This window comes from Roseburia sp. AM59-24XD (genome assembly GCF_003478445.1).
Taxonomy (GTDB): Bacteria; Bacillota; Clostridia; order Lachnospirales; family Lachnospiraceae; genus Jutongia.
Map to the genome: position 1 here is coordinate 1 of NZ_QUET01000001.1, position 57671 is coordinate 57671.

53 protein-coding genes, 1 tRNA gene and 2 pseudogenes (1 of these 56 running past the window's edge) are annotated in these 57671 nt (G+C 46.7%); 49 read left to right on the forward strand and 7 right to left on the reverse strand.

Features of this window, described 5'->3' with window-relative positions; all coding sequences use genetic code 11:
• Positions 1-408: 408 nt before the first annotated feature.
• Together DXA20_RS00005 and DXA20_RS00010 are read right to left on the reverse strand one after the other, a co-directional pair.
• Positions 409-1380 (reverse strand): YihY/virulence factor BrkB family protein, encoded by a 972-nt coding sequence (locus DXA20_RS00005; RefSeq protein ID WP_118558862.1) that lies wholly within the window; start codon positions 1378-1380, stop codon positions 409-411.
• A 42-nt stretch (positions 1381-1422) separates the two neighbouring features.
• A complete protein-coding gene (locus tag DXA20_RS00010) occupies positions 1423-2085 on the reverse strand; it encodes a PHP domain-containing protein (protein WP_118558863.1) in 663 nt (220 codons plus the stop codon).
• Positions 2086-2246: 161 nt separating this feature from the next.
• On the opposite strand from DXA20_RS00010, the gene DXA20_RS00015 reads away from it, so the two are divergent.
• The 4 genes from DXA20_RS00015 to DXA20_RS00030 all read left to right on the forward strand — a co-directional run bounded on the left by DXA20_RS00015 (position 2247) and on the right by DXA20_RS00030 (position 5684).
• Positions 2247-2753 (forward strand): flavin reductase family protein, encoded by a 507-nt coding sequence (locus tag DXA20_RS00015; protein ID WP_022305019.1) that lies wholly within the window; start codon positions 2247-2249, stop codon positions 2751-2753.
• Positions 2754-2992: 239 nt separating this feature from the next.
• A complete protein-coding gene (locus tag DXA20_RS00020) occupies positions 2993-3592 on the forward strand; it encodes a hypothetical protein (protein WP_118558864.1) in 600 nt (199 codons plus the stop codon).
• Positions 3593-3769: 177 nt separating this feature from the next.
• Positions 3770-4267 (forward strand): RNA polymerase sigma factor, encoded by a 498-nt coding sequence (locus DXA20_RS00025; RefSeq protein ID WP_118558865.1) that lies wholly within the window; start codon positions 3770-3772, stop codon positions 4265-4267.
• Positions 4254-5684: a hypothetical protein gene (locus DXA20_RS00030; RefSeq protein ID WP_118558866.1), complete on the forward strand. Its 1431-nt coding sequence runs from the start codon at positions 4254-4256 to the stop codon at positions 5682-5684. The genes DXA20_RS00025 and DXA20_RS00030 overlap by 14 nt, the downstream gene beginning before the upstream one ends.
• A gap of 604 nt (positions 5685-6288) precedes the next feature.
• Here DXA20_RS00030 and DXA20_RS00035 read toward each other — a convergent pair.
• Positions 6289-6522, reverse strand: a complete 234-nt coding sequence (locus DXA20_RS00035; RefSeq protein ID WP_118558867.1) for a hypothetical protein — start codon at positions 6520-6522, stop codon at positions 6289-6291.
• Positions 6523-6675: 153 nt separating this feature from the next.
• On the opposite strand from DXA20_RS00035, the gene DXA20_RS17015 reads away from it, so the two are divergent.
• From DXA20_RS17015 to DXA20_RS00115, 18 genes and pseudogenes are all read left to right on the forward strand, one after another.
• Positions 6676-6804: a hypothetical protein gene (locus tag DXA20_RS17015; protein ID WP_279222336.1), complete on the forward strand. Its 129-nt coding sequence runs from the start codon at positions 6676-6678 to the stop codon at positions 6802-6804.
• Between the two features lie 126 nt (positions 6805-6930).
• Positions 6931-8109 (forward strand): iron-containing alcohol dehydrogenase, encoded by a 1179-nt coding sequence (locus DXA20_RS00040; RefSeq protein WP_118558954.1) that lies wholly within the window; start codon positions 6931-6933, stop codon positions 8107-8109.
• A 28-nt stretch (positions 8110-8137) separates the two neighbouring features.
• Positions 8138-9124 (forward strand): guanosine polyphosphate pyrophosphohydrolase, encoded by a 987-nt coding sequence (locus tag DXA20_RS00045; protein WP_118558868.1) that lies wholly within the window; start codon positions 8138-8140, stop codon positions 9122-9124.
• Between the two features lie 47 nt (positions 9125-9171).
• Entirely contained in the window at positions 9172-10365 is a 1194-nt protein-coding gene (locus tag DXA20_RS00050; protein ID WP_118558869.1) for a BMP family ABC transporter substrate-binding protein, read from the forward strand.
• A 61-nt stretch (positions 10366-10426) separates the two neighbouring features.
• Positions 10427-12082: a methyl-accepting chemotaxis protein gene (locus DXA20_RS00055; protein ID WP_243100473.1), complete on the forward strand. Its 1656-nt coding sequence runs from the start codon at positions 10427-10429 to the stop codon at positions 12080-12082.
• Positions 12083-12109: 27 nt separating this feature from the next.
• Complete coding sequence (locus tag DXA20_RS00060) at positions 12110-12586, forward strand: C-GCAxxG-C-C family protein (protein ID WP_118558870.1); 477 nt, start codon at positions 12110-12112, stop codon at positions 12584-12586.
• A gap of 27 nt (positions 12587-12613) precedes the next feature.
• Positions 12614-13135 (forward strand): response regulator transcription factor, encoded by a 522-nt coding sequence (locus tag DXA20_RS00065; RefSeq protein WP_330420506.1) that lies wholly within the window; start codon positions 12614-12616, stop codon positions 13133-13135.
• Positions 13117-13278, forward strand: coding sequence for a winged helix-turn-helix domain-containing protein (locus tag DXA20_RS17260; protein ID WP_330420508.1), 162 nt, complete (start codon positions 13117-13119; stop codon positions 13276-13278). Before DXA20_RS00065 ends, DXA20_RS17260 begins: the two co-directional genes overlap by 19 nt.
• Complete coding sequence (locus tag DXA20_RS00070; RefSeq protein WP_118558871.1) at positions 13275-14276, forward strand: sensor histidine kinase; 1002 nt, start codon at positions 13275-13277, stop codon at positions 14274-14276. Before DXA20_RS17260 ends, DXA20_RS00070 begins: the two co-directional genes overlap by 4 nt.
• Before the next feature lie 81 nt (positions 14277-14357).
• Positions 14358-15125 (forward strand): ABC transporter ATP-binding protein, encoded by a 768-nt coding sequence (locus tag DXA20_RS00075; RefSeq protein ID WP_118558872.1) that lies wholly within the window; start codon positions 14358-14360, stop codon positions 15123-15125.
• Positions 15115-17157, forward strand: coding sequence for an FtsX-like permease family protein (locus DXA20_RS00080; RefSeq protein WP_118558873.1), 2043 nt, complete (start codon positions 15115-15117; stop codon positions 17155-17157). Before DXA20_RS00075 ends, DXA20_RS00080 begins: the two co-directional genes overlap by 11 nt.
• A 51-nt stretch (positions 17158-17208) precedes the next feature.
• Positions 17209-18729, forward strand: a complete 1521-nt coding sequence (locus tag DXA20_RS00085; protein WP_118558874.1) for a Y-family DNA polymerase — start codon at positions 17209-17211, stop codon at positions 18727-18729.
• Entirely contained in the window at positions 18726-19148 is a 423-nt protein-coding gene (locus tag DXA20_RS00090; RefSeq protein WP_118558875.1) for a hypothetical protein, read from the forward strand. Before DXA20_RS00085 ends, DXA20_RS00090 begins: the two co-directional genes overlap by 4 nt.
• Positions 19149-19199: 51 nt before the next feature.
• On the forward strand, positions 19200-19805 hold the full coding sequence (locus DXA20_RS00095) for a cytidylate kinase-like family protein (RefSeq protein ID WP_022305827.1): 606 nt from the start codon (positions 19200-19202) through the stop codon (positions 19803-19805).
• 85 nt (positions 19806-19890) lie between these two features.
• A pseudogene (locus DXA20_RS18230) lies at positions 19891-20524 on the forward strand (endonuclease III domain-containing protein).
• 218 nt (positions 20525-20742) lie between these two features.
• Positions 20743-21351, forward strand: a complete 609-nt coding sequence (locus DXA20_RS00105; RefSeq protein ID WP_022305825.1) for a DUF3793 family protein — start codon at positions 20743-20745, stop codon at positions 21349-21351.
• A gap of 186 nt (positions 21352-21537) precedes the next feature.
• A complete protein-coding gene (locus DXA20_RS00110) occupies positions 21538-22191 on the forward strand; it encodes an HAD family hydrolase (RefSeq protein ID WP_118558876.1) in 654 nt (217 codons plus the stop codon).
• Between the two features lie 191 nt (positions 22192-22382).
• Positions 22383-23867, forward strand: coding sequence for a L,D-transpeptidase family protein (locus DXA20_RS00115; protein ID WP_118558877.1), 1485 nt, complete (start codon positions 22383-22385; stop codon positions 23865-23867).
• Positions 23868-23987: 120 nt separating this feature from the next.
• On the opposite strand, the pseudogene DXA20_RS18235 reads toward DXA20_RS00115, so the two are convergent.
• Positions 23988-25324: pseudogene (locus DXA20_RS18235) on the reverse strand (SPFH domain-containing protein).
• Positions 25325-25621: 297 nt separating this feature from the next.
• On the opposite strand from DXA20_RS18235, the gene DXA20_RS00125 reads away from it, so the two are divergent.
• From DXA20_RS00125 to DXA20_RS00155, 7 genes are all read left to right on the forward strand, one after another.
• Positions 25622-26905 carry an O-acetylhomoserine aminocarboxypropyltransferase/cysteine synthase family protein gene (locus DXA20_RS00125; RefSeq protein WP_118558878.1) on the forward strand — a complete coding sequence of 428 codons (1284 nt, stop codon included), beginning with the start codon at positions 25622-25624 and terminating at the stop codon, positions 26903-26905.
• Positions 26906-26971: 66 nt separating this feature from the next.
• Complete coding sequence (locus tag DXA20_RS00130) at positions 26972-27997, forward strand: hypothetical protein (RefSeq protein WP_147403654.1); 1026 nt, start codon at positions 26972-26974, stop codon at positions 27995-27997.
• Positions 27998-28014: 17 nt separating this feature from the next.
• On the forward strand, positions 28015-29196 hold the full coding sequence (locus DXA20_RS00135; RefSeq protein ID WP_118558880.1) for a MalY/PatB family protein: 1182 nt from the start codon (positions 28015-28017) through the stop codon (positions 29194-29196).
• 5 nt (positions 29197-29201) lie between these two features.
• Positions 29202-30644, forward strand: a complete 1443-nt coding sequence (locus DXA20_RS00140; protein ID WP_118558881.1) for an MATE family efflux transporter — start codon at positions 29202-29204, stop codon at positions 30642-30644.
• Between the two features lie 117 nt (positions 30645-30761).
• A complete protein-coding gene (locus tag DXA20_RS00145) occupies positions 30762-31601 on the forward strand; it encodes a DUF3737 family protein (RefSeq protein ID WP_022305817.1) in 840 nt (279 codons plus the stop codon).
• Positions 31602-31644: 43 nt separating this feature from the next.
• Positions 31645-31887: a hypothetical protein gene (locus DXA20_RS00150; protein ID WP_118558882.1), complete on the forward strand. Its 243-nt coding sequence runs from the start codon at positions 31645-31647 to the stop codon at positions 31885-31887.
• A complete protein-coding gene (locus DXA20_RS00155) occupies positions 31851-34352 on the forward strand; it encodes an EAL domain-containing protein (RefSeq protein ID WP_147403655.1) in 2502 nt (833 codons plus the stop codon). Before DXA20_RS00150 ends, DXA20_RS00155 begins: the two co-directional genes overlap by 37 nt.
• Positions 34353-34600: 248 nt before the next feature.
• On the opposite strand, the gene hisS is transcribed toward DXA20_RS00155, so the two are convergent.
• Positions 34601-35842 carry a histidine--tRNA ligase gene (gene hisS / locus DXA20_RS00160; RefSeq protein WP_118558884.1) on the reverse strand — a complete coding sequence of 414 codons (1242 nt, stop codon included), beginning with the start codon at positions 35840-35842 and terminating at the stop codon, positions 34601-34603.
• A 196-nt stretch (positions 35843-36038) separates the two neighbouring features.
• On the opposite strand from hisS, the gene asd reads away from it, so the two are divergent.
• The 15 genes from asd (at position 36039) to DXA20_RS00230 (ending at position 50440) form a co-directional block, all read left to right on the forward strand.
• Positions 36039-37136, forward strand: a complete 1098-nt coding sequence (gene asd, locus DXA20_RS00165; RefSeq protein WP_022305814.1) for an aspartate-semialdehyde dehydrogenase — start codon at positions 36039-36041, stop codon at positions 37134-37136.
• A gap of 67 nt (positions 37137-37203) precedes the next feature.
• Complete coding sequence (locus DXA20_RS00170; protein ID WP_022305813.1) at positions 37204-37608, forward strand: NUDIX domain-containing protein; 405 nt, start codon at positions 37204-37206, stop codon at positions 37606-37608.
• Positions 37609-37679: 71 nt separating this feature from the next.
• Complete coding sequence (locus tag DXA20_RS00175) at positions 37680-38972, forward strand: dihydroorotase (RefSeq protein WP_118558885.1); 1293 nt, start codon at positions 37680-37682, stop codon at positions 38970-38972.
• Between the two features lie 25 nt (positions 38973-38997).
• On the forward strand, positions 38998-39918 hold the full coding sequence (pyrF, locus tag DXA20_RS00180; protein ID WP_118558955.1) for an orotidine-5'-phosphate decarboxylase: 921 nt from the start codon (positions 38998-39000) through the stop codon (positions 39916-39918).
• 64 nt (positions 39919-39982) lie between these two features.
• Complete coding sequence (locus tag DXA20_RS00185) at positions 39983-40771, forward strand: dihydroorotate dehydrogenase electron transfer subunit (protein ID WP_118558956.1); 789 nt, start codon at positions 39983-39985, stop codon at positions 40769-40771.
• A gap of 83 nt (positions 40772-40854) precedes the next feature.
• The gene (locus DXA20_RS00190) at positions 40855-41760 is read left to right on the forward strand and encodes a dihydroorotate dehydrogenase (RefSeq protein ID WP_022305809.1); all 906 of its coding nucleotides are present in this window, start codon (positions 40855-40857) and stop codon (positions 41758-41760) included.
• Positions 41761-41920: 160 nt separating this feature from the next.
• The gene (locus DXA20_RS00195) at positions 41921-42766 is read left to right on the forward strand and encodes a transporter substrate-binding domain-containing protein (protein ID WP_118558886.1); all 846 of its coding nucleotides are present in this window, start codon (positions 41921-41923) and stop codon (positions 42764-42766) included.
• 85 nt (positions 42767-42851) lie between these two features.
• The gene (locus DXA20_RS00200; protein ID WP_022305807.1) at positions 42852-43538 is read left to right on the forward strand and encodes an amino acid ABC transporter permease; all 687 of its coding nucleotides are present in this window, start codon (positions 42852-42854) and stop codon (positions 43536-43538) included.
• A 12-nt stretch (positions 43539-43550) separates the two neighbouring features.
• Positions 43551-44339: an amino acid ABC transporter ATP-binding protein gene (locus DXA20_RS00205; protein ID WP_118558887.1), complete on the forward strand. Its 789-nt coding sequence runs from the start codon at positions 43551-43553 to the stop codon at positions 44337-44339.
• A gap of 31 nt (positions 44340-44370) precedes the next feature.
• Positions 44371-45048, forward strand: a complete 678-nt coding sequence (gene pyrE, locus DXA20_RS00210; RefSeq protein ID WP_118558888.1) for an orotate phosphoribosyltransferase — start codon at positions 44371-44373, stop codon at positions 45046-45048.
• 64 nt (positions 45049-45112) lie between these two features.
• Positions 45113-45265, forward strand: a complete 153-nt coding sequence (locus DXA20_RS16310) for a hypothetical protein (RefSeq protein WP_022305804.1) — start codon at positions 45113-45115, stop codon at positions 45263-45265.
• Positions 45266-45269: 4 nt separating this feature from the next.
• Positions 45270-46319: a flagellin lysine-N-methylase gene (gene fliB, locus DXA20_RS00215; RefSeq protein WP_118558889.1), complete on the forward strand. Its 1050-nt coding sequence runs from the start codon at positions 45270-45272 to the stop codon at positions 46317-46319.
• A 160-nt stretch (positions 46320-46479) separates the two neighbouring features.
• On the forward strand, positions 46480-47373 hold the full coding sequence (locus DXA20_RS00220) for a hypothetical protein (protein ID WP_022305802.1): 894 nt from the start codon (positions 46480-46482) through the stop codon (positions 47371-47373).
• Positions 47330-48508, forward strand: coding sequence for a hypothetical protein (locus tag DXA20_RS00225; protein ID WP_118558890.1), 1179 nt, complete (start codon positions 47330-47332; stop codon positions 48506-48508). The genes DXA20_RS00220 and DXA20_RS00225 overlap by 44 nt, the downstream gene beginning before the upstream one ends.
• 96 nt (positions 48509-48604) lie before the next feature.
• On the forward strand, positions 48605-50440 hold the full coding sequence (locus DXA20_RS00230) for a right-handed parallel beta-helix repeat-containing protein (RefSeq protein WP_118558891.1): 1836 nt from the start codon (positions 48605-48607) through the stop codon (positions 50438-50440).
• Between the two features lie 206 nt (positions 50441-50646).
• Here the strand turns inward: DXA20_RS00230 and DXA20_RS00235 are convergent, their stop codons facing one another.
• Positions 50647-51984, reverse strand: coding sequence for a hemolysin family protein (locus DXA20_RS00235; protein WP_118558892.1), 1338 nt, complete (start codon positions 51982-51984; stop codon positions 50647-50649).
• Between the two features lie 853 nt (positions 51985-52837).
• Between DXA20_RS00235 and DXA20_RS00245 the strand changes: the two genes are divergently transcribed.
• The 5 genes from DXA20_RS00245 (at position 52838) to DXA20_RS00265 (ending at position 56871) form a co-directional block, all read left to right on the forward strand.
• Positions 52838-53422: a zinc dependent phospholipase C family protein gene (locus tag DXA20_RS00245; RefSeq protein WP_158577075.1), complete on the forward strand. Its 585-nt coding sequence runs from the start codon at positions 52838-52840 to the stop codon at positions 53420-53422.
• Between the two features lie 225 nt (positions 53423-53647).
• The gene (locus DXA20_RS00250; RefSeq protein WP_022305964.1) at positions 53648-54364 is read left to right on the forward strand and encodes a metal ABC transporter ATP-binding protein; all 717 of its coding nucleotides are present in this window, start codon (positions 53648-53650) and stop codon (positions 54362-54364) included.
• Between the two features lie 33 nt (positions 54365-54397).
• A complete protein-coding gene (locus DXA20_RS00255; RefSeq protein WP_022305965.1) occupies positions 54398-55225 on the forward strand; it encodes a metal ABC transporter permease in 828 nt (275 codons plus the stop codon).
• 132 nt (positions 55226-55357) lie between these two features.
• Positions 55358-55430 (forward strand) — tRNA-Gln (locus tag DXA20_RS00260).
• Positions 55431-55701: 271 nt separating this feature from the next.
• A complete protein-coding gene (locus DXA20_RS00265; RefSeq protein ID WP_022305966.1) occupies positions 55702-56871 on the forward strand; it encodes a hypothetical protein in 1170 nt (389 codons plus the stop codon).
• A 106-nt stretch (positions 56872-56977) separates the two neighbouring features.
• Here the strand turns inward: DXA20_RS00265 and asnS are convergent, their stop codons facing one another.
• Positions 56978-57671, reverse strand: partial view of an asparagine--tRNA ligase gene (gene asnS, locus DXA20_RS00270; RefSeq protein ID WP_118558896.1) — the 3' portion only. 698 nt of this gene lie beyond the right edge of the window; the window shows 694 of its 1392 coding nt (coding positions 699-1392); its start codon lies beyond the right edge, outside the window; it ends in the stop codon at positions 56978-56980.

The window sequence follows — 57671 nt, forward strand, 5'->3', positions numbered from 1 at the left end:
CAATGCTTTGATAAATACGCATCCGTACGACTGAGCTCCGTAGGTGAGCTCAGCTATTTCGGACGGCACGCTCCCGCTACCACTGCACCACGCAGCGGTACATAACGCCATATTGATTTTACAGTAAGATATGAATATTTTATTTAGTATGGGGCGTAAGTACCGGCGGGTGCAAGTGCCTTTCGAAACATCTGAATCCCACCTCGGAGCGAGTACGGCAGGATGCGTTTATCAAAAATCAAAGCAGCAAAGCAATTAGACTTTTTGAAATCCGTAAGTGACAAGACAATTTTAATACCACCAGCTCACGGTTTCGTCAGATATCCTGAGGCAAAAATCTATATTAATTTTCCTCGGACATAAGAAATAGTATGGGCGCAATCAACTAATCGGTGTGCGAAGTTTGAGTTATTTATTTAAGAAACGCTGAATCGTATAGTTTAACCATCCGCCAAAGAACAGAATATACATACAGGCGTAGAGCCATACCATCAGCAACGCGATCGTAGTCATGGTTCCGTAGATGGAAGAATAATTGCTGATATGATCTACATAGAAGGAATAGAGAAAGGAAAATCCCAACCATCCGATAGTTGCGGTGAGGGCACCCGGAAGCTGGCTGGCAAACGGCACGCGTCTTGGGCGGATCTGATTGCCGGTGATCTCTTCGGATGGAACAAATTCCGGCACATAACCATGCAGCCGGTGATTTGGGATCAGCACATACATGCCGGTGAAAAACAGCAGCATGACAAAGAATCCTGCGGTGGAACGGAAGCTGATGATCGGCAGCAGGATATGCGTCAAAAGCGGAAATATTTTCGTGATATGCAGATAAAGCTGGTTGCCGAAAACAAACAGGATCAGAGTCGCTACGATCAACAGGGCAAAAAGCAGGGTGTAGAACATAGCCCAGAGTCGCAGTGTGAAATAGCCACGTGTCTCCGGAATCTTGTATACGGAGTTTAATCCATAGATGATCGAAAGAAATGATTTCGAGCCGAGCCACAATGCGGCGATGACGGTCACGGGCAGGAGAGTCGCTGTCTGTGCAGTATAAATATTATTGATGATATCCGTCATGAATGTGCGGAAGGATTGCGGCACAAAATGCTCCAATGCCGTGATCAAAAGCTCCGGCGATAACGGGAGACGCTGCAGAAGAACAAGCATAAACATGACGAACGGAAAAAAGGACAGGATCATCATAAATGCAGCCTGTCCGGCATAGGCAGAAACAGCGGTATCAAGAAGATTAAAGCCAAGAAGTTTTCCCTTGCGGTAAATAACCTGTGGAACAGTTTTGGGCTCTTCGTTCCACTGCTGTTTCAGGCGATCAAATGCTTTTTGGAATTTGTTCAGATTCTCATTCTTTTTCATTGCTTTTCCTCACTTCATACTTCTTGGATACCGGCGTGTGGTTTACGGGGTTAAAAGCTGGTATTGTCCCGAAAGAAGGACATCCCTGAGCTGTCTGGTATCTAAGATCGTTTCATCGGTCTTAATGCCTCCCTTGGCAACATCCTCCAGCTCATGAAAATCGCTTCCGGAGGATTCGATCATATGAAATTCATCGGTCCATTCGCGCGCAAGCTCATTCCGGTTGTCGTGTCTCGGATTGCCGTTGTAGCTTTCGGCACCGTCCAGATACTGTGGATCGGCAGGATTGCAGTAGGTTCTGTATGGATGCGCCTGAAGCAGCAGAATGTCGTTGTCGTGGCACAAATTGTATAGCTCAGGCAGAGACATTTCATGAATATCCGGGTGTGTGAGGATAAATTCTTCGGTAATTCCATAAAGAAGATAGTCGTTCGAACTGCCCGGCAGATTTGCCTCCGCACCGAGAAGAACCGTAAAGCCGATCTGCCCGGCTGCCTTTCTGGCGGAGCGGTATCCATTTAAGAAATATTGCACATAATCGTCATTATCGGTAAGACCGCTGCGGTCCTGCGCCCATTTACAGTAATGATCGGTAATGACAATGGCATCATAACCTGCTTTCTGGTACAGAGCAGGAATTTTTGTGGCGGATACATTTGCACATGGACTCGCCTCGCTGGTGTGAGCATGCATTTCTATTTTCATCGGTGAGACCTCTTTTTATAATTCGTAAACGTAAGTTAATGTTGTGGGACAGCTGTTTGAAACCGCCACACTAGCGTTATCCTATCATTTTATGGAGTGCTTGTCAAAAATATGCGGAAATAATATAATGAAGAAAACGAGAACAGAATGGAGGAAGAAATATGCATAGTTTTCAGTCTTTTACAGCAGATATGCTGGAGTGCAGTCCGTTTGACAAAATTGGTAAGGAATGGATGTTAGTGACTGCCGGCAACGAGGAGAAGGTCAATACAATGACTGCTTCCTGGGGTGGCATGGGTGTAATGTGGGGCAAGAATGCGGCGTTTGTTGTGATCCGTCAGAGCCGTTACACAAAAGAGTTCATTGATCGTGAGGGAACATTTTCTCTGTCCTTCTTAGGAGAAAAGCACCGCAATATGCTCAAATATCTCGGAACTGTTTCCGGCAGAACCGAGGATAAGCTGAAGGAAGCCGGTGTGGAGATCGATTATCAGAACGGTGTTCCGTATGTGGATCAGGCGAATCTTGTGCTGATCTGCCGCGCGATGTCTGCGACAGAGATTAAACCGGAGGAGTTTCTGGATGGTGAGATTGATGAAAAATGGTATGCGGATAAGGATTATCATACCTTATATATTGCTGAGATCACGGATTTTCTGGCACGCTGATTGTGACTAAAATGTGATGAAAATATGTCAAAAGTACGGCAGAAAACAGTCATAAATGTGACAGCGTTTAAAATAGAAGAAATCTACAATGAATTGTAAAAACGAAACCCATGGAAAGCTAATGAATACCGTATTTTCCAGTGGTTTCCGCCTGTTTTTTGCCTTGTGACATTGACATAAAAATATGAGTGTGCTAATATGAGTTTGCAAATTTATATTCTTATTAAGGAGGCAATATTATGAGATTATCAAATGTAGCAAAAAGAGTATTTTCCGTTGCATTAGCAGCAACTGTTGCAGCATCTTCTATCGTTGCTGTACCACAGGTTTCCAAGAAGGCTGACGCTGCATCCAGCGCAACTGCATATCTTTGCTTCGCAAGTAAGGGCTATAATGGTGTTCTTTCAAACCATAATGTCTCAGACCGCAGCAAGGGTGTTATGAATGGAAACAAGAAGGCTTCTATTTCCGGAATCAAGCTTTCCAATGCAACCATCAAGAAGGGCAAGTTCACAGTTACTGTATCTGCTTCAGGTGCTAAGCTGAAATCCTTCGCAAAGGATAAGGGCTGGAACAGCATCTATGTTGATACAAGCCTTGCAGGTAAGGATAAGAAGAAACTCAAAGTTACTTCTGCAACCTTAAAGATCGATGGTAAGACTGTAAAGACAGTTAAGAAACCTACCCTCACTCCTGATCCGGGTGCAAAACAGGACTTTACTCAGGTAATGGTTGTTAATACCTGGAACAAGTATTCTCAGAAGAAGTACAAGGCAGCAAGCTGCAAGAAAATGCCTAAGAAGAGCATTTCTGTTACAATTTCCGGTACATTAAAATAATCTGACGTATTGTTGATTGTTTTACAGGATCGTGTAGATATTCTACATAACGAAAGGTGTATGGAAACGGATTGTTTCGTTTTCATGCACTTTTTTCTTTATTGTACTTTTTTTATTTGAAGAGGATATTTCCGGAGACTGATCCGTGTATAAAGTGAAAGGAGGGAAGCGGTGGCAATGACAACGACAGAGATAAAGCAGGATCTGAAAATAATATATGACAGAGAGTGCGACCGTATATATCGTATTGCCATGGTGTATCTGCGCAATGTCTGTGATGCGGAGGATGCAGTGCAGGCAGTCTTTGTGAAGCTGTTGGAAAAACCACAGTGCTTTGAGGATGAAGAGCACGAAAAGGCGTGGTTTATTCTGGTGACGAAAAATTACTGCAGGGATATATTGCGGTCATCGTGGAGAAAACGGATCGATCTGGGGGATATACCGGAGCGTGCATCGGAGGATGCGATGGAAAGCGATGTACTTATCCATATGATGAAGCTTCCCGTGAAATATCGGGAGGTGCTGTATCTGTATTATTATGAGGGGTACTCTGTGGGGGAGATGTCCAAAATGTTGGATAGAAAAGAGAGTACGATTCAGACACAGCTTGCCACAGCAAGAAAGAAGTTAAAAATCGAGTTGGAAAAGGAGGGATTTATCTATGCGGGAAAATGATGTACGGAAATTATTTGAACCTTTTGCGCTTGATGAAGAAAAAAAGGAGGAGCTGTGGACACAGATATCAAACAGGGGGGAACAGACAGAAGCAGAGGACGGGAGCCTTATTGTGTCAAAGCAGCGTAGACTGCGGGGATGGCATCGTGCTGTAGCAGCGGCAGCGATTGTGCTTCTTTTATGGGGGGCCGGCGCAGCAGTAAATGCAGCAACCGGAGGAAACCTGGCAAAGCAGATCAGGGAGTGGTTCCGACAGGCTGCTGATCCACAGACCGAACAGGATATCGTGGAAGAGGCGGTGACAATAGGCAGTAAAACGGGAGAAGTTTACGCACCGGATATTATGGCAAGGAATGAGAGGTATCTGGTGTTTGGCAATCTTCGAGGTATTCTGGTGTATGATCTGCAAAAGGACCGGCTTCTTGGGAGCATAGACACACAGAAAATCGGCTGTGCCTATTTTGGGACATACCGTACGCATACAAGACTGCTGCTGAAAAACAAAGATATTTATGTTTTTAATGAAAGTCAAGGCTCGCTAAAGGGAAAGCTGCATCAGTTCCGGATCCGGGAAGAGGAGATTTCGGATGGACAGAGTGAGGAAAAAATTGTCACGATCGGGACGATGACAGTGAAGAATGAGGCTGCGGATTTGTTCCGACAATGGAAGAAACAGGAAAAGACCAGGGATACGTTTGACACCTTTGCGGAGGATAAGGCTTATACGGATACAATGGGGTATCTGTGGCGTGGCGATCCCGCCCGTTACAGCAGAAATTCATACCCATGGAAAAGCGCAGACGGAAAGAAAACATTAAATTTTCTAACGATTCAGGATGGAATCTATCGGTTGTATGAATGTAATAGGAAAGACAAAAAGCTTGCGGTTTACAGGCTGTGCCTGACGGTGGAAGAACGAAAAAGAAGACCTCTGCCGGAGTTTCGTTATACCGGAAATGACCGGGCACTTGCGGCGATCATATCCTATCAGCAGGAACAGTATAAGGAAAAGGAAGGACAGGGCTGCTGGATTCCGGGCTTCATTATTTTCAAAAGGGTCTGGGAAGGGGATCAGTATCTTGTCTTTGGTTATTTTGGGGGGATCGGATACCGGAAGATCGGGAATATCCTGCAGTGCGTGGACGGAAGCAACGATCCGGCATGCTTCCATCTGAAAAAGACAGCAGACGGCTATCAGGTACAGAAGGTAGACTATACCGGGGATGGTGCATTTTATGGTAAGGGGATCCGCAAGTTTACCCGTAATTATCCGGGACTTTATAAAAAATATTTTCATTTTGATAATAACAAGAAAAAAAAGAACCATTTGAGATATCTTCAGATGTATGTAAAAAATAATGATCTGGATGTGAAATATTATATGATATCCGAAGATCCGGTCAAGATTTTTAAATAATGTGACTCAAGCTTCGCACATGGAATGATACCTGAGCCCATACTATTTCTTATGTCCATAAAATGAAATATCCATTTTGCTTCGGAAAATAAGTTGATCCGTGAGCTATGTCTAAAAAATTGACGCAGATCAGTAGGATTTCTGAAAAATCTTTGCTTTGCAATGCTTTGATAAATACGCATCCGCATGACTGAGCCCTATAGGTGGGCTCAGCTATTTCGGACGGCACGCTCCCGCTACCACTGCACCACGCAGCGGTACGTAACGCCCCAAGTATTAAATAATTATAAATATGTATTTGTGCTACTTGGGGCGTAAGTACCGGCGGGTGCAAGTGCCTCTCGAAACATCTGATTCCCACCTTGGGGCGAGTACGGTAGGATGCGTTTATCGAAGATCAAAGCAGCAAAGCAATCAGATTTTTCGAAATCCGTTAGTGACAAGACAATTTTTTAGACATAGCTCACGGATTTTTTATGTGTTGGCAGGCAAAATGTGATTTCGAAATAATCGGACATAAGAAATGTGGTATGGGCGCAATCAAATAATCGGTATGCGAAGACTGAGTAACCGCACACATAAAATATGACCAGATAGCCACAGGCTATCTGGTCATATTTTTAATGTCATCGATCAACTGCAGATCGTCTGTTGTCAGTTTCAGATTGGTGGAAAGCTCGCGACCTTCCGGAGTCGTAATGTTGATCTCAAGGATGGTTCCTTCTCTCATGACATCATTGGCTGCGGCTGCCTGCAGAAATTTTGGAAACTTCGGGTGGGAGACAGTGAACCGCTCCCAGGAGCTTTTAATCTTAAAAATCATTGCCGGATTGATCATTGATTTGTCCTCTTTTCTTTGGAATTGTTCTTTCCCATATTATCATAATCCGAATAATAATCAAGAGTGCCGGAAATTCTTATTTCACATACGGAAAGCCGAGAAAATGATCAACCATATCTTTAGTTGTATTTTGCTTTGGAGTGTTATAAAATGGAGAGAAGAGAGATGGTGGTCAGCCGGGTATTCTGTGTCCGGGATGATCCGGAGGGACTGAGTCTGACAAGAGAGATGATGATCACATTCCGGGAACAGAAGAAACGGGAGTATGGACAAGGGTAGTTGTCTGATGACAGAAGATATGAGAAAATAAACGGGGGAATAAGCAGGAATATTGCCTGAGAATAAAATAAATGATAAAATACGAATATTAAGAGGCTGAATCAGCTTTCGGAAATGAGGATGAATATGACAAATTTTGACTATTATGCACCGACAAAGGTGGTTTTTGGAAAAGGAACAGAAAATCAGGTAGGAGAACTGGTGAAGGAGCAGGGCTGCAGCAAGGTACTGGTTCATTATGGCAGTGGAAGTGTTATCAAAAGCGGATTGTTAGACCGGATCCTTCAGGCACTTGACAAGGCAGGTGTTTCGTATGTTTCTCTGGGAGGCGTTGTGCCAAACCCAAGACTTTCCCTTGTTTATGAAGGTATTGAACTGTGCAAGAAGGAGCAGGTTGATTTCATTCTTGCCGTGGGCGGCGGCAGCGTGATCGATTCCTCAAAGGCGATCGGTTATGGTGTAGAAAACGGCGGTGATGTCTGGGATTTCTATGAGAGAAAGCGTGAGGCAACGTCCTGCCTGCCGATCGGCGTTGTTCTTACGATCGCAGCGGCGGGCTCTGAGATGAGCAATTCCTCTGTGATCACCAATGAGAATGGCTGGTTAAAGAGAGGCTATGGAAATGACTGTTGTCGTGCAAGATTTGCGGTGATGGATCCGGAGCTTACAATGACTCTGCCGAAGTATCAGACGGCGAGCGGCTGTGTGGATATCATGATGCATACGATGGAGCGTTATTTTAATCAGGAGGAGAATCTGGATCTGACGGATGGTTTCAGTGAGCATCTGATCCGGACGGTCATGGAGAATGCACAGATCCTGATGAAGGAGCCGGACAATTACAAGGCACGCGCAGAGGTGATGTGGGCAGGAAGTCTGTCGCACAATGGACTGACCGGATGTGGTACGGCAGGCGGTGACTGGGCGAGCCATCAGCTGGAGCATGAGCTTGGCGGCATGTTTGATGTGGCGCACGGAGCAGGTCTTGCAGCTGTCTGGGGAAGCTGGGCGAGATATGTGCTGGATGGTAATCCGGCGAGATTTGCGCAGTTTGCTGTCCGTGTAATGGGACAGACAGAGGGGGACGATGAGAAAGAGACAGCACTTCGCGGTATTTGTGCCATGGAGGAGTTTTACCGCAGTGTTAATATGCCAACGAGTCTTGCCGAGCTTGGCATTCATCCGAGTGATGAAGAGCTTCGTGAACTGGCAGAAAAGTGCAGCCATTTTGGAAAGAGAACGGTTGGCTGCATAAAGAAGCTGGATCAGGAGGATATGTATCAGATATATAAGAAGGCACTGTAACAATACAGAGGCTTAAGGCAGGGGAGCTATGATTACATTAAATGATTATTTGTATTCGGGGGATACGGTTCTTCGAATCTTACAGAAATACAGCAGTGATCTGGAATTGGAGGCGGCAGCCGCCGGCAATGAGATCGATCTGGTTCATTGCAGCTTTTTGAATCAGATCAAGGACATGCTGGAGCATAATGATTTCCTGACGGCACAGTCGCAGAAAATCCGTGAGTTTTATATGCACATGGCAAAAGAGTATCCGTTTTTAGCGTTTACCTTTAAGGGACGGATCAAATCGCTGATCCGTGCCGAGGAGAAATTTAACGGATATATCGTCGAATATATTTACGATTACTATGGGAAATACCATCGTTTCCCGGACACGGAGGAGATCAAAAGCAGACTTGACTGTTTTCGTGATCTGATCGCATACCGCATTGTGATCTCGATTCCGAAATGTCACTTGCAGGAGGGACAGAGCAGGGAGGACGAGGAGATCCGCTACCTGTATGAGATTGCTAATATGCTGCCGGGATTTATGGAACAGAGGGGATTCCGGGCAGAGTCGGCGAAGGGGGTAAAGGAGAGCCTTTCGGACAGAATGGAAGCGGCGGTACGTCCATATTACAGAGATTATATTTCTGATGAAGGAGAATATGGTTACCGCTCTTTACATATTACATTTTATGATGACACTGCAAAATGCTTTATGGAGGTGCAATTAAGAACAAAAGCGATGGATGATAATGCAGAGATTGGTCCTGCCAATCATTTGGGTTATGAGAAGCGTCAGGAGAATGAGCGGGCCAGAAGGGATGTGATCCCGGAGGGAGAGTGCAGCTGCTTTGATGAGGCGTACGAGAGAGGAATGCGTTTGCAGCAGCTTGCGTTAAATAGGCTCGATGTCAATATGTTTTCCGCTGTCAATAACAGTCTGATCAATGATGGCTGTGGCCTGTACCGCGGACGCCTGATCTTGCCGTATGAGCATCTGTCACGCTTTCAGAATGATCTGACATAAAGGGAAGCACATGGCAGCAGGACGCTGCCGTCAAAGGAGGAGATGAAATGAGAAAACGCAAAGGAAAAGTATTTCAGAAGCTGGCACTGACCCTATCGGCGGCGTTTCTGCTTACCGGCTGTAATGCTGTAAAAACCGGCAGTCCGGATGATTATGCCACCAATAAGGGCTATGAGCAGAGCGAAGGCGACACTGCACAGAAGGGAGAAGGCGGTATCAGCAAGGATCAGATTAAGGTCGGCGTTCTTTATCTGTCCGATCCGGATGAGGGAAGTGGTTATTCCTACACGCATGATCTGGGTGTAAAGGGAATGCAGGAGAATCTTCTGCTGTCGGATGACCAGATTGAGCGTAAGATCGTGGATGATACCGATGAGGACGGAACGAAGAAAGCGATTGAGGAGTGTGTTTCGGACGGCTGTAATATTATTTTCACAACGAGCTGGGGCTATATGCAGGTTACGGCTGATATGGCGGAGAAATATCCGGATGTGTATTTCTCTCATGGCACAGGATATATGTCCAATGGAAAGAACTTCAACAACTATTTTGGAAGGATCTATCAGGCAAGGTATCTGAGCGGAATTGTGGCCGGAATGAATACGAAAAACAACAAAATCGGCTATGTGGCAGCGCAGGATTCGTCAAATGCAGAGGTGACCGGAGGCATCGATGCGTTTGCGATCGGTGTTGAGTCGGTTAATCCAAAAGCGAAGATCTATGTGGATGTCACGAACAGCTGGTACGATGAAAAGAAAGAGAAGAAAGCCTCTGAGCGGCTGTTAAGCATGGGGTGTGATGTGATGACACAGCATTGTGATACATCGTATCCGCAGACGCTGGCACAGGAAAAAGGAGTGTACGGAATCGGATACAATTCCGATATGAGTAAGGAGACGCCTAAGTCCTGTCTGACCAGCGTGATCTGGAACTGGAGTGCTTATTATACGGCAGCGGTCAAGAGTGTGATCGACGGTACCTGGGACGGCAGTAACTATTATGGTGGTATGGCAGAGGGACTTGTGGAGATCACAGGTCTTGCTTCCTTTGCAGCGGATGGAACACAGCAGAAGGTAGATGAAGCAACAGCAGAGATCCTGAGCGGACAGAACAATGTTTTTGATGGCGTTCTGGAGACGAACACCGGAAAGAAGATCGGTCAGAAGGGAAAAACACTGGATGATGCCACGATCACGGGAAAGATCAACTGGTATTATCGCAATGTTGTTGTAATAAAGTAAAGGAGATGCGTATGAAAATCACGTTACGGAAAAAGATTATATTAAGTGCGGTTTTGCCCTGATGCTTCTGGGGATCAGTGTGATCATTATAGCGGCAACAATCGTAAAGGGCGCGATCATCAGTAAGGTGGAGGAGTCATTGAAGGGTACAGCGGTTGCAACACAGGCGGCGTATGACCAGAATACGGGCTCGTATCTGAAGGCGGAAAACGGTGCGATCTGGAAGGGAAGCTATAATATTTCCCAGTCGGAAACGCTGGTGGATACGATCAAGAAAGAATCCGGCATGGAGGTTACGTTTTTCTATGGCTCCGACCGTATTATGACGTCGGCAACGGACAAGGATGGCAACAGATTGCTTGGAAGTCCGGCAGGAGATAAGATCGTCAAAACGGTTTTAAAGGGCGGCAAAGAATATTTCAGTGATAATGTATCGATGGACGGTACGATCTATTACGGATATTATGTGCCGGTTTATCAGGACGGAACAACGAGTGAGCCGATCGGCATGGTGTTTGCCGGACAGGAGAAGCAGAAAACATTCCGCAGTGTGCTGGAGATCATTAATACGATCGTGGCGATTGTTCTGATCCTTATGGTTGCATGCAGTATTGCGGTGGGGATCAGTGCCAATTCGATCACGAAAGCATTGAATAAAAGTATTGATGAGGTGATGGAGGTTTCATCGGGCAATCTGAACGTAAAGCAGAATCAGAAGCTGTTACGCAGAAATGATGAGATTGGAAATCTTTCCAGAGCGATCCATAATCTGCAGGAGGAGCTTTGCAAGATTGTCGGAGATATCAAAGAAAGTACGGATACTCTGCTGCAGGCGTCCAATACTCTTGAGGAGACTTCTCATTATACCTACAATGGGATCGGTGAAGTCAATCATGCGATGGATACGATCACGGACGGAGCAAACAGACAGGCAGAAGATGTCGGAAGTGCTTCCCAGAATGTGCGTGATATGGGAGATCTTATCTTAAAGACCGGCCGCGAGGCAGATAGCCTTGAGAGCAGCGCCGACAGCATGAAGGATGCCAGTGACAAAACGGCAGTCACGATCAATGGTCTGCGTGGCATCAGTGCCGATGTAAAGGAAGCAGTCGCACAGATTGTGGAGCAGACGGCACAGACGAACAGCTCAGCACAGAGCATCCGCGAGGCGTCTCTGTTTATTTCGCAGATCGCAGAGGAAACAAATCTGTTGTCACTGAATGCGAGTATTGAGGCGGCACGCGCCGGTGAAGCGGGAAGAGGCTTTGCGGTGGTAGCATCACAGATCCAGAAGCTGGCAGAGCAGTCCAATGCGGCCAGCGGCAATATCGAAGAGATGGTCAATACTCTTCTGAAAAATTCCGAGCGAGTGGTTGGCACCATGGCACAGACCCAGGAGGTGATCGAGCGGCAGAACGAATATATTGCCAACACGGAGCAAAGTGTGGCGAGCGTGATGAAGCAGATAGAGACCTCGATCGGATATATCCGAAATATCGGACAGCAGATGAAAGCGCTGGAGGCTGCAAGAGCAGAGATCATACAGAGAATTGATGCCATGTCGGAGATTGCACAGAACAATGTAACGGGGACTTCTCAGACGACAAATGCACTGTCGGAGATGGCAGAGAGCTTCGGAAAGATCGAAAAGTCGACGGAAAATCTTCGTCAGACGGCAGATCTTCTGGCAGACAACATTGGTCACTTTACCGTATAGTTAATATACAGATAACGGAGGAAGAACATGGAGATTGATGTGGAAAACAGCGTGTATGGACAGAGGGCAAAACAGTTGTTTTTGGAGGGCTATAACTGCAGCCAGTCAGTATTTCTGGCGTTTGAGGACAAATATGACATGGATCACAGCACGGCCATGAAGCTAAGCTCATCCTTTGGTGGAGGAATGGGAAGACTCAGGGAGGTGTGCGGTGCTGTGTCCGGCATGTTTATGGTGGCCGGCATTTTGTACGGCTATGATGAACCGAAGGACTTTGAGGGAAAGTCAGAGCATTATGCCAGAATACAGCAGCTTGCTGCAGAGTATCAGGAGCGAAACGGCTCGATCGTGTGCCGGGAGCTTCTGGGGCTTGGCAAAGGTAAGGATGACCCGACTCCGTCCAAGCGGACGCAGGAGTATTATAAGAAGCGTCCATGTCCGGATCTGGCAGCAACCGCGGCGGCAATTATGGAGGCATATATCCGGGAACAGGAGAATGCATGATAAAATGCCGCTTGAAAGGAGTTGCGTATGAAGAAAATAATGATCGTAGAAGACGAAAAAGTAATCTGTGAGGAGCTTTGTGCCCTGTTGAAAAATGCAGGATATGAGGCGGAGATCCTCACAGATTTTGCGCATTCTGTGTCCGTTATTTTGGACAGTAATGCAGATCTTGTACTGCTTGACATCAACATTCCGAAGATGAACGGAGAGCAGGTGCTTCGGAAACTCAGACAGAAGTCAGATGTGCCGGTCATCATGGTGACGAGCCGCACAGAGGAACTGGATGAGGTCTTATCGATGAGCTATGGCGCGGACGATTATATTACAAAGCCGTATAATCCGACCATACTGCTTTTAAGGATCCAGGCAATCTTAAAGCGAACAGAGACGAATGCCACAGGCTCCTGCAGCTACCGGGATATTGCAGTGAATCCGGGGAAAGGTGTCCTTGATTCGGGACAGATCCAGATGATCCTGACCAAAAATGAAATGCTGATCTTTATGACACTGCTTCAGCATCAGGGCAGATCGTGTCCAGAGATGAGCTGATGACAAGACTTTGGGACAACAGTGAATATATCAGTGATAATGCGCTGACGGTCAATATCAGCAGACTGCGGACAAAGCTTGCGGAAATGGGATATGCGGATGCAATTGAGACCAGAAAGAAACAGGGGTATGTACTGATATGAGGATAGGCAGATATTTACAGGACAGGCGTGTCATGATCACTCTGTTTGTGGCAGCTTTGGTTGTCTCGGTTGTCTTTATGGCAGCGTGCGGTGTGGGAACAGAGCTGATTGGTGTGGTCTCTGTAGTAATGAGCGTAGCGACTCTTATCGGACTGATCTATGACTACTGCCGGAAGAACGCGTATTACCGGCGTCTTTTCCAGAATCTTGACCGGATGGATCAGAAGTACCTGATCCTGGAGACGCTGCGGCAGCCGGGATTTTATGAAGGCGAGCTGTTTGCGCAGGTTTTATATGAGGCCAATAAATCCATGACGGAGCAGGTCAACGAAAACCGCAGACAGATGAAGGATTTCAAGGACTTTATTGAAATGTGGGTTCATCAGGTGAAGCTTCCGGTGGCAAGCCTTTTGCTCTTGTGTCACAATCACTCGGAGAATCTGGATAAAAAGTTTGTAGAGCAGCTTCGACGCATTGACCGTTATACGGAGCAGGTGCTTTATTATACAAGGGCAGAGCATTCCGAGAAGGATTATCTGTTCCAGCGATGTTCATTGGCACAGATCGTGCATAAATCCGCAATGAAGAATAAGGATGATCTGCTGGAAAATAAGGTGGAATTTCAGGTATCCGATTGTGATCAGGTGGTTGTGACCGATGCGAAATGGATGGAGTTTATTCTGGATCAGATTATCAACAACAGTATCAAATACCGCCGTGAAACAGATGCTATGATACAGATCAGCGCGTCCGCAGAGCAAGGGAAAACAATTCTGTCAATTCGGGACAACGGGATCGGGATTGCAGAAAGCGATCTGCCGAGACTGTTTGAGAAATCCTTTACCGGAAGTAATGGCAGGATCCTTGACCGCATGGAAGTAAAATCGACGGGAATGGGGCTTTATATTGCCAAAAACATGTGTGACAAGCTGGGGCATGAGATCAATGTTATTTCTGAGGAAGGTTCGTATACACAGGTCAACATTACATTTTTGTAATATACAGTCAGATTGGGCGAACGACAAATGGGAGATTCCCCGATACAATGGAGAAAACGTGATCAAGAAAGGGGAATCAACATGCAGAATACATTACATGTAGAACATTTGGAAAAATATTACGGGAGCAGATCGAGTCTGACAAAGGCGATCGATGATCTTTCCTTTGATGTACAGCCACAGGAGTTTGTGGCGATCATGGGTGCTTCCGGCAGCGGTAAGACGACGCTGCTTAACTGCATTTCCACAGTAGACCGTCCAACCGCGGGAAATATTTATGTGGACGGAGAGAACGTCACCAAATTAAGAGGAGAGGCGTTAAATCGTTTCCGCAGAGAGCGGTTTGGATTTATCTTTCAGGATTTCAATCTGTTAGATACATTGACGGCATATGAAAATATCGCACTGGCGCTTTCCATTCAGAATGTAAAAGCAGCAGAGATTGACAAGCGGGTGCGTAAGGTGGCGAAGGAGTTAGACATTGCAAATGTTTTAAACAAGTATCCTTATGAGATGTCCGGCGGACAGAAGCAGAGAGTGGCATCGGCAAGGGCAGTTGTAACAAATCCCAAGCTGGTGCTGGCGGATGAACCGACTGGTGCGCTGGATTCCAAATCATCCCGGCTTTTGCTGGAGAAGTTTGCGTACCTGAATCAGGAACTTCAGGCGACGATTTTGATGGTGACACACGATTCGTTTTCGGCAAGCTATGCATCCAGAGTGATTTTTATTAAGGATGGAAAGCTGTTTCATGAGCTTCACAGAGGTGATTTATCGAAGAAGGAATTTTTCGGACAGATCATTGATGTTCTCGCTCTGTTAGGAGGTGACGTCAGCGATGCTCTTTAAGATAGCCTTAAAAAACATGGGGAAAAGCATACGGGATTATGCGGTTTATTTCTTTACGATCGTGATCGGCGTAGCAATCTTTTATATCTTTAATTCGCTGGAATCGCAGACGGTGATGATGAATGTGTCAAAGGATACCAGAGAGATTATTAAAATGATGATTACGATCATGTCGGGTTTAAGTGTATTTGTATCATTTGTTCTGGCATTTTTGATCATATATGCCAACCGGTTCCTGATGAAACGAAGAAACAGGGAGTTTGGTATTTACCTGACATTAGGAATGGGAAAACAGAAGGTGTCTACAATCCTGGTTTTGGAAACCTTGGTGGTTGGTATCGGCTCTCTGGCAGCAGGTCTGGCGATCGGTGTCGCTGCATCACAGTTTATGAGTGCGTTTGTTGCAAATATGTTTGATGCAGATATGAGTAAATATCGTTTCATTTTCTCGTTGTCTGCCTGTCGTAAAACGATCCTGTGCTTTGTGATCATTTACGCCGTTGTGATTATTTTTAATACCGTCAATGTCAGCCGTTTAAAGCTGATCGATCTGATCTATGCCGGCAGAAAATCAGAGAAGCTTCGCATGAAAAATCCATGGCTTTGTACACTGGTCTTTGTGGCTGCCGCAGCCGTGCTGGCAAACTGCTATTACCGGGTCGGATTCCATGCCGTAGATATTTCGCTCAAGGGAATGAGTTGGGTGATCGTCGCAGGAATGATCTGCACATTTTTAATCTTCTGGTCCGTTTCCGGATTATTGCTTCGTGTTGTGATGTCCATGAAAAGCTTATATTACAAAGGACTCAACAGCTTTGTGCTGCGGCAGTTAAGTAGTAAGATCAACACGACGGTATTTTCCATGACGATCATCTGCCTGATGCTGTTTGTCACGATCTGTATTCTTACCTCTGCATTTGCAATCAAAAATACAATGACCAGCAACCTGAACAAAAAGGCACCGGTCGATATTGAGTTCAGCGCACTGATGAATCTGGATCGCTATGCATCGACGCAGGATGAATACAGCAAGAAGGAGATTGCCTCGTCCCATCGTACCGTAAAACAGAGATATAAGGACATTAAGGTTGATCTGGACGGATATCTGAAGGATTCCTGTGAGGTGTATGTCTACGGAAGTCCGGATTTTACCTTTGAGGACTTCTGCGGCGATAAGCTCGGTGATGTGAAAAAGAAGTATCCGCAAATGATCACAGACACCGGTGAAGATATTATAAAAATAAGCGATTATAACCGTCTGATGAAGCTGTACGGAAGAAAGCAGTATACGCTGGCATCCGATGAATATATGGTGATTGCTGATTTCGATAATATGATGCAGCTTCGGGATGAGGTGCTTTCAAGCGGGCAGACGATTGAGGTGTTTGGAAGCACGTTAAAGCCAAAGTACCGCAAATGTCAGGAAGGCTTTTTGGACATTTCCGCCCAGAGCCTGAATACGGGAATCATACTGGTGCCGGATGATGTCGTTCAGGAGAAATGGATCAAACAGGACTGCCTGTTTGGAAATTATAAGGCAGTCAGCAAGCAGGAAAAGCAGAAGCTTGAAAAGGAGATTAGAAGCAGCTCCTTAAAAGGAAAATATATTTATGCATCCAAGCAGGAACTGGCAGATGCGAGCCTGGGGCTGAGTGCGCTGGTGACCTTTATCGGTCTGTATCTTGGTATCGTATTTCTGATGGCGGGGGCCGCAATTCTCGCGTTAAAGGAGCTTTCAGAGAGTGCGGATAATGTGGAACGTTACCGGATGCTTCGAAAGCTTGGCGTGGAAAATAAAATGTTAAACGGAGCATTGTTTAAGCAGATTGTGATCTTCTTTCTCTGTCCGCTTTTGCTTGCCGTGATCCATTCTTATTTTGGAATGCGGTTTGCCGTTGATGTTCTGTCTTATTTGGCACAAAAGGATCAGCTTCTTTCTTCAACACTGCTTGCGGCAGCGATCATTGTGGTGATCTATGGTGGTTATCTGGTTATCACCTACTTTAGTAGCAAGTCGATCATTCGGGAATAATGGGGGATATTGTTATTTGTAAAAGAAACATAAGTTTGCTATAATGGAGGTATGAAAGAACGGATATATATTGCCATTGACCTGAAATCATTTTATGCATCGGTGGAGTGTGTGGAGCGGGGACTGAATCCTCTTACCACCAACCTTGTTGTTGCCGATGCCAGTCGAACAGAGAAAACAATATGTCTGGCGGTCTCGCCGTCCCTGAAAAGCTATGGGATATCGGGACGTGCCAGACTTTTTGAGGTGGTTGAAGCAGTCCGGCGCATCAATGCACAGAGAAGGGAAAAGGCACCCGGACACCGTCTGGAAGGGGAGTCGTTTCTTGACGCGGAGCTGTCGGCAGATCCGAAGCTGGCACTCGGTTATATTGCGGCACCGCCGCGGATGGCATATTACATGGAGTACAGCACAAGGATCTACGATATTTATCTGAAATATGTGGCGCCGGAGGATATGCATGTGTATTCGGTTGATGAGGTATTTATGGATGTGACCGATTATCTGGACACCTATCAGATGACGCCGGAGCGTCTTGCCGCCACGATCATACAGGATGTGCTTGACAGTACGGGAATCACGGCGACAGCGGGGATCGGAAGCAATCTGTATCTGTGCAAGATCGCAATGGATGTGGAAGCAAAGCATATCGAGCCGGATGAAAACGGAGTGCGGATCGCAAGACTGGATGAGATGAGTTATAGGAGAAATCTCTGGGATCATCAGCCGATCACGGACTTCTGGCGTGTCGGACCGGGCTATGCGAGGAAGTTAGCGCAGGCAGGCATGTACACGATGGGAGATGTAGCAAGATGCTCGATCGGCAGTGATACCGATTATTACAATGAGGATCTGCTTTACCGGTTGTTTGGCGTTAATGCGGAGCTTCTGATCGATCACGCCTGGGGCTGGGAACCTTGCACGATCGCACAGATCAAAAGCTACCGTCCTGCAACAAACAGTCTTGGCTCCGGACAGGTGTTATCCTGTCCGTACGATTATGAGAAGGCAAGGCTTGTGGTCAAGGAAATGACGGATCTTCTGGTATTAGAGCTGGTAGATAAAGGACTTGTGACGGATCAGATGGTATTGACGGTCGGATATGATGTGGAGAATCTGGACCGGACCGGCAAGAAAAGCTACCGTGGGGAAGTGACAACGGACCGGTATGGAAGAAGAATCCCCAAGCATGCGCATGGAACTGCAAATCTTGGCTGTAAAACATCATCCACACATCGGATCATGGAGGCGGTTTTATCGCTGTATGACCGGATTGTCAATGAAAATCTGCTTGTCCGGCGAATCAATATTACTGCAAATCATGTGATCGATGAAAGAGAGGCGGCACAGGAGGTGCAGTATGAGCAGCTCAGCCTTTTTGAAGATGTCGCTCTGGAGGAACAAAAGAAAGAACAGGAAGAGAAGGAACTTGCCAGGGAAAAGCGCATGCAGCATGCCGTGATTGATATCAAGAAGAAATTTGGCAAAAATGCGATCTTAAAGGGCATGAATCTGGAGGAGGGCGCAACGGCAAGAGACAGGAACAGGCAGATTGGAGGACACAGGGCATGAGAGAGCGAACAGATCCGTTTCCGTATGAAGATATTGTGAATCTGCCACACCACAGATCACAGACGCATCCGCATATGTCAATGGAGGAGCGTGCGGCACAGTTTTCTTCCTTTGCGGCACTGACCGGTCACAAGGAGGCAGTGCAGGAAAAGGCGCGCCGGACGAGCGAACGCATGGAACTGGATGAAGACCAGAAGAGGCGGCTGGATGAAATGCTGCAGGTGTTGATGCAGGAGCAGGGGGGCGAAGCAGAGTTTACCGTATTTCGTCCGGATCAAAGGAAAAGCGGAGGGGCGTATGTAAAGGTAAACGGTGTGGTAAAGAGCGTGGATGCATATGCGAAAGTTATAAAGCTTGAAAGCGGGGAATGTCTGAATATTACGGATGTTGTGGACATTTCCATACGGGGAGGGAATTGACGATTTTCCGAAAAAATGGTATGATTTATACAAAGAAGGGAGGCGGAAGATATGGGAAAACAATGGATTATTTCAATCAGCAGAGAGTACGGAAGCGGTGGACATAAGATCGCAGAGAAACTGTCCGAGATATTCGACTTTCCGATGTATGATCGTGAACTGCTGGACAACGTGTTCGGAGATGAGGCGAACGTGGAGGAGTGGCGTGAATGTGACGAGATGCCGGCTCCGTTAGCATTCTCCAAGAAGTTTTCCGGTACGAAGAATTCTTCAGAGTACACATTGGCGAAGCGTCAGTTTAATTATCTGAGAAAGAAAGCCAACGAAGGAGGCTCCTTTGTTGTTGTCGGAAGATGTTCTGAACATATTCTGCGCGAGTATGATGGATTGATCCCAATTTTTATTCTGGGTGATGAGGATACGAAGATCAAGCGTGTCATGGAAAGACGTAACTTCACAGAGAAGGAAGCGAAGGCAGCACTTGCCCGTCATAACCGGCTGAGAGAGAGATATCACAACAGCTACTGTGAAGGTAAGTGGGGAGATTCAAGGTGCTATGATGTCTGCATTAACAGCAGTCGTCTGGGACTGGATGGTACGGTCAAGATTCTGGAGGATTATATCCGCGGCAGAATGGAACAGGAAGACGAACAGTAATTCGAAACTGCCGGAGTGTTACAGCGTGAAGCGGTAATGTTCCGGCAGTTGTTTTTCGTTTAAAATATGTAACAGGAGAGAACAGATGACAAAGAAGCAGAGAGCCTTAGAAATCATTGAACGCTTGAAAAGAGAATATCCGGATGCGGACTGTACGCTTGACTATGAGGAGGCATGGAAGCTTTTAGTCAGTGTGCGCCTGGCAGCGCAGTGTACCGATGCCAGGGTAAACGTGGTCGTACAGGGACTGTTTGCAAAGTATCCGGATGTGGATGCACTGGCCGCAGCGGATGTGGATGACATTGAACAGATTGTGCGCCCGTGTGGTCTTGGAAGGAGTAAGGCGAGAGATATCAGCGCATGTATGAAAATGCTGCGGGACGAATATGGTGGAAAGGTTCCGGAGGATTTTGATGCTCTTTTGAGCTGCCGGGTGTGGGGCGCAAGAGTGCCAATCTGATCATGGGAGATGTATTTGGCAAGCCGGCGATTGTAACGGATACCCATTGTATCCGGCTTAGTAACCGGATGGGGCTTGTGGACGGGATCAAGGATCCGAAGAAGGTGGAGATGGCATTGTGGAAGCTGATCCCTCCGGAAGAGGGCAGCGATTTCTGTCACCGTCTGGTCAATCATGGACGGGAAGTATGTACGGCGAGAACGAAGCGTATTGTGACCGGTGTTGTCTGGAGGATATCTGTCCGAAAAACGGGATATAGATATAATAAATCCTAAAGAGCTCATATTGTGTGCGACTATTCTTTTTATCTGGAAAGTTTTATTCATAATATCCGGGTACATAATAAATTGCAGAAATGAACATAATGAAAAAAAGAATCAATAATGTGATTGACGCAGGGAGAGAAAAAGGGTATTCTAGTCATGAAGTTAGTTAAAACTAACAGTAAAAAGACTGGACTAACATCGGAGGAGAAGAATGAGCCAGGGATTATCGAAGATGCTCCAGAGCATAGATGGAAATAATATTGAGATGAGGATTGCCTATCAGTGTGCTCCGCTTTTAGCGGGTTTAAAGCCATCCAATCTTCTGATGCTGCGCAGCCGTGAGCTGGTTTGTGTTCAGCATCTGCTGAAAAAGGCGGGGATATCCTATTTCATTGTAGCACAGGAAAAGGAGAAGGCAGCGGTTCTTTTATACAACAAAAAACAGCTTGAAAAATACATGGAACAGGAATGTGTGGCAGAGGGACTGTGCCGGATGGGTTATGAGGATCTGAGTCTGGGCAGGGTTTTGTATGTATTTCGTGTTCATTATGAGGCATTTCTGCGGGGAGAGGGAGATTTTCCTCATGAGATGGGATTTCTGCTTGGATATCCGGTGGAGGATGTTGAGGGATTTATCCGTAATGGCGGCGAGAACAGCCTGTATACGGGAGACTGGAAGGTATATGACAACCTGACAGAGAAGCTTCAGCTGTTCAGTAAATTTGAGGTGGCAAGGGAGAGCCTTCTCGGAATGGTTTCGGCAGGTACCGGGATTGTTGAGATCATGAGGAATAAACGTCTTCAGCAGCCGGTAGCATAAGCAGTTTCTGAAACGTTAAATTTTCATGGAAGATCAAGGTGAGCCGTCCGGAAAATACGGTAAAGTAAAATTATACAAAGTGAAGTGAAATATCCATGGATGGATTGTTGTATCTGTCTATGGATATTTTTTTTAATGTAGACTATCATTAAAAGAGAATGAGAGACAGAAAGGCGTGATACAGAGATGAAATATGATTTGGTTATTTTTGATATGGACGGAACCATTTTAAACACACTGGAGGATCTGGCGGACAGCCTGAATGCAACACTGCGTCATTTCCATTATCCGGAGCATACGATCGGGGAGGTATGCTCCTTTGTGGGGAACGGAATCCGTCTGTTGATCGAGAGAGGTGTTCCGAAGGGGCTTGAGGTTTCCGAGATTGACAAGGTTCATGCATATTTTATGACATATTATCAGGAGCATTGTGCAGACAAGACAAAGCCATATGACGGCATTCATGAGACGATACAGAAGCTGCGGGAAGCCGGAATCAAGACAGCCGTCGTATCCAACAAAGCGGACTGTGCGGTAAAGGAGCTGGCAGAGCAGTATTTTGAGGGAATGTTTGATGTGGCAGTCGGAGAACGTGAGGGCATTCTTAAGAAGCCGGCACCGGATGGAGTGAATGATGTTCTGCGCCAGCTTGGTGTTGCGAGAGACAGGGCAATTTATGTGGGTGATTCCGAGGTGGATGTTGCAACGGCACAGAATGCACAGATGGACAGCCTGATCGTGGAATGGGGCTTCCGCAAGGCTGATTTTCTGAAGGAGCATGGTGCAAAGCTTTTGATCAGTGATCCGAAGGAAATCGTAGAATATTGCGTGCAGCAGTAAGGAAGAAGTTACCGGCAACCACATTCATTTGTCGTTTTGCCACGCAATACAAGGGAAAAGGCGAAAAACTTGTGCAAAATAAGCTGAAAAAAGGGGCTGACTTTTTATACTAAAAGTTGTATAGTATAAAATGGTTTGTTTAAAAACATAGGATTATATAAATTTATAGGAAAAGAGGACGAGGGGGACACATGGAAAAAAATTGGTTACTTCGGATCATACTTGGAATCGCAGGCGTGCTCGTAGTGGCAGTGATTGCAGTTTTAATCTGGCAGAAGGGATATTATGGCGGACGCTGGTATGGCGGAACGACGATCAACGGCGTGGATGTGTCGAAGCAGACGCTGGCACAGTCTAAGCAGAAGCTGATCGATACGCATAAGGACTATTCCCTGACGATCACGGCGAGAGATGGCGGCAGCCTGACTCTTTCAGGAGAAGACATTGATTATAAGTTTGATATTGGTTCACAGTTTGATGAGTTGTTTGACAAGCAGCATGCTTCTATGTCTTTCTTTGGAAAGAAGAGAGAGTACACCATGGATTATGATGTGACATATGATGCCGGTAAGGTGGCACGCATTGCTTCCGAATCAGCATTGATGACCGGGGACGGCTATCAGATCCAGAAGCCGGTCAGTGCGCATGTGCAGTATTCTTCCGAAAAGAAGCAGTATGAGTGTGTTGCTGAGGTTCCGGGTAATAAGCTGAAAAAGAAAGCATTCATCAATGCGATCGAGGAGACTCTGCAGAGAGCACAGACCAAGATGGATCTGACGGATGAGAAGACATATCCGGGTGTATATAAGGCGCCGAAAATCACATCAGAGGATGAGGAACTTAAGACGGCACTCAGCACCTGTAATAACGCAGCCATTCGTTTCATTAAGTGGAACATGGGCGAGGGAGTGACCGAGCAGATCACACCGGAGGAAATCTCGCAATGGATTACATATAAGAACGGTAAGGTTAAGTATGATAAGGATGCAATCTCTGACTGGGTGGAAGCCTTCTGTCTCAAGTATAAAACAGTAGGAAAGACCAGAACCATCAAGGATCACAATGGCAAGAATGTTAAGATTTACGGCGGTGATTATGGCTGGCAGATGGATTATGAGAAGACTTTAAGTCAGACGATGAAAGCTTTGAAGAAGTCTTTGGATACATCGGCAACCGAGGCGTACCTGAAGGAACCGGACAATCAGGATAATAAGAAGGCACTGACCATTAAGAATACAGTCGAGTATCTGAATACGGCATTCCAGAAGGATTATCAGAACTTTGCGGTGGACTGGGATACGCAGAATTATACAGAGATTTCTCTGGCAGACCAGATGGTTTATGTATTCCGTAAGGGCAAGGTCGCATATTCCTGCAAGTGTATCAGCGGACTTCCGGTGGAGGGAAGAAGCACACCGACCGGTGCATACTTCATCAAGGAGCATAATACACATCGAGTCCTGAAGGGCGATAATTACGAAACTCCGGTTGATAACTGGGTACGTATTACCTGGTCCGGTACAGGTTTCCACTCTGCACCATGGCAGAGATGGTCTTCATGGACAAAGAATTATTATAAGGTAAGAGGTTCTCATGGCTGTCTGAATCTGGAACCATCGGTTTCTAAGCAGATTTATGATATGGTTCAGTATCGTGAGGCAGTATTTATTCACTAAAATTGATATTGATTCCGACAGGGCAGATTTGCGGTTTTGTCGGAATGACAGGATAAGTAAAGGCGGATTCCAAATGGAGTCCGCCTTTTAAAACAGGTTTAATTGCATGTGATCCGATATCTACTGAATATCGTTATCATCGAAAGGATCACCGCATTCCGGACAGAATTTCGGTGGATTTGCAGGATCCTCCGGCTGCCATCCGCATTTATCACATTTGTATAAAGGAACGCCGGTCGGCTTTCTTGCACCGCACTCGGAACAGAATCTGCCCTGATTGACTGCACCGCAGGAGCAGGTCCATCCGGCGGCAGGGGCTGGCTTTGGAGCACCGCATTCTGCACAGAATTTACCGGTGTTTACGGCACCGCACGAACAGGTCCAGTTATCAGAGGATGGTGCTGCCGGGGAAGGAACAGCTGTACTTGCTGCGGTAGCGGCCTGCTCAGCCTGCATCTGGAACAGGTTGCCGGCATTGATTCCGCCAGCCTGCGTTGCCATATTCATGCCTGCAAATGCCATCATCGGTCCGGTAGAGGTGTTGGCAGCAGCAGATTTCATTGCCTCTGCCTGTGCCTCAGTCAGTGTGGCAGCAGCCATACCCGGATTTCTCATAACAGCAGTACGCTGCAGGTTCTTAATCATCTCCTCGTCCTCCGGCGGAGCGTGATGCTGTTGACACCAAAGGAAATGATCTTAATGCCACGGAGGTTAGCCCATTTTTCGGACAGAACCTCGTTCAGAGCGTCCGCTAACTCCATTGTGTGTGCCGGAACTGCACTGTAACGGATGCCCATTGCGGAAATCTTTGCAAATGCCGGCTGCAGCGCAGTCAGCAGCTCGGATTTTAACTGATCATCGATCTGATCACGCTTGTATTCCTCGACAATATTGCCACAGACGTTTGTATAGAACAGGATCGGATCCACGATCTTGTAAGAATATTCTCCGTTACATCGTACCGTGATATCGACGTCAAGACCAATGTTCTGGTCAACAACACGGAATGGGATCGGATTCTGTGTACCGTACCGGTTTCCCATCAGCTCTTTCGTGTTGAAAAAGTAAATGCGCTGATCTCTTCCGGCATCGCCGCCGAAGGTGATACGGCTGCCAATCTCTGAAAATGTTGCAACAATGCTTTTGCCTAAAGACCCGCAGAATATACTTGGTTCTGTTGATGTATCATATAAGAACTGTCCGGCTTCGGCACAGATCTCAACGACCTTGCCCTGATCAACGATGATCATACATTGTCCCTCGTTGACTGCGATCACAGAGCCGTTGGTGATAATGTTATCGCTTCCACTGTTTTTCGTACCAAACATGCCCTTGACACGTTTGGTTCCCTTTGTTACAAGAACGTCAGCGTCCATGGAGTCACAGTAAAAATACTCCTTCCACTGGTCCGCCATTGTACCGCGGATCGCTCCGCCGATTGCTTTGATTAATCCCATGTAATGTACCATACCCTTTCCGATGCTGTTTTTGAAGTTACTATACTATGATTATATCGTGATTTGACCGAAAAGTCCATGAAAATGTCATTGCCGGGATCGCACAATGACGGTGTCCGGAATTGTTTTTTTGAACTGATGGAGCAGCGAAAAATCGAGCGGGAGGATTCCTGATTCGCAGGATATTTCTGCTTCATGGTTGCACACCGAATATAGAAATGGTATGCTATATCATATACTGAAAAAACATAGAGATAAACTGGGTGATAGACCCGGAATCAGGAATGGAGGATGAAAATGAACGAATATACGATCAATACGAAATGTGTGCAGGCCGGATACACGCCGGGCAATGGAGAACCGCGTCAGATTCCGATTGTGCAGTCGACCACCTTTAAATATGACACCAGTGAGGCGATGGGACGCCTGTTTGATCTGGAGGATTCCGGTTACTTTTATACCAGACTGCAAAATCCGACGAACGATCATGTGGCAGCAAAGATTGCAGCATTAGAAGGAGGAACGGCAGGAATGTTAACCTCCTCCGGGCAGGCAGCCAACTTCTTCGCACTGTTTAACATCTGCGAATGCGGAAGCCATATTGTGGCATCCTCCTCTATTTACGGAGGTACCTTTAATCTGATCGCCGTAACCATGAAGAAGATGGGTATTGACGCGACTTTTGTATCACCGGATTGCACCGGGGAGGAGCTTGCAGCTGCATTCCAGGACAATACAAGGGCGGTGTTTGGTGAGACGATTGCCAATCCTGCATTGACGGTTCTTGATATTGAGAAGTTTGCAAAGGCAGCACATGAGCATGGAGTGCCGCTGATCGTGGACAATACATTTCCAACGCCGGTCAACTGCCGTCCGATCGAGTGGGGAGCAGATATTGTAACACATTCTACAACGAAATATATGGATGGTCATGGTGCAGCAGTCGGTGGAGCAATCGTAGACAGCGGTCGCTTTGACTGGATGGCGTATGCCGATAAGTTCCCGGGACTTTGTAAACCGGATGAATCTTATCATGGAATTACTTATGCGGAGAAGTTTGGCAAAGAGGGTGCTTTTATTACGAAATGTACTGCGCAGCTCATGCGTGATTTTGGATGTATTCAGTCTCCGCAGCATGCATTTATTTTAAATCTTGGTCTGGAATCGCTTCATGTGAGAATGCCGAGACATGTGGAGAACGGACAGGCAGTTGCTGAGTTTCTTAAGGAGCAGCCACAGGTAGCTCATGTTAATTATCCGGGTCTTAAAGGAGATCCTTATTATGAGAGAGCACAGAAGTATATGCCAAACGGCGGCTGCGGTGTTGTTTCCTTTGAGTTAAAGGGAGGAAGAGAGGCTGCAGAGAAGTTTATGAAGAGCCTGAAGCTTGCTGCCATTGAGACGCATGTGGCAGATGCAAGAACCTGCTGCCTGAATCCGGCAACCTCAACGCACCGCCAGATGAATGATGAACAGTTAAAGGAAGCAGGTATTCCGGCAGGACTGATCCGTATCTCCTGCGGTCTGGAGGATAAGAAGGATCTGATCGCAGATCTGAAGCAGGCCCTTGAGGCAGTCTGAAACCATAGTCTTGACACAGGGTCAGATGGTGATTTAATATAAGTTTAATACACCAAAGAAAGGCTTGTGTTTAGTTTAATGACAGAGACAAAACAGATACATAAAATAAAACCGCAGGGAGAGTCGTTTGCAGATCTGGCAGAGGAACTTTTCCTGTGGGCGAAGGAAGAGACGTTTCCCAAAAATGTCAGCGCAGATGCAGCACGCATTCTGCAGGCGCAAAGGCAGCGTCTTCGTGAAAAAGGTCTTGAGATGGAGTATGCAATGACATCTCAGGACTTTTTTTCGGATGCAGGGAAACAACATTTCCTTTTTCTGCATTGGCTGTGTGAAGGAGATATTATATTCCGGTCAGACCGGAGACGGCCGTATAAGCTTTTGAAACGACTGCGGCTTCAGGCGGTGGCGCGTTATCAGGGACGCGGTTATCTCATTCATCAGTTATATTTTCAGAGAGAACATGGCAGTGACTGGAAGAGAAGCTTCCGGCGCATATTAAAATGCTTCGGCATCGGTGCGGGCGCAGGATTTGTTGTTTCGCTATACCGGATTCTGGCTTTAAACAGCCTGGACTATGCAAGCCTCCTGATTGATCCGCTGGTGGGTGCGCTCCTGCTTTATGTCGTATATGCGGTGGGACAGTTGGGAAAGCTATTGGTGGAAGGTGTTCGGACGATGCCGTTGATCCGCAGGAGCGGTCAGACGCGCATGGAGATCACATCGGTAATGCAGTTGTTAAATCATGATTTTTCGTTTCATGAATTTGAGGCAGAATTAGTAAACCTTTTACAGCGGGTATTATTTGAGAAGGACATTTCAGATATTGCGCAGTATGAACCAGAGGCACGGGAGGGCTGTCTGGGAGATATCATATACAGTGAATATACAGGAATGATGATCTTTCGTGGATATCATTCAGAGGAATCCGTCTGTACGTTGCATGTTGATCTGTACATGCAGGATGTATATATGACCGGTGGCAGATTCCGTCAGAGAAGAGATCTGTTCCATATAACGGTCAGAAAGGATCTGTCCGCAAAATCGGACAGATCGAAACGCTGGAGTATGCAGGCAATGTGGAGGGAAGCATAGAGATCGGAGGAAGATTCATGAACAATAAATTTGATTTTGACAAGGAGATTAATCGGAGAAATACAGGTTCCCTGAAATGGGATGTGCCGGAAAACGAACTGCCGTTATGGGTGGCAGATATGGATTTTGAGACGGCACCGGCCGTCAGAAAAGCACTTCAGAAGAGAGTAGAGCATGGTGTGTTTGGGTATTCCGTTCTGCCGGACTGTTGGTATCAGGCTTATCAGGACTGGTGGAAGAAACGCCATCATCTGGAGATTGAAAAGGACTGGCTGATCTTTTGCACCGGTGTGATCCCGGCTTTATCAACTGCAGTACGCAAGCTGACAACGCCGGGGGAGAAGATTCTGATCCAGACGCCGGTATACAATATTTTCTTTAATTCGATCATCAACAATGGAAGATTTGTGGTGGAGAGTCCGCTTTCCTATGAGAATGGCAGGTATACGATCAACTGGGAGGATCTGGAGACGAAATTATCGGATTCGCAGGTGTCCATGATGATCCTGTGTAATCCGCACAATCCGGTAGGAAATATATGGGATGCAGACACCTTATCGCGGATCGGTGAGCTGTGCCGGAAGCATCATGTAGTTGTGTTCTCGGATGAGATCCACTGTGATCTGACGGCACCGGGGAAGGAATATATTCCGTTTGCGTCAGTATCTGATGTGTGCGCGGCGATCAGTGTGACGGCGATCGCACCGACAAAGGCATTTAATATTGCGGGACTGCAGACGGCGGCGGTTATGGTTCCGGATCCGCTCCTGCGCCACAGAATGTGGAGAGCGTTGAACACAGACGAAGTGGCAGAGCCGAATGCATTTGCCGTGGACGTGGCTGTGGCAGCCTTCGAGGAAGGCGGCGAGTGGCTGGATGCGCTCCGCGAATATCTTCAGGAGAATAAGAAGGCTGCGGTACAATTTATTCAGACGGAGATGCCGATGATCACAACAGGCTCCCTTGATGTGACATATCTTATGTGGCTTGACTGCAGTCAGGTGACGGATGACAGTGAAAAGCTGTCTGTATATCTGCGTGAAAAGGCAGGTGTTTATCTGTCAGAGGGCAATATCTTTGGCGGAAACGGAGCACAGTTTTTAAGACTGAATACGGCAACGACACGAAAGAATCTTATGGAAGGGTTAAGACGTTTCAAGAAGGGCATCGAGGGCAGGTGTCATGAAAAGGAATCATAAATAATATGAAAAACGACAAAAGTGCAGAGCTGCTGGAGGGATTGAGAGCGGGAAGAAAGCTTTCCCTGCAGCAACAGCTTCTGCTGATCATTCATTTAAGCGTTCCGGCGATCTTTGCACAGATATCCTCGATCGTGATGGAATACATTGATGCATCCATGGTGGGAAGGCTCGGTGCAGACGCATCGGCATCCATCGGACTGGTAGCATCCAGCACATGGCTTTTAGGTGGTCTTACCTCTGCATTTAACACGGGCTTCAGCGTGCAGATCGCACATCGGATCGGAGCCGGGGATGACGTTGGGGCAAGGCGGATCATGAAGCAGGGACTTGCAGTGGCATTGTTATATAGTCTGGTTCTGCTGTCGATCGGCACCGGCATCAGCCGGACACTTCCGGAATGGCTTGGCGGAGAAAGCCGGATCTGTCAGGATGCATTTCATTATTTTCTGATTTATTCACTGGCGCTGCCGGTTATGCAGATGAACCTGGCGGCGGGAGCTATGCTGCAAAGCAGCGGGAATATGCGTCTGCCAAGTATTCTGCATGTGCTGATGTGCTTTTTGGACATGTTGTTTAATATGTTCTTGATCTTTCCGGGACACAATATCCGTCTGGCGGGAATTACGCTGTTGATACCTGGGATGGGACTCGGTGTGCTTGGAGCAGCACTTGGAACAGCACTGGCGCAGCTTGTGATCATGATCTGTATGATGTATTTTCTGCTTGCCAGATCACCCGCACTTCATCTTAGGAAGGGGGAGAAGCTGTGCTTTCACCGGAAGGATCTTAAAAGGGCCGTTTGTATTTCCGTCCCCGTGGCAGTGGAGCAGTTTATCATGAGCGGGGCGCAGATCATGTCGACAAGAATTGTTGCGCCGCTTGGCATGATCGCGATCGCAGCCAATTCATTTTCCATTACTGCGGAGAGCCTGTGCTATATGCCGGGCTATGGGATTGGTTCAGCGGCAACGACATTGATCGGTCAGAGTGTCGGTGCGGGACGTCATGATCTGACCAAGAGACTGGGATGGATCGCTACCGGCTTTGGTATGGCGGTGATGGCAGTCAGCGGGGCAGTGATGTATCTGATCGCACCATGGATGATCGCGGTGCTGTCACCGGATGTGGCAATTCGCGCTCTCGGTGCGCAGGTGCTTCGGATCGAGGCGTTTGCGGAGCCGATGTATGCGGCTTCAATCGTGGCATCGGGTGTGTTTCGTGGAGCCGGTGATACGTTGATTCCGAGCTGCCTGAATTTTTGCAGCATGTGGCTTGTGCGTTTGCCGCTGGCAGCCTTTCTGGCTCCACGGCTGGGACTTCGCGGTGTATGGATCGCCATGTGTATTGAGCTGTGCATCCGTGGCGTTCTTTTTCTAATGCGACTGGCATTCAGCAAGAGCTGGGACAAGGCGGACAAAAGGCACGGAACAAAGCAGCTGACATAAAATAGGAAAAAGGGTTTGGTGCTTTTCTTTTGGCGCAGGATGATGTATAATTGTTCTGGTTAAGGAGAATAGTGTGAATAGAAAGGCATTGGATTGTTAATATGAAGGAGAATTACAATGCAGGAGATCAAAGAACAAAGATTAACAGGGGAAAGGGCATTATTCCGCAGCAAAGACCTTTCTATTGAATATTCGATATTTGCAGATGGCGAATCACCGTTAAAGGAGAGCAGAGATATTTCGCTGAAGAACACATCCTTTCAGTGGAAGTATCCATTATGGTACTGTCGTAATATTACCGTTCAGGACTGTGATTTTGCGGAGATGGCAAGAGCAGGGATCTGGTATACGGACAATATTACCGTGGCAGACACACTGTATGAGGCTCCGAAGGGCTTTCGACGCGTGAAGGGACTTACTTTACGCAATGTAGATCTTCCTCATGCGGAGGAAACACTGTGGCACTGCAGTGATGTGACGCTGGAGAATGTAGTGGCAAAGGGTGATTACTTTGCTATGAACTGCGATCATATGAAGCTTGATCAGTTCCGTCTTGTCGGCAATTACTGCTTTGACGGATGCCATGATGTGGAGGTGCATCATGCGAAGATGCTTTCCAAGGATGCATTCTGGAACTGTGAGAACATTATGGTATATGATTCTTATATCTGCGGAGAATATCTGGGATGGAATTCCAGAAATGTCACATTTGTAAATTGCGTGATCGAGAGTCTTCAGGGCATGTGTTATATGGACAATGTTGTCATGAAAAATTGCAGACTTTTAAATACAACACTCGCATTTGAGTATTCTACAGCAGACGTAGAGACTGCGGGACGGATTGAAAGCGTGAAGAATCCATCCGCAGGCGTGATCAGGGCAGGGGAGATAGGAGAATTGATATTGAATGAAAAGGAGATTGATCCTGCGAAGACAACAATCATTACAGTAGATTGATGCCGCTGTCTGACAGGATTGTTTCATAAGGGAGACGATAACGTTGAGAAAAAGAATCGCTATTTTATCCTCGCAGCTGGAGGAAAATTATCAGGCAAATTTCATGCAGGGATTTCTCGCAAAGGCGTTTGCTTTTGATTATGATGTCTGTACATTTGCCACATACCGGAAATATCAGGATACGTCAGAGCGTGAAGTCGGGGAGACAAGCATTTTCTCGCTGATTGATTATGATGCCTCGATGGAGTTGTGGTACTCCCGGAGACATTGCAGACGCCGGGACTGATGCTTACTCTGGAGCAGGATTTCCGGGAGAAGTTTCAGGGAAAGATTCTGTATGTTGACCGAAAGAGCGACGAGTACAATTATATCATGCTGGATCATTATCATCCGATCAAGCGGATGATCGCGCATCTGATCGAAGAACACGGAATCAAGGATATTATGTATCTGACAGGACCGCGTTATAATGCACATTCCGAGCAGAGACTGCAGGGGTTTCTTGACTGTATGAAGGAGCATGACATTGATGTCCGGGAGGATCAGATTTTTTATGGGGATTACTGGTATGACGGCGGCAGGGATATGGTGAAGAAGCTGTTTGATGATGGCCGGGCACTGCCGCAGGCGATTGCCTGTGCCAATGATCTGATGGCAATCGGCGTAGCAGAGGCGCTGGTGGAGCGGGGCGTACGGGTACCGGAGGATATTGCTGTGATCGGGTATGATTCTGTGCCGGAGGGAAAGGAAAGTCCAAGTCCGATCACCTCGATGGATATTCCCTCCAGAGAGTTCGGAGAATATGCGGCAGCATGCATGGATAGTCTTTTGAAGCAGGAAAGTATGCCGGAGTTTGAATATGAGGCTCCGTTGTTTATCGGTGGAAGCTGTGGCTGTCACTGTGAGAGCGTGATCCCCCGGCGGATCGTCAGAGAGCAGTGGTCCACGGAGGTTTCCAGGAAAAGCTTGTATTCCAATTTTAATCATCTGACAGAGGACTGGATCTCGCAGAATTCATTTCCGGAGCTGATGGATTCCGTTCAGACATACAGTTATCAGATCCGCGAGTTTGACAGCTTTCATATCTGCGTTAATGATCTGTGGATCCGGGAGGATAAACCGGCAAGTGTAAATATCATCAAGGGACATTATACAGATCAGATTGCACCGGTATTACATTGTGGACACTCCGGTAAGGGGGAGGACAGGCTGAACTTTACTGAGAGTTTTCCACGTGAGCAGATGCTTCCGGAGATATATGAGGAAAGCGCAACACCGAAGGCGTATATTTTCAGTCCGCTTTATTTTGAAGATATGTGCTTTGGCTATGCGGTGCTTGGCTATGGCAATGAACCAAAGGCTTATGATGAGCGTTATTATATGTGGTTACATAACCTGATGATCGGCATGGAGTGCTTCCGCCGTATGGATGCACTGCAGAGAACCAATCAGAGAGTACAGGAGAAGAAGATCCACGATGAATTGACAGGAATGTTTAATTACACCGGTTTTGTGAAGCATTCCAAGCCAATGGTGGAACGTGCCTGCGAAGAGAATCGGTTTGTCAGTGTGCTGGCAATGGATATGGCGAATCTGGATAAGATTAACGAGAAGTATGGACGTACCGAAGGAGACAGAGCAATCCGTAAGGTTGCCGGGATCATTCAGCAGTGTGCGGATGAAGGGGCGATGTGCTGCCGTCTTGGTGATGATGAATTTATCATGGCAGAGCTGGTGGATGAGGCAAGTCATGAGAAGATCCATGAGGTGCGCCGCCGAATTGATCAGAGTCTGGAGGAGTATAATCAAAGTCCGCAGAGCCGGTACGAACTGCGCCTGTTTAGCGGAAGCAGAACGAAGCGTGTGAAGGATCTGGTGGAGATGGAGGATCTTGTCAATGCAGCGGTGATCCGCAAGAACGGTCATAAGGCGAGCGAGAAGAGGCTGCATGGAGATGTGACGCTTTCTGTACAGGAGCAGGAACAGGCGGCACAGGTTAAAAAGGTTCTTGACGAGAATCTTTTTACCTATCATTTTCAGCCGATCGTCAGTGCGAAGGATGGTTCTATTGTCGCCTATGAGGCATTGATGCGGGCACAGGTACAGCCGGGGATCTCACCGATCAATATCATCAAGTACGCCTCTCATCTGGAACGTCTTTATGATGTGGAGAGAGCGACCTTTTTCAATATCCTTCAGCTTGTGGATGAGCATGAGAATGAGTTCGCAGGCCGGAAGATCTTTATCAACAGTATTCCGGGAAGCCAGATTTCCGGGGAAGAGGCACAGATGCTGGAGAAGAAGTTGACGAAGCATGCCAATCGCGTGGTTGTCGAACTGACAGAGCAGACGGAGGCCGATGACAAGACGCTTGCCGATATGAAGAGCGGATATGAGAAGCTTGGCATTGAGACTGCTGTTGATGATTATGGTACAGGATATTCCAATATTGTGAATTTACTGCGCTATATGCCCAATTATGTGAAAGTAGACCGTATGCTTCTGACGGGTATTCAGGACAATCCACAGAAACAGCATTTTGTCAAGGATATCGTGATCTTTGCGCATGAGAACCATTTTCAGGTTCTGGCTGAGGGCGTTGAGACCTCGCAGGAGCTTGAGACGGTGATCCGCCTTGGTGTGGATCTGATCCAGGGCTATTATACGGCAAAGCCGAATCCGGAGATCCTGACCAGCATTGACCGGAATGTACAGGAGGAAATCTGCAGGTATCAGGAAGAATCAGCGTAAACTGATACAATAGAGCAATCCGTGGTATCAGTTAGGATCAAAATATCTTTTGACCTCGGCATTGCAAAATAAAATCAAAGAAAAATGCCCGAACCGGCAAATATATTGATCTTTCATTGTCAGAATTCAAGGTCTGACGTTTGGAGTCATGTACCGGTTCGGGCATTTATTTTTACATTATAAATTAAACTTTAAAAATATGTTTTAAGAGCGGCATTCCGGCTGGAATGTGAATTGTTCTCCGGACATTATTCGCCGAACAGCTTTACGCCGTCCTCCTGTCCATAGACCGCAAAGCCGTCAAAACCCTGTGCCTCCAGCTTGTTCAGATATTTACCAAGCTTCTTTGGACGGGCAATTACAGATACGATATAGTCGTTGCGAAGCTCTTCTGCGTAGATCAGAGCCTCGGCGTAGGTATCTGCATCATAGAATACAGCGATCTTTTTCTTGCGGTTTGGAATCGAGTAGTTCTGCTCCATGAGAATACCAAAGATACGCTCAAAACCAATGGAAAATCCAACGGCAGGAATATCTTCATTTAAGAACTTGCCGATCAGGTTGTCATAACGTCCGCCGCCTGCGACTGCGCCGCTGTAGCCTGCAGCTTCCACCTCGAAGATCGTGCCGGTGTAGTAACCCTGACCACGGACGAGGGAAGGACAGAACTCAACCGGGATCGCACCCTTTGATACCTTTGTGACAGCGTCGATAATGCGCTGAAGCTCTGTGACATAAGATGCGTCACAGACATTTGCAACAGATTCCAGAGTCAGGGATCCGTCTGCAAACAGCGCAATGAATTTATCGATGCCGGTCTGGTCAAAACCGTTTTCCTCCAACTCCGCTTTTACACCGTCAATACCGATCTTATCCTGCTTATCAAAAATAATGGCGAGCTTTTCGTTGTCTTCCTTTGCAAATCCTGCGTAAGCGAAAATATCGCTTAAGATACGGCGGTCATTGATCTTTACCTTATAATCGGTAAGACCGACGCGGTTTAATGCCTTTGTTGTTGTCAGGATCAGCTCGATCTCTGCGTCTCGGGACTCATTGCCGATGATATCGATATCGCACTGCATAAACTCGCGGAGACGACCCTTCTGTGGACGTTCAGCACGGTATACACGATCCATCTGGATCACCTTGAACGGTGAGAGAAGCTCGTTGCGGTTGTTAGCATAATAACGGGAGAGCGGAAGCGTCAGATCGTAGCGAAGACCCATATCCGCCAGCTCCTTCTCGGTAGGATGATCACCGGCAAGGGCACTTTCCAGCTTTTTGCCCCTCTTCAGAATCTTAAAGATCAGATTAAGGTTTTCACCACCCTCGCTTTTGTCGAGGTTTACGGAGTCCTCGATGATCGGGGTAGTGATGCGCTGAAATCCGGCGCTGCTGTATGTTTCCATAATAATATTCTGCAGGAAATCACGGATCTCGGTTTCCTTTGGAAGGTAATCCCTGGTTCCCTTGACTGGTGTAGCTTTCATAATTGACATCCTTTCTGTTTATAATGTATCTTACCGGAAACGGTGAGATTAAGATCTTGCGAACAGTAACGATTTTATCACAGCAGGCATGAAATCACAAGTCCGGTTTGACTTATGTTTTAGAATAGTGTAAAATCGGAGAAAATGCGAAAGAGAATCATACGTGTTTTCAGAAAAAGTTATTTTGGAGGTCATCATGGATAAGAAGTTAAAAGTAGGTATCCTTGGCGGTACCGGAATGGTAGGACAGAGATTCATCTCTTTGCTTGAGAATCACCCTTGGTTTGAGGTTGTTGCGATTGCAGCCAGCCCAAGAAGTGCAGGCAAGAAGTACGAGGAAGCAATCGGTGGACGCTGGAAAATGACAACACCGATGCCGGAGGCAGTTAAGAACATCATTGTTGAGGATGTCAGCAATGTTGAAGAGGTTGCTTCTAAGGTAGATTTCGTATTCAGCGCAGTAGACATGAGCAAGGACGAGATCAAGAAGATCGAGGAAGAGTATGCAAAGACTGAGACACCTGTCGTATCTAATAACAGTGCACACAGATGGACTCCTGACGTACCGATGGTAGTGCCGGAGCTGAATCCGGAGCACTTAGAGGTTATAGAGTCACAGAAGAAGCGTCTTGGTACAACAAGAGGTTTCATCGCAGTAAAGCCAAACTGCTCTATCCAGAGTTATACACCGGCTCTTCATGCATTAAAGAAAGCCGGCTATGAGCCAAAGACAGTTGTTGCTACAACCTATCAGGCGATTTCCGGAGCAGGTAAGACGTTTAAGGACTGGCCGGAAATGGAGGGCAATATCATCCCATTTATCGGTGGTGAGGAAGAGAAGAGTGAGCAGGAGCCGCTTCGTATCTGGGGTCACATCGAGAACGGTGAGATCGTGAAGGCAGACGGTCCTGTTATCACAACACAGTGTATCCGCGTTCCTGTACTCAATGGTCATACAGCAGCTGTATTCGTCACCTTCGAGGAGGGCAAGAAGCCTTCTAAGGAAGAGATCATCCGTGTATGGAGAGAGTATTCGGGAGTGCCACAGGAGCTTAAGCTTCCAAGCGCACCGGAGCATTTTATCCAGTATCTGGAGGATGACAACCGCCCACAGGTTTCCATGGATGTTGACTATGAGAACGGATTTGGTGTATCTATGGGACGTCTCCGTGAGGATACAGTATTTGATTACAAGTTTGTTGGTTTATCCCACAATACCGTCAGAGGAGCAGCAGGCGGAGCAGTTCTTACCGCAGAGCTTCTGACAGCAAAGAAGTATATCACTGCGAAATAATCAGGCAGATTTCGATTGCAGTATTGAAAAGCGCGTTTTGGTGAGTATGAGGGAGTGAGGTGGCTGCATGAATGCATATAGGATTCTGGTGAAGGGGATTGTCAAAAAGGATGACAGATATCTGATTGTGGAAAAGTGGTACGATGATAATATCATGGATCCGTATCAGTGGGAATTTCTGGATGGGGAAGCCGAATTTGGCGAGTCGCCGGATGTGGCTGTTGTCCGCATGATCCAGGAGCAGACAGGGCTTACCGCAGAGATTGACCGGATCTTATATACATGGACATTTATGGTTGGCTCCGTGTGCAGTCTCGGTCTAACCTACCTTTGTTACACCGACATGGAAGAAGAGGATGTGCAGCTTTCTGAGGATCTGCACGACTGCCGATGGGTATCCGCGGATGAGTTTGGAGATTACATCTCCAATAAGAGAATGTTAGAGGATATCGACAAGGCAGAATTATATTAAAAGATAAGGGGTGTCAATGCCGTAAGGCTGACATCCCTCTTTTTCGTGATATGAGAGAGGACGGTGATTGGATGAAGATACTGATCAAAAATGGAAAACTGGTTGATCCGGCCAATGATGTGGATGCATTTTATGATGTTCTGATCGATGGTGATAAGGTTGCCGAGGTGGCGCAGGATATTGATCCGGAGGTGTTAGGAGAAGGTGACAGACTGATCGATGCCTTTGGTAAGGTAGTTATGCCGGGCTTTATTGACCTTCATGTGCATCTGCGCGAGCCGGGCTTTGAATATAAGGAGACGATTCAGACAGGCTGTGCTGCAGCAGCGCGCGGTGGCGTAACAACGATCTGTCCGATGCCGAACACGAAGCCGGTGATCGACAGTCCGGAGAGGGTGAAGGATCTTCTGGAGAGAGCGAAGGATGCGCCGGTGCATGTTCTTCCGATCGGTGCTGTCACCGTTGGTCAGGAGGGCAGGGAGCTGGCAGATATCGAGGGCATGTTAAATGCCGGTATTGTGGCACTCAGCGAGGATGGAAAGTCCGTGATGGACAGTCTTTTGTTCCGTCATGCGATGGAGCAGGCAGCGCAGTATGAGATACCGATGTTTTCCCACTGTGAGGACAAGCCGCTTGTGGACGGAGGTGTTATGAACGCCGGCGAGAAGGCGGAGGAGCTTGGACTTCCGGGCATCACAAATGCTGTTGAGGACGTGATCGTAGCGAGAGATATTCTGATCAGTAAGGAGACAGGTGCAAAGCTTCATCTGTGCCACTGTTCGACATCGGACAGTGCGGTGTTAGTCGGTATGGCAAAGGATCAGGGACTCCGGGTGACCGCAGAGGTTTGCCCGCATCATTTCACGATGTCCGATCAGGAGATCACAGAGGATGATGGCAGATTCAAAATGAACCCGCCGCTTCGCAGTCCGAAGGATGTGCAGGCGTTAAAGGATGCTCTTGCGTCCGGTGTGATGGATGTGATCTCAACCGATCATGCACCACATGGCGCTGAGGAGAAAGCACAGAGTATGTTGAAGGCTCCGTTTGGAATTGTGGGACTTGAGACATCCTTTGCACTGGGATTTACAGAGCTGGTGCAGGGAGGCTGTCTGTCCTTGTCGCAGCTCGTTGAGAAGATGAGTGTGAATCCGGCAAGAGTGTTGGATATTGACAAGGGTAATCTCGCACCCGGCAAAATTGCGGATCTTGTGATCGCGGATGTAGAGCATCAATATGAGATTAACAGTGCTTCGTTTGCTTCCAAGGGAAAGAATACACCGTTTGACGGACGTAAGGTGACGGGACGCGTGGTAACAACGATTGTGGATGGAAAGATCGTATACGAAGAAGGAAGATCATGAATCAGGAAAGGAACAGGTAATTAAAATGATCAATAAGTTAGTAGAGCAGATTCAGAAAAAGGATGCACCGGTTGTAGTAGGTCTTGATCCGATGCTTGGCTATGTGCCGGAGCATCTGACGAAGAAAGCATTTGAGGAGTATGGAGAGACTTTGGAAGGAGCAGCAGAGGCAATCTGGCAGTACAATAAGGGAATCGTTGATGCGGTATATGATCTGATTCCTGCCGTAAAGCCTCAGGTTGCAATGTATGAGCAGTTTGGTATTCCGGGCATGATCGCCTTCAAGAAGACCGTGGATTACTGTAAGGAGAAAGGTCTTGTCGTGATCGGTGATATCAAGCGTGGTGATATCGGGTCTACTTCTACGGCATATGCAGTTGGACATCTGGGTAAGGTGACAGTCGGAAGCAAACAGTATTACGGTTTTGATGAGGATTTTGTTACAGTGAATCCATATCTGGGAAGTGACGGAGTGAATCCGTTTATTGATGTATGTAAGGAAGAAAAAAAGGGAATCTTTGTGCTGGTTAAGACCTCTAATCCATCCAGCGGAGAGTTTCAGGATCGTCTGATCGACGGACGTCCGCTTTATGAGTATGTTGGTGAGAAGGTTAACGAGTGGGGCAGCCAGTGTATGGGTGATACCTACAGCTATGTCGGCTGTGTGGTTGGTGCTACTTATCCGGAGATGGGTAAGATCCTTCGTAAGATCATGCCAAAGGCATACATTCTTGTGCCGGGCTATGGAGCACAGGGCGGTAAGGCATCCGATCTTGCCCCTTATTTCAACAAGGATGGACTTGGTGCGATCGTAAATTCGTCCCGTGGAATCATCTGCGCCTATAAGCAGGATAAATATGCGAAGTTCGGCGCAGATCATTACGCAGAGGCATCCAGACAGGCAGTGATCGACATGATCGAGGATATTAACGCAGGACGCAGATAAGTTCGCGGCTCAGGATACATCTGTAGCGAGAAGCTGCAGTGTTATGGCAGAAATGGAGACAAGAATGGCAGAGAAAAAGAAATGTATGGCGGTGATCGTAAGCCAAAGTAAGATTTCCGAGGGAATCTACAGCATGTGGCTTCAGTTCCCCGGGGATTATAATATTGCGGCACAGGCTGTGCCGGGTCAGTTTATTTCCATGTACTGTGCGGAGGGAAGCAGACTGCTTCCAAGACCGATCAGTATCTGTGAGATTGATGCGGAGGGAAGAAAGCTTCGCGTTGTTTACCGTGTGGCAGGAAAAGGAACAAAGGAGTTTTCTGCTATGGGTGAAGGAGATCAGATCCCGGTGATCGGACCTCTTGGCAATGGATTTACGAGAAAGGAAGGAAAAGCGGTTTTGATCGGTGGAGGAATCGGAATCCCGCCGATGCTTGCACTGGCTGAGGCACTTCACGCAGAGGGCGTGGAGGTGTCTGTGGTGCTTGGATACCGGGACAGCGATCTTTTCCTGAAGGAAGAATTTACTCGGTATGCGTCCGTCTATGTATCTACAGAGGATGGCAGTATTGGAACGAAGGGTAATGTCATTGATGCGATCCGTGCAAATGAGCTGGAAGCAGACACAATCTATGCCTGCGGACCAATGCCGATGCTTCGCGGAGTGAAGGCATATGCGGCAGAGAAGAAGACAGAGGCACAGATCTCCATGGAGGAGAGAATGGCGTGCGGCATAGGTGCATGTCTGGGATGTGTCTGCCAGTCTACAGATGTAGACGGACACAGTCATGTACATAACAAGCGTGTGTGCAAAGATGGTCCTGTCTTTAATGCGAAGGATGTTACATTGTGATCGTGTGTCTGTAATCGGTGTTTGCCGGATTTGATCAGACAGACAGTACAGAGCAGACAGCTTATAGGACATGGAGGATGAATATGAATTTATCAGTTGATTTTGCCGGAGTATCGATGAAGAATCCTGTGACAACAGCATCAGGAACCTTTGGCTCCGGTGCAGAGTATGGAGAATATGTGGATCTGAACCGTCTGGGAGCAGTTACCACAAAGGGTGTTGCCAATGTGCCATGGCCGGGTAATCCGACGCCGCGTGTATGTGAAACCTACGGTGGTATGTTAAATGCTATCGGACTTCAGAATCCGGGCATTGATGTTTTTATTGAGAGAGACATTCCTTATCTGAAGCAGTTTGATACAGGAATCATTGTAAATGTGTGCGGTCATACCACAGAGGAGTATCTTGAGGTGGTAGAGCGCCTGGCAGACCAGGATGTGGATCTGCTTGAGATCAATATTTCCTGTCCGAATGTCAAGGAGGGTGGTATTGCTTTTGGTCAGAATCCAAAGCTGGTTGAGAAGATCACGGCGGACATTAAAAAGCGCGCAAAACAACCGGTGATCATGAAGCTGAGTCCGAATGTGACGGACATCACAGAGATGGCGAGAGCGGCAGAAGCAGGTGGTGCCGATGCTCTTTCACTGATCAATACACTGACCGGAATGAAGATCGACATCAACAGACGCTGCTTTGCATTGGCCAATCAGACCGGCGGTATGTCCGGTCCGGCAGTCAAGCCGGTGGCGGTCCGCATGGTATATCAGGTGGCACAGGCAGTGAAGCTTCCTGTGCTTGGCATGGGAGGTATCCGCACAGCGGAGGATGCACTGGAATTTATTATGGCAGGGGCTACGATGGTGGCGGTCGGAACGGCGAACTTTAACAATCCGGCGGCAACGATCGATGTGATCGAGGGCATTGAGCAGTTTATGAAGGAGAATCATGTGGAAGATATTCATGAGCTGATCGGCTGTGTTCACGCTTAATAAATACAGGAATATTTAACATTATCTTTACACTTGCAGTGGGCTATGATATGATGAAATCTGTGCGAGCAAGCTTATTTGCAAGCAACAGATTCCGGTCCGGCATTTTGGTGACCGGAGATGAAAGCAACAGACAGTAATACGAGGAAGGAGTTACATAATGAAGAAGAAAATACTGGCAATGGTACTTTCACTGGCAATGTGCTGCAGTATGACGGCATGTGGAAGTGCAAATAAGGACACGGCAACAAGCGACGGCGCTTCATCTGATAAGAAGGCAGCTTCCAAGAACGACAATGGCTCTGATCTTGCTTACATTCAGGATAAGGGAACACTGATCGTTGGTATCACGGATTTTGAGCCGATGGATTATCAGAAGGGTTCTGATGAGTGGATCGGTTTTGATGCGGATATGGCGAATGCATTTGCAAAGAGCCTCGGCGTTAAGGCTGAGTTCGTAGAGATTGACTGGGATAACAAGGTTCTGGAGCTTGATGCAAAGTCCATCGACTGTGTATGGAACGGTATGACACTTACCGATGAGGTGACAAGCTCTATGGCATGCACCAATGCATACTGCAATAACGCACAGGTGGCAATTGTCAAGGCAGCAGACAAGGATAAGTACAGCACCGTAGAGAGTATGAAGGATCTGAACTTTGCGGTTGAGGCAGGCTCTGCAGGAGAGAAGGAGCTTTCCAAGCTTGGTTACAATTATACATCCGTAAAGGCACAGGCTGATGCGCTGATGGAGGTTTCCGCAGGTACCTCTGATGCGGCAGTGATCGATTCCCTGATGGCAGCAGCAATGGTTGGTGAGGGAACCGGTTATGAGAAGCTTACTTATACAGCAAGCTTTAATAGCGAGGAGTATGGTGTAGGTTTCCGTAAGGGATCTGACATGGCAGACAAGTTAAATGACTTCTTTGCTGAGAGCTACAAGGATGGCAGTATGAAGAAGACAGCCGAGAAGTATGGTGTTCAGGCTGCACTTATTGAACAGTAATATAATCATGCAGGGCTGCCGTGATGTTACATCTGCGGCAGCTTTTGCCATGCAAAGAGAGAAATAATAAAAGGCAGGTATAATAATGTCAACGATCATGGAACAGATGCCCATCGTATTTCATGCATTAAATGTGGGCTTTTTACAAACATTAAGGCTATTTTTTGTAACGCTTTTAGGAGCCTTTCCACTTGGACTGGTCATCGCATTCGGATCTTTATCCGGTTTTCGTCCACTGAAGTATCTCACAAGACTGTTTGTGTGGATCATTCGTGGAACGCCTCTGATGATCCAGCTTCTGATCATCTATTATTTTCCGGGACTTGTTCTTGGACAAACGATCTGGAGCGGCGGTGAGGACGGAAGATTCATGGCGGCAGCTGTTTCCTTTATTATTAATTATGCGTGCTATTTTTCGGAGATCTACCGTGGTGGTATCCAGAGTGTGCCAAAGGGGCAGCAGGAGGCTGGTCTTGTACTCGGTATGACCAAAAGACAGATCTTTTTCAAGGTAACATTGTTACAGATGATCAAGCGGATTGTTCCTCCGATCTCCAATGAGATCATTACACTGGTTAAGGATACTTCTCTGGCGCGTATTATTGCGCTGCAGGAGATTATCTGGGCAGGTCAGGCATTTCTGAAGGGCTCCAACGGAATTTCCGGACAGATCTGGCCGTTGTTCTTTACTGCGGTTTATTATCTGGTATTTAGCGGTATTCTTACCCTGTTCCTTGGATGGCTGGAGAGAAAGCTGGAATATTTCAAATAGGAGGACAATGTCATGGCAATATTAGAAGTACAAAATATCGAGAAATCCTTTGACCGAACACCGGTATTAAAGGACATTTCCTTTTCGTTGGAGCAGGGACAGGCTCTGGCGATCATTGGTTCCTCTGGTTCCGGCAAGACAACACTGCTTCGTTGTCTGAACTTTTTGGAGAAACCAGATAAAGGAAGGATCGTTGTTCAGGGAGAGACGCTTTTTGATGCAGAGGATGCAACCTCTGTCAAGGAGAAGGATATCCGCATGAAGCGGCTTCACTTTGGTATGGTTTTTCAGGCGTTTCATTTGTTTCCGCAGTACACGGCACTGCAGAATGTTATGCTGGCAAGACAGCTTCTCGAAAAGGGCAAGCCGGGCTTCAAGGAAAACAAAAAGAAAATCTACGAAGAAATTGAGACAGAAGCTAAAGAGCTTTTAGACAAAATGGGATTATCGGACCGGATGCAGCATTATCCGCATCAGCTTTCCGGCGGACAGCAGCAGCGTGTGGCAATCGCGAGAGCGCTTGCATTAAAGCCGGACATTCTTTGCTTTGATGAGCCGACCTCAGCACTGGATCCGGAGCTTACCGGGGAAGTTTTAAAGGTCATCCGCAGTCTTGCCGATCAGAATATGACCATGGTCATTGTCACACATGAGATGGCGTTTGCAAGAGATGTGGCGGATCAGGTTATCTTTATGGACAGTGGAGTGATCGTGGAGCAGGGCGACGCAAAGCAAGTGATCGAGAATCCACAGGAAGAGAGAACAAGACAGTTCCTGTCGAGATTTTCGCAGGGGATATAGTGTCTTTTAAATGAATAAGGAGGTATTTACAATGGAACAGTACAAGCAGGAATTTATCGAGTTTATGGTGGAGAGTAATGTGTTGAAGTTTGGTGACTTTACACTGAAGAGTGGTCGTAAATCTCCATTTTTTATGAATGCGGGAGCTTATGTGACAGGCGCACAGCTTCGTAAGCTGGGACAGTATTATGCGAAGGCGATCCATGAGCATTATGGGGATGATTTTGATGTGCTTTTCGGACCGGCATATAAGGGAATCCCACTCAGCGTAGCTACGATAATGGCATTTGACGAGCTGTATGGCAAGGAGATTCGCTATTGTTCTAACCGTAAGGAAGTCAAGGATCATGGAGATACCGGCATTCTTCTGGGAAGCAAGATCAAGGACGGAGATAAGGTTGTCATCATTGAGGATGTTACGACATCCGGTAAGTCCATTGAGGAGACATTCCCGATCATTCAGGCTCAGGGGGATGTGGAGATCCTTGGACTGATGGTATCCTTAAACCGTATGGAGAGAGGTCTTTCCGGCAATGCCAGTGCCCTTGATGAGATTCAGGAGAAGTATGGCTTTGGCGCAAATGCGATCGTAACGATGGAGGATGTGGTAGAATACCTTTATAATAGGGAATGTCAGGGTAAGATCGTGATCGATGATACGATTAAAGCGGCGATTGATGCATATTATAAAGAGTACGGTTGTCAATAAATGATTCGTGGCGGTTTCTCAAACAGCGCGAAACCGTTCATAAATGAAATGGAGGAGGGACCTTATGGCAGAGAAGGTTTACAAAACAATGAAATCCGTGGGAGCATTTAGTCTGGTGACAGGGATTCTCCTGATCGTAGGCGGAATTGCTGCCGGTGTTGCCGTTATCATTAATGGAGCAAAGCTGCTTCATGCAAAGTCAGATCTGACATTTTAAAGAGATGGGATATTATTACTTAGGACTTTACAAAGACTTTTCCTGCATGGCAGGAGATTGTCCTTCGACCTGCTGTGCAGGTTGGAGGATTCGTATTGATCAGGAGACAATGGAGAGATTTCAGGCATTGCCGGATCACAAACTGCGGGATGATATTCTGCAGCATGTCCGTAAGAAGGGACAGGACTGTTATTTTGCAAACCGTTCGGATGGAAGCTGTGCGATGCTTGATCCGGACGGTTTGTGCCGCATTCAGAGAAATACAGAGGAACAGATGCTGTGTGTTACCTGCCGCAAGTTTCCGAGACTGGCAGGAAGGGTAAATGGGGATCTGTGGATGTCCATGGCGGCATCGTGCCCGGTTGTTGCCAAGTATCTGCTTCAGCAGTCGGTCAGCTTTTACAGAACGGATGGACATGTTACCGGTGATGTGTCCCGGCAGGAGATTCCGAAGTTTTCCGGGGAGTATGGATCGCTGATAAGGCTTCTGAAAGAAGCCAGTGCAGACGAGCAGATACCGGATATGAGGGAACAGATCCGCAAAATGTGGAACCGCTACTGCAAAATGTACGACATTGTGAATGGATGTCTGGAAATCATGGCGTCATCGCCGGAGCTAAACTATCTGGATGGAAGCTTCGATTATTTTGAGGGTGAGCGTGAGACGTCAAAGATTTTGCAGGAAATGATGGATTTTGAGGAGAGGAACAGAGAGCTTATACGGCGCTTCGCTGCCAATTATCTCTGCTACCGGGTCTATAGCTGCAGGCTGGAATATCCGGAAAGCAGTGATGCAGAGAATCAGTTTCGGATATTGGGAGAGTTTTTTTTGTTTATGATTTTGCGGTTTTCAAGAGATCTTGTATTGGGGCGGTCAGATGATGATATTGTGATTGCGGAAATCAACTGGATGTACCGCTTCTGCGTGCATGGACGGAAACGGTATGTGAAATTTGGAAAATTAGTCAGGGAAACATTCAAAAAAACAGAATATTTAGCCGAAATAATTAGTAGTATAACCGGAAGCGATTTTCAGGATGCAGTGTCAGAGTAGGCAAAATCAGAAAATGCCTTGTATCACGCGGCATTTTCTGGCGTTTACGACAAAATATGACAGACTGATTTATTAAAAAAGTAGAAAAAATAAAAACCTCTTTACGAAGCCGTAAAATTATCATATGATTGTGATACCAAAACGGGTGAGGAGGAAATTTATGAAAATTGCATTTTGGAGCAATGTACGAAAGAACGGCGGAGTGTCGACCAACATGGTATGTATGGCGGCTGTTTCCGCAATTGCAGGGATGGGAAGAAGTGTTCTTCTGGAGAATCACTATAATGTGAATAATCTGAATGGTATGCTGCTATCACAGGACAAGATCGATATGCTGCATGAGACCGGACAGTATTATAACAAGTATGGGATTGAGTATATACTCAAAAGGCTTTATACGGGAGCACCCGGAGAGCAGTTGATTCGAAGAGCATCTATTCCTCTGTTATATTCGAGCATCTATTATCTTCCGCAAAGTTATATTGTAAATAGAGAAGTTTTTGACTATGAGTTTGAGCTGGCACATAAGGATCTGTTCCGCTGTCTGGAGAATATTTCCGATATGGTATTCATTGATACGGAATCAAAGGGCAATGCAAGCTCGGTACAGATCCTGGAGGAAGCTGATATTGTTGTGGTCAATATTGATCAGGAGCAGGCAGCATGGGACGATTTCTTTGAACACTTTGAGGGACTGGCGAGCAAATCAATCTTTCTGGTCGGGCAGTATGAAAAGGAAAATCCCTTTGATCTGGAACAGATCCGGAAGGAATACCGGATTCCCAAGGAGAGAATTGGTGCGGTTCCTTACAATATCGATCTGCGTATGGCAGCGGCCGAGGGAAGGATCATTCCGTTTCTGAACCGCAATTATCTGAGGAGCAGCCGTGCAGAGAACAGTGAGTTTATGAGTCAGTTAAAGCAGGCAGCTGTGATGTTGAAGGAAAATATCGTTCGGACGGGGAAGCAGGACGTGGCGAGCCGGTACAGAGCGGATGAAAGGAGGCGTCATGGACAGACATCATCCGTATTGGAAAAAAGATCTGGAGTTTAAATATACCTATTGCTTTGGACTTGGCGTAATGTCTATGGGACATATGAAGTCTATTATGGAAACGCAGGATTTCTTTGAGGAGCTTATGAGGTCGATCGATCTGGCGAAAGAGCAGGAACAGCAGATATTCTTTGACCTGAACAACCACTTTGATGAATGGGTTGACTATGTATTCGGAATGCTGCAGGGGAAAGAAGAACAGTATTGCTTTGTGCTTGATCTGTACAGCATTCTTTCTTTCGCATCCTGGGCGAAGGAATATTGTCAGGCAGTGCTGGAGGACTATCTGCAGGTGTTTCAGTTTTCAACGGCGGAGCGTGAATTTTTTGCGGCATTTGACCGCTGCCGGCAAATGGGCAGAGTTGAGGCTGCAGTAGAAGTATACCGCAGATTTGTGGAGCAGGGCTTCCGGATCAGGTATGATTTTCTGACCTGGTTCTTTCCGATGTTTCATCTGGAGGAGCAGCTGGAGGCGATGCGGATTCGTGACGGGGAGACGGTGATTCTGGACTATCCGGTTGTGATACAGGGAGATATTGAAGTAGATAAGGGTGGACGTCTGTTGATCCATGGAGCGGATATTCATATGAACGGCAGAGTGATCGTGCATGGTGGACGCTTTGTAGCAGATCACGGGCATATTGAGGTGATGGGCTGCTCTGCAGCATACTGGCTGACAATCGAGGAGTCCTCGGTTGTCACCCTCACAGACACCACAGTGAACTGTCAGGAGCACTGCGGCATGCTGCATCAGACAACGGGGTATCTTCTGATCCGCGAATGTTGGATTTGTCACACAGCAGGAGCCAGAGCAATCTCCTTTGAGGGCGATGCAATGAAGCTTGCAGATACGCATTTCTGCTATGGACAGGGAGGGATGTTATCGATTGAGGATGCTGCCAGTGCAGAGATCGTGGACTGTACCTTTAAGCATGCACAGGCAGAGTATGGAGGAGCTGTTTACGCGGATACCATACACGATGTTTTACTGCGCCGATGCAGTTTTGAGAGCTGTCATGCCAAATATCTGGCGGCGGCTGTGTACTTTAAGTATCAGAAGCTGGGGCAGCGCATTGAGGAATGCAGCTGCAGAGATTGCACGCCGCAGGAGCATCCGTTTTTTAACACACTTTGAGAGTGGGGATCTTACGGGAAAAGATCAGGAAGCTTCTGTTTGCAGTCTGGCAGACAAGAGTCCGTATAAGCATTTTGGGAAAGGCTGGTGATTCGTATGATCATAGGGAATCAGAAAAAGCTTTATTATAAAAAGAAATCCTGGCTGACGCCGAAGCATCCTCTGTACTTTGAATCGGAGGAATTTAAGATGTATTATGCGGCGGCAGTTATGATTCACGCTGCCATGAATCCGCAGGTGCCGCCGGAACAAAACTACGAGCTGGACCGGCTGATACACCGGGGGCTGGAGCTTCGGGCAGAACAGATGGCGCTGGCATTGAAGAAATCTGCAAATCCAAGCGAGGTGCTGGGATATCTTTGTGATCATATGGATTCTGATGAGAAACGTTATCTGTTGATGTTAGATCTGTACAATATATCTTCGGAGGATGATCCGTCTGAAAAGGAACAGGAAAATATAAGGCTTGTAATGCACATGCTTGAAATCCCGGAGAAGGCATCGAGGCTGTTAGCTCATTTTATACAGGCGGCTGGACAGGAGAAGGATGAACAGTGCCGTCGGATCTATCAGCAGATGACAGAAGCGAAGATGGAGCTGTCTCTGATGGAATTAAAATATTACCGGATGACATTATACGAGACCTCGCTGTGTACCCAGGAAGATCTTGATAAAGCCGGAAAGCTGCGGCTTGTAGATCGCTGTGAGATCCGGGAGGATATTGTTTTAAGGGATGGCATGGTGCTGCGGCTGGATCATGCCGTGGTGCGCATTTATGGCAATATTTCTATTGAAGGAGGTACCTTGATCGCTGAGAACAGTAAATTGATCCGTAAAAGTGATTCTCACCGGGCATGTGTCAATATTCGTCGTGCCGGAAAAGTGATCATGGAGCAGTGCGATATTGACTGCCGGAATTACGGAATGTTTCTACGGGCGCAGGATGGGGAGGCTGTCATTCGGGACAGCGAGATATATCATACGACAAGGGGAGCTGCGGTGCGTTTCTGGGGAAAGACACTGGAGCTTACCGGGACGGTTTTCCATCACTGTTATTCCAGAGAAAACGGTGGTGCAGTAATGGCGAGAGACGGAAAAGTAACGATCCGGCAGTGCCGTTTCTGGCATTGCGAGGCAGTTCGTGGCGGTGCTGTGTATATCAGACAGTCGATGGAGATAAGAGACTGCTTTTTTAAGAAATGTTATGCTTCCGAATATGGAGCAGCCGTCTTTTGCATTGGTTGGATCGGAGATGGCGTGTCAGGTCTGCGATATCAGGAGTGTTTTCCGGAGAGAACGGAGACGATACAATATATCATTGCGCCGAGAGGTCTGGAGATTTCGGGAGAGTGTGAGATCGCGATCCATACGATTGTGGACTGCGAATTGCAGGTGCAGCCACAGGGAACTCTGCGGATCCATGATGCGGTCGTGTATTTAAGATATCCGATCCGGTGCAGAGGTTATCTGGAGATTGAGAAGTCGTTCGTGCGTGCAGATGATATGGAGGCAAATGACATGATCATACTGGAGCATGCAAGAGGCTGTACGGTCAAGGAAAGCAGATTGGACGGTATGGGCAGAAAGGGAGGCATTTTTGCAACCGGAAGCCGGATGGAGGCGTACCGGTCGGTTTTTTGTAATATGCGGGGCGGAAGAGCGGTATTTAATGCATATTTTCCACAGATCACGCAATGTATTTTCAATTACTGTCAGAATGGCGGTGTACATTGTCAGAGTGGAGTTGTGGAGGGATGCCTGTTTGTGAACTGCCGGGGTAAGAGTGGCGCGGCGGTCACGATGCTTGGCAAGAAAGGTATGATCAATAACTGTCGTTTTGTCCGCTGTATTTCGGATATCAGTGGAGGAGCCGTGGACAAGGCGGTCGGAAGTCAGCTTGAAAACTGTGAATTTCAGGATTGTACGCAGTGAGTTTTGAAGACGACTTGTATCCGGAATTTATTCAGAAGCTTCTTCAAAACGCCGTCATGTAGGAAAATCGTGTATAAATGCATGAAAAGCGTATCGCAGATTGTTATACTCTGTGATACGCTTTGTGTTTCTATACCCATACAGTGATGTAATATAAATTCCGATGACAGCGATATAAAACGCATGGTAAAGCCGTGAAAAGCAGGTTATGCCTCGGATGCTTCACCTTCCGTGGAACGGTCGCTGTCAGAAACTTCGTCCTCGTTGATCTGAGGAAGAAGATGAACCTTTACCTTGTCAATACGGTTTTTCTCAGCGGCGAGGACAATATATTCGGCAAAATTATCGGAAACACGTTCTCCGGTCTTTGGAAAATGATCTAACAGGTTGATGATATGTCCGGCAATGGAATCATAATCCTCGGATTCGATATTGATTCCAAGCTCTTCATTGATATCATCCAGCTTGGCAACGCCTAGCAGAATGTAATTCTCATCATCCAGCTTTGTGATCTCATCCTCTTCATATCCATCATATTCATCGCGGATCTCACCAACGATCTCCTCGATCAGATCCTCGATAGTAAGCAGTCCGGCCGTGGCGCCGTATTCGTCAAGCACGATCGCCATGGGGATCGATTCCTGCTTCATTTCGAAGAAAAGCTCGGATATTTTCTTATATTCGTATGTGAAATAAGGTTCTCTCATGACATCAGAAATCTTAAAATCCTCATGGGATCCCTCGTAGAAGAAGATGTCCTTGAGATTGATAATGCCGATGATATTATCACGGCTTTCTTTATATACGGGCATTCGTGTGAATTTCTTTTTGCCGTAACATTCCATGAGCTCCTGATATGTAAGCTCAACGTTCGCAAATTCCACATCCATCTTCGGTACCATGACATCCTTGGCGAGCGAATCGCCAAAGTCTACCACGTTCGTGATCATTTCACGCTCTTCGCTTTCAATAACACCTTCCTCATGGCTGACATTAACCATTGTCAAAAGCTCATTCTCCGTGATCGCCGGTCGCGGCGACACATCGACACGTAAAAGCTTCAGTAAGCCAAAAGAAATCTGGTTCATCAGAAAGGAAACAGGGCGAAGAATCTGTGTCAGTGCATAGACAGGCTTCGCATAGATCAATGCCAGTTTCTCCGCATTGATTGTCGCCAATGACTTCGGAACGATCTCTCCAAAGATCAGGACCAGGATCGTCAGAATAGCAGTTGCCGCTCCGGTCAGGAGACTGGCAGATATCGGAAGCCCATTTCTCTGCGAAATACGGATCGCGTAAGAGGTCGTCAGCGAGGAAGCGGTCAGGTTCACGATATTGTTTCCAATCAGGATGCCGCTTAAAAGCTGTGTAGGCTTCTCGATCAATTTTAAAACAGTGGCAGCATTTTTGGTGTTATTCTCTGCCATAGACTGCATACGAACTTTGTTTACGGTTGTCAGACACGTTTCTGCGGATGAAAAAAACGCAGAAAGAAGCAGAAGGATCAATAAAATGATAATCTGCGAGGCGTCACTCGAATCCAAAAAATCAACTCCATTTCTTAAATATATTATTTATATATACTATGTAGCAATACCGGTCGGGATTAAATGATAATCCGATATTATCAGATAGTATTGCCCCTATTTTACCTAGCAGGGTGTCTCTTGTCAAGATGCTGAAAACGGATACTAAGACTTCCTGCACTAATAAAGGGAATGCGCCCATACTATTTCTTATGTCAGGTTATTGTAAACCAAATTTTGCCTGCCAAAATATACAAGAATCCGTGGACTGCGACAAAAAAATTGTCTTGTCACTTACGGATTTCGAAAAGTCTAATTGCTTTGCTGCTTTGATGTTTGATAAACGCATCCTGCCGTACTCGCCCCGAGGTGGGATTCAGATGTTTCGAGAGGCACTTGCACCCGCCGGTACTTACGCCCCAAAGTTAATAATTAACCTTTTACTTTGTTTGACACTTGGGGCGTTATGTACCGCTGCGTGGTGCAGTGGTAGCGGGAGCGTGCCGTCCGAAATAGCTGAGCCCACCTACGGGGCTCAGTCGTGCGGATGCGTATTTATCAAAGCATTGCAAAGCAAAGACTTTTTAGAAATCCTACTGATCTGCGTCAATTTTTTTGTCGCAGCCCACGGATTTATCTGTTTTTCGAAGCAAAATTGGCATTTTATTTCCCTGACATAAGAAATAGTATGGGCGTATACCATAGCGCGGGAAGTCTTAGAATGTTATTTTCTGACAATTTTGTGAAAAATTTGAAAATATCAGAAAAAACTTGAAAAAGAGAGAAGATGGATGTACAATTATTTCAGGAAAACGATATACGCCTGATCACATATCAGGATATAATTTCGTATATCGATTGGGAGGTTGATATGAGGAAAAAATCCCATATTTCACTTGCATGGTATCTGATGAACAGCGAGGGGATGGATGCGTTAAAGCTCCACAAGGGTTCCTTTTACATTGGCAGTGTATTGCCGGACTGCATGCCGTCATTTCTGGTACGCAGACATACGATCGAGGATTCCTTTGAGGTTTTGGAGGGCGAGTTTCAGAAACTGGTATCACATTTTGATCCCGAGAAAGGGATAAACTGCTATTTCTGCAGACATTTAGGGATGATCACCCATTATGTTTCTGATTATTTTACATTTCCGCACAATGCGAATTATCCCGGAAATATTAAAGATCATTGTATCTATGAGGAGGAGCTAAAGAAAGAGCTTCGTGCCTATGTTCACAGTCCGGAAGCAGTTCGTCGGCGTGAAAAGATGGAAATGCATACACCGGCAGATATTCTGGCGATGATCCGACAGATGCATAACCGTTATCTTCAGATGGAAAGTGTCGTAAAGCGCGATTGTCAATATATTATTGAATTATGCCATAAGGTTGTAGATGCGGTGTTATGTTTTCTGGAGTCCCTGTCCGCAGCAAAGGTATCCGTTGCAATGTAGTGAAAATCATGGAGGGCAGCCTGTTTTATGAGGACAGTGCTGTAATACGATAGAACCGGAGAGTTGTATTTGATGACAGCTCTCCGGTTTTTTGCCCCTTTGTATTCTCTTGACAAATGAATGAAAATGAGTAAAATGAAAAGAGTTTTCAGATTTAAAATGAAAAGAGTTTTCAGATTGAAAATATTGAAATGGGAAATCCGCATTAGAAAGTGAAGTGTGAGCATGAGTGAGAATAGAGAAAGAAACTGGCTGATATCCTGTCGGGATGCCTCGCTGGGATATGACAACAAGCCGGTGTTGGAGCATCTGGATATTGAGATACAGGAGGGAGAATATATCTGCGTGATCGGAGAGAACGGTTCCGGCAAAAGCACGCTGATCAAATCGCTTCTTGGTCTTTTGAAGCCGGTCAGCGGTTCGGTGCAGATCAACCGCCGCATCGGAAAGGGAGCAGTCGGATATCTGCCACAGCAGACACAGGTTCAGCGTAATTTCCCGGTCAGTGTCCGTGAGGTTGTATTATCAGGCTTTCTGAATGATATGCGTTTCCGTCCTTTTTATAATAAGAAAGAGAAGCAGGAAGCAAGACATCATCTGGAGCATCTGGGAATTGCTGACCTCGAGAAAAAGTGTTACGGAGAGTTATCCGGCGGACAGCAGCAGAGGGTGCTTCTGGCGCGTGCTTTATGTGCTGCTGACAAGATCCTGGTGCTTGATGAGCCGGTCACGGGTCTTGATCCGATGGCAGCCAATACGCTTTATGAAAGTATGGAGCTTTTGCATCAGGAGGGTATGGCGGTTGTCATGGTTACGCATGATATGGGAAATGCGTTAAAATATGCGGACAAGATTCTCCATATCAGCGATAATGGCTACTTCTTTGGAAGCGTGGGGGAATACAAACAGTCCGATTATGCGAACATGTTTCTGGTGAAATAAGAGAAGAAATTTGAAAAGGGAGGAATTGCAGCAATGGAACTGATTATGCAGATCATGTCCTATCCGTTTATGGTCCGGGCATTTATAGTAGGAATATTAGTGTCTCTGTGTGCAGCATTGTTAGGAGTAAGCCTTGTATTAAAGCAGTATTCAATGATCGGAGACGGTTTATCACATGTGTCCTACGGGGCACTGTCGATCGCTCTGGCGTGCGGGATCGCACCGCTGAAGCTTTCGATTCCGGTCGTGATCGTTTCTGCGTTTTTCTTGCTCCGGATGACAGAGAACAATAAAATGAAAAGTGATGCCGCCATTGCAGCGTTGTCTGCATCGGCACTTGCGATCGGCGTGTCGGTGACGGCATTGACCACCGGAATGACAACGGATGTCTGCAGTTATATGTTTGGCAGTGTTCTGGCGATGACAAAGGAGGATGTGGTTCTCAGTGTGATCTTGTCCATTCTGGTGCTGATCCTGTTTGTATTTTCTTATCATAATATCTTTGCGGTAACCTTTGATGAGAATTTTTCCAAGGCGACAGGTGTGCGGGTTGGATTATATAATACCCTGCTTTCGATCCTGACAGCGGTAACGATCGTTCTTGGCATGCAGATGATGGGAGCAATGCTGATCTCCAGTCTGATCATTTTTCCGGCACTGACCTCAATGCGTCTGTTTAAGAGCTTTCGTGCCGTGATCATCAGCTCCGGCATATTATCGGTGGTATGCTTCAGTATCGGAATGATCCTGTCATATTGTGTATCAACACCGGCAGGAGCAAGTGTTGTTCTGGTCAATCTGGCATTTTTCCTTCTGTTTGCATTGATACAGAAGCTGCGTGAAAGTTTTGGGATGGCGTAAAGTCCCATGTTTTCAAGACTTTTTAAAGTTTTTGAAAAAAATATCAAAAAAAATGAAAAAAACACTTGCAAAACAGGAAAAATTGTTTTATACTAAGCAAGGCTTGTGAGACAGAAACTCATGAGCAGAGCATAGTGCTATCGCCAAACGGTAAGGCACTGGACTCTGACTCCAGCATTTCTAGGTTCGAATCCTAGTAGCCCAGTTAAAGTCGTAAAATTGAATGATTCGGTTTTACGACTTTTTCATTATATGAGAAAGTGCTTGTAACGCAGCAGAAAGCCGGTGAGAATTGCAAGTTAATTTCAGAAAGGTAAAATGCTTGTTTGGCCTTTTTATATCATGATATTCTGACAAACAGATCCGGTCAGAAGGAGCAGCCGGGCGGTTTGCCGACACGAAAGACTGCATCAGTACAATGGATGCGGGGAAGGAGAGGGTGGTCTTCCGTACATATTAAAGGAATGGAGAGAAAAATGAAGAAAAGCTTAAAAAAAGTATTATCCATGGTACTGACTCTGGCGATGGCAGCCGGTGTAGTAAGTGGAGCAGGTAATGTAAACAGCGCAAAGGCAGAAACCGTTGCTATGGTTACACCGGCAGTTGTAACAGATTTCGCATCTTTACCAACACCGGCACAGGCAACCGTTACATTACAGGGAAAGAACGCACAGACACAGATACCGAACGTGATCGTTCCGATCCGCGTAGAGAAGCGTGGTGTTATAGAGATCGGAGCAACTGTTACAACAGGAGCCGCTGCTTCTATCGAGATGGGATTTTTCTCTGATCAGAACTGTACAAAGTCAGCTGGAAGCAGCACAACGATCGCATCCGGAAGCACACAGGTTATAGATAAGACATTTACAGTAGAGACAGCGGCAACCTATTATGTAAGATTTAAGTGGTCTTCCACAGTTCCTGCCGGTGCAGCAACGATCAAAATGCTGGCATATGCATATTCCGGTACGGAGATGACCCTGACAAGTACATTCCAGCCGGTATTTAACGGTGATGGTGTTAATACACTGTACCATAAGCTTAATGTGAAGAAAACCGGTTTTGTTGCTATCTGTGGTAATGAATACCGTGAGAGCGGAACATCTTTGATGGCATCAAGTCTGTCCTTTAAGATCTGCAATGCGAAAAAGAAAGCACTTCACAACGGATATCTTTCTTCTCTGAATAACTACACAGAGAAATATGCATTGAAAAAGGGAACTTATTATGTTGCCGTAACCAGCAGTCAGAGATATCAGTTAAAGGCTGAGAGCCGAGCATGGAAAGATCAGGGTGGCAAGAGCAAGAAGAAGGCGAAGACCATCAAGAGAGGTAAGTCAGCAAACGGTACTGTACTTCTGACAGAGGGAACGAAGAAGGCAGACTGGTATAAGATTAAACTGCCAAAGAAGTCTAAAATGAAGATTAAGATCGCTACAGCATGTACGGGTACAGCATCTGTCATGAAGGTTCAGATCATTCCTGCCAACCGTCACTACACACTGATCAACAGCAGTTCACTGGTAGCAGATAAGGGCAAGACACTTGCTTCCCGCAATAAGCTGAAAGCAGGAACCTATTATATCAAGGTGACAAAGCTCACGAAGTCTACAAGTGGTGTTTACCGCATCAAGTTCATGAAGTAGACGCAAAAGAAATAAAACAGAAATAAAACAGAAATGAAACCCGCCCGTTCCGGCAAGTGCCGGTCGGGCGGGTTTTGCTCTTGTTATGCTTATTTGTAAAACAGGTTTAGTATTCACAGTTTCCGGTTGTTCTTGGAAAGGGAATAACATCGCGGATATTGGAAATGCCGGTCAGATACATGATGCAGCGCTCAAAGCCAAGACCGAAGCCTGCATGCCGGGTAGTGCCGTATTTGCGCAGATCCAGATAAAAATCATAATTCTCCGGATTCATACCGGTCTCCTTCATGCGCTCTAACAGAAGCTCCATATTCTCCTCACGCTGGCTTCCGCCAATGATCTCACCGATGCCCGGAACAAGGCAGTCCATAGCGGCGACGGTTTTGCCGTCTTCATTCAGCTTCATATAGAATGCTTTGATCTCCTTCGGATAATCTGTTACGAAAACAGGACGTTTAAAAATCTCTTCGGTCAGATAACGTTCATGTTCTGTCTGCAGATCGCAGCCCCATTTGACCGGATAAGAGAAGTGTTCCCGGTGCTGCTCAAGCAAGCGGATCGCCTCCGTGTAAGTGACATGCGCAAATTCTGAGTGTAATACATGCTCCAGCCGGGCAAGAAGTCCTTTGTCGATATACTGATTCAGAAACTGCATCTCCTCCGGTGCATTTTCAAGGACATACCGGATGATATATTTTAACATATCCTCAGCGAGCGTCATATCATCGGAGAGGTCGGCAAATGCCATCTCCGGCTCGATCATCCAGAATTCTGCGGCATGGCGGGCGGTGTTGGAATTT

What these genes read in the sequence shown, in the direction of transcription:
- DXA20_RS16310 (WP_022305804.1), top strand. Translation starts at nt 45,113, where the DNA reads ATGGCAGAGAAGGTTTACAAAACAATGAAATCCGTGGGAGCATTTAGT.
- DXA20_RS00055 (WP_243100473.1), top strand. Translation starts at nt 10,427, where the DNA reads ATGCTTCTGGGGATCAGTGTGATCATTATAGCGGCAACAATCGTAAAG.
- DXA20_RS00225 (WP_118558890.1), top strand. Translation starts at nt 47,330, where the DNA reads ATGGACAGACATCATCCGTATTGGAAAAAAGATCTGGAGTTTAAATAT.
- DXA20_RS00015 (WP_022305019.1), top strand. Translation starts at nt 2,247, where the DNA reads ATGCATAGTTTTCAGTCTTTTACAGCAGATATGCTGGAGTGCAGTCCG.
- DXA20_RS00085 (WP_118558874.1), top strand. Translation starts at nt 17,209, where the DNA reads ATGAAAGAACGGATATATATTGCCATTGACCTGAAATCATTTTATGCA.
- DXA20_RS00230 (WP_118558891.1), top strand. Translation starts at nt 48,605, where the DNA reads ATGATCATAGGGAATCAGAAAAAGCTTTATTATAAAAAGAAATCCTGG.
- DXA20_RS00025 (WP_118558865.1), top strand. Translation starts at nt 3,770, where the DNA reads ATGACAACGACAGAGATAAAGCAGGATCTGAAAATAATATATGACAGA.
- DXA20_RS00030 (WP_118558866.1), top strand. Translation starts at nt 4,254, where the DNA reads ATGCGGGAAAATGATGTACGGAAATTATTTGAACCTTTTGCGCTTGAT.
- DXA20_RS00170 (WP_022305813.1), top strand. Translation starts at nt 37,204, where the DNA reads ATGAATGCATATAGGATTCTGGTGAAGGGGATTGTCAAAAAGGATGAC.
- DXA20_RS00145 (WP_022305817.1), top strand. Translation starts at nt 30,762, where the DNA reads ATGCAGGAGATCAAAGAACAAAGATTAACAGGGGAAAGGGCATTATTC.
- DXA20_RS00045 (WP_118558868.1), top strand. Translation starts at nt 8,138, where the DNA reads ATGATTACATTAAATGATTATTTGTATTCGGGGGATACGGTTCTTCGA.
- DXA20_RS00195 (WP_118558886.1), top strand. Translation starts at nt 41,921, where the DNA reads ATGAAGAAGAAAATACTGGCAATGGTACTTTCACTGGCAATGTGCTGC.
- DXA20_RS00005 (WP_118558862.1), bottom strand. Translation starts at nt 1,380, where the DNA reads ATGAAAAAGAATGAGAATCTGAACAAATTCCAAAAAGCATTTGATCGC.
- DXA20_RS00115 (WP_118558877.1), top strand. Translation starts at nt 22,383, where the DNA reads ATGGAAAAAAATTGGTTACTTCGGATCATACTTGGAATCGCAGGCGTG.
- DXA20_RS00075 (WP_118558872.1), top strand. Translation starts at nt 14,358, where the DNA reads ATGCAGAATACATTACATGTAGAACATTTGGAAAAATATTACGGGAGC.
- DXA20_RS00175 (WP_118558885.1), top strand. Translation starts at nt 37,680, where the DNA reads ATGAAGATACTGATCAAAAATGGAAAACTGGTTGATCCGGCCAATGAT.
- DXA20_RS00205 (WP_118558887.1), top strand. Translation starts at nt 43,551, where the DNA reads ATGGCAATATTAGAAGTACAAAATATCGAGAAATCCTTTGACCGAACA.
- DXA20_RS00060 (WP_118558870.1), top strand. Translation starts at nt 12,110, where the DNA reads ATGGAGATTGATGTGGAAAACAGCGTGTATGGACAGAGGGCAAAACAG.
- DXA20_RS00250 (WP_022305964.1), top strand. Translation starts at nt 53,648, where the DNA reads ATGAGTGAGAATAGAGAAAGAAACTGGCTGATATCCTGTCGGGATGCC.
- DXA20_RS00105 (WP_022305825.1), top strand. Translation starts at nt 20,743, where the DNA reads ATGAGCCAGGGATTATCGAAGATGCTCCAGAGCATAGATGGAAATAAT.
- DXA20_RS00070 (WP_118558871.1), top strand. Translation starts at nt 13,275, where the DNA reads ATGAGGATAGGCAGATATTTACAGGACAGGCGTGTCATGATCACTCTG.
- DXA20_RS00140 (WP_118558881.1), top strand. Translation starts at nt 29,202, where the DNA reads ATGAAAAACGACAAAAGTGCAGAGCTGCTGGAGGGATTGAGAGCGGGA.
- DXA20_RS00245 (WP_158577075.1), top strand. Translation starts at nt 52,838, where the DNA reads ATGAGGAAAAAATCCCATATTTCACTTGCATGGTATCTGATGAACAGC.
- DXA20_RS00190 (WP_022305809.1), top strand. Translation starts at nt 40,855, where the DNA reads ATGAATTTATCAGTTGATTTTGCCGGAGTATCGATGAAGAATCCTGTG.
- DXA20_RS00065 (WP_330420506.1), top strand. Translation starts at nt 12,614, where the DNA reads ATGAAGAAAATAATGATCGTAGAAGACGAAAAAGTAATCTGTGAGGAG.
- DXA20_RS17015 (WP_279222336.1), top strand. Translation starts at nt 6,676, where the DNA reads ATGGAGAGAAGAGAGATGGTGGTCAGCCGGGTATTCTGTGTCCGGGAT.
- DXA20_RS00020 (WP_118558864.1), top strand. Translation starts at nt 2,993, where the DNA reads ATGAGATTATCAAATGTAGCAAAAAGAGTATTTTCCGTTGCATTAGCA.
- DXA20_RS00010 (WP_118558863.1), bottom strand. Translation starts at nt 2,085, where the DNA reads ATGAAAATAGAAATGCATGCTCACACCAGCGAGGCGAGTCCATGTGCA.
- pyrF (WP_118558955.1), top strand. Translation starts at nt 38,998, where the DNA reads ATGATCAATAAGTTAGTAGAGCAGATTCAGAAAAAGGATGCACCGGTT.
- DXA20_RS00095 (WP_022305827.1), top strand. Translation starts at nt 19,200, where the DNA reads ATGGGAAAACAATGGATTATTTCAATCAGCAGAGAGTACGGAAGCGGT.
- DXA20_RS00050 (WP_118558869.1), top strand. Translation starts at nt 9,172, where the DNA reads ATGAGAAAACGCAAAGGAAAAGTATTTCAGAAGCTGGCACTGACCCTA.
- pyrE (WP_118558888.1), top strand. Translation starts at nt 44,371, where the DNA reads ATGGAACAGTACAAGCAGGAATTTATCGAGTTTATGGTGGAGAGTAAT.
- asd (WP_022305814.1), top strand. Translation starts at nt 36,039, where the DNA reads ATGGATAAGAAGTTAAAAGTAGGTATCCTTGGCGGTACCGGAATGGTA.
- DXA20_RS00110 (WP_118558876.1), top strand. Translation starts at nt 21,538, where the DNA reads ATGAAATATGATTTGGTTATTTTTGATATGGACGGAACCATTTTAAAC.
- DXA20_RS00090 (WP_118558875.1), top strand. Translation starts at nt 18,726, where the DNA reads ATGAGAGAGCGAACAGATCCGTTTCCGTATGAAGATATTGTGAATCTG.
- DXA20_RS00035 (WP_118558867.1), bottom strand. Translation starts at nt 6,522, where the DNA reads ATGATCAATCCGGCAATGATTTTTAAGATTAAAAGCTCCTGGGAGCGG.
- fliB (WP_118558889.1), top strand. Translation starts at nt 45,270, where the DNA reads ATGGGATATTATTACTTAGGACTTTACAAAGACTTTTCCTGCATGGCA.
- DXA20_RS00125 (WP_118558878.1), top strand. Translation starts at nt 25,622, where the DNA reads ATGAACGAATATACGATCAATACGAAATGTGTGCAGGCCGGATACACG.
- DXA20_RS00220 (WP_022305802.1), top strand. Translation starts at nt 46,480, where the DNA reads ATGAAAATTGCATTTTGGAGCAATGTACGAAAGAACGGCGGAGTGTCG.
- DXA20_RS00135 (WP_118558880.1), top strand. Translation starts at nt 28,015, where the DNA reads ATGAACAATAAATTTGATTTTGACAAGGAGATTAATCGGAGAAATACA.
- DXA20_RS00255 (WP_022305965.1), top strand. Translation starts at nt 54,398, where the DNA reads ATGGAACTGATTATGCAGATCATGTCCTATCCGTTTATGGTCCGGGCA.
- DXA20_RS00185 (WP_118558956.1), top strand. Translation starts at nt 39,983, where the DNA reads ATGGCAGAGAAAAAGAAATGTATGGCGGTGATCGTAAGCCAAAGTAAG.
- hisS (WP_118558884.1), bottom strand. Translation starts at nt 35,842, where the DNA reads ATGAAAGCTACACCAGTCAAGGGAACCAGGGATTACCTTCCAAAGGAA.
- DXA20_RS00200 (WP_022305807.1), top strand. Translation starts at nt 42,852, where the DNA reads ATGTCAACGATCATGGAACAGATGCCCATCGTATTTCATGCATTAAAT.
- DXA20_RS00080 (WP_118558873.1), top strand. Translation starts at nt 15,115, where the DNA reads ATGCTCTTTAAGATAGCCTTAAAAAACATGGGGAAAAGCATACGGGAT.
- DXA20_RS00265 (WP_022305966.1), top strand. Translation starts at nt 55,702, where the DNA reads ATGAAGAAAAGCTTAAAAAAAGTATTATCCATGGTACTGACTCTGGCG.
- DXA20_RS00040 (WP_118558954.1), top strand. Translation starts at nt 6,931, where the DNA reads ATGACAAATTTTGACTATTATGCACCGACAAAGGTGGTTTTTGGAAAA.